Annotated in this window: 52 protein-coding genes and 1 tRNA gene; 20 read left to right on the forward strand and 33 right to left on the reverse strand. The window is 42.9% G+C overall.

From position 1 onward, the window contains the following. Positions 1-157: 157 nt before the first annotated feature. Positions 158-760, reverse strand: coding sequence for an FMN-dependent NADH-azoreductase (locus M2273_RS27035; protein WP_429400899.1), 603 nt, complete (start codon positions 758-760; stop codon positions 158-160). Positions 761-837: 77 nt separating this feature from the next. Further along, positions 838-1,767: an NADP-dependent oxidoreductase gene (locus M2273_RS27040; protein ID WP_429400900.1), complete on the reverse strand. Its 930-nt coding sequence runs from the start codon at positions 1,765-1,767 to the stop codon at positions 838-840. A 355-nt stretch (positions 1,768-2,122) separates the two neighbouring features. On the opposite strand from M2273_RS27040, the gene M2273_RS27045 reads away from it, so the two are divergent. Further along, the gene (locus M2273_RS27045) at positions 2,123-2,473 is read left to right on the forward strand and encodes a winged helix-turn-helix transcriptional regulator (RefSeq protein WP_429400901.1); all 351 of its coding nucleotides are present in this window, start codon (positions 2,123-2,125) and stop codon (positions 2,471-2,473) included. 156 nt (positions 2,474-2,629) lie between these two features. Here M2273_RS27045 and M2273_RS27050 read toward each other — a convergent pair whose 3' ends face one another. Both M2273_RS27050 and M2273_RS27055 read right to left on the reverse strand, forming a co-directional pair. Further along, positions 2,630-3,547: a protoheme IX farnesyltransferase gene (locus M2273_RS27050; protein WP_429400902.1), complete on the reverse strand. Its 918-nt coding sequence runs from the start codon at positions 3,545-3,547 to the stop codon at positions 2,630-2,632. A gap of 142 nt (positions 3,548-3,689) precedes the next feature. Continuing rightward, positions 3,690-3,833: a hypothetical protein gene (locus M2273_RS27055; protein WP_429400903.1), complete on the reverse strand. Its 144-nt coding sequence runs from the start codon at positions 3,831-3,833 to the stop codon at positions 3,690-3,692. A gap of 602 nt (positions 3,834-4,435) precedes the next feature. Between M2273_RS27055 and nagA the strand changes: the two genes are divergently transcribed. Then, complete coding sequence (gene nagA, locus M2273_RS27060; RefSeq protein ID WP_429400904.1) at positions 4,436-5,632, forward strand: N-acetylglucosamine-6-phosphate deacetylase; 1,197 nt, start codon at positions 4,436-4,438, stop codon at positions 5,630-5,632. A 155-nt stretch (positions 5,633-5,787) separates the two neighbouring features. Here nagA and M2273_RS27065 read toward each other — a convergent pair whose 3' ends face one another. From M2273_RS27065 to M2273_RS27095, 7 genes are all read right to left on the reverse strand, one after another. Then, the gene (locus M2273_RS27065) at positions 5,788-6,480 is read right to left on the reverse strand and encodes a Crp/Fnr family transcriptional regulator (protein WP_429400905.1); all 693 of its coding nucleotides are present in this window, start codon (positions 6,478-6,480) and stop codon (positions 5,788-5,790) included. Positions 6,481-6,823: 343 nt separating this feature from the next. Then, positions 6,824-7,648, reverse strand: a complete 825-nt coding sequence (locus M2273_RS27070; RefSeq protein ID WP_429400906.1) for an SDR family NAD(P)-dependent oxidoreductase — start codon at positions 7,646-7,648, stop codon at positions 6,824-6,826. Positions 7,649-7,712: 64 nt separating this feature from the next. Then, on the reverse strand, positions 7,713-8,189 hold the full coding sequence (locus tag M2273_RS27075) for a DinB family protein (protein WP_429400907.1): 477 nt from the start codon (positions 8,187-8,189) through the stop codon (positions 7,713-7,715). Positions 8,190-8,325: 136 nt separating this feature from the next. Beyond that, complete coding sequence (locus M2273_RS27080) at positions 8,326-9,735, reverse strand: efflux transporter outer membrane subunit (RefSeq protein ID WP_429400908.1); 1,410 nt, start codon at positions 9,733-9,735, stop codon at positions 8,326-8,328. An 11-nt stretch (positions 9,736-9,746) separates the two neighbouring features. Then, positions 9,747-12,923, reverse strand: coding sequence for an efflux RND transporter permease subunit (locus M2273_RS27085; RefSeq protein WP_429400909.1), 3,177 nt, complete (start codon positions 12,921-12,923; stop codon positions 9,747-9,749). 19 nt (positions 12,924-12,942) lie between these two features. Beyond that, positions 12,943-14,130 (reverse strand): efflux RND transporter periplasmic adaptor subunit, encoded by a 1,188-nt coding sequence (locus M2273_RS27090; RefSeq protein ID WP_429400910.1) that lies wholly within the window; start codon positions 14,128-14,130, stop codon positions 12,943-12,945. Between the two features lie 40 nt (positions 14,131-14,170). After that, positions 14,171-14,794 (reverse strand): TetR/AcrR family transcriptional regulator, encoded by a 624-nt coding sequence (locus M2273_RS27095; protein ID WP_429400911.1) that lies wholly within the window; start codon positions 14,792-14,794, stop codon positions 14,171-14,173. Positions 14,795-15,292: 498 nt separating this feature from the next. Here M2273_RS27095 and M2273_RS27100 point away from each other — a divergent pair, with 498 nt between their 5' ends. Continuing rightward, positions 15,293-16,534 carry a recombinase family protein gene (locus tag M2273_RS27100; protein ID WP_429400912.1) on the forward strand — a complete coding sequence of 414 codons (1,242 nt, stop codon included), beginning with the start codon at positions 15,293-15,295 and terminating at the stop codon, positions 16,532-16,534. Here M2273_RS27100 and M2273_RS27105 read toward each other — a convergent pair. Further along, a tRNA-Asn gene (locus M2273_RS27105) sits at positions 16,497-16,573 on the reverse strand. The two genes, M2273_RS27100 and M2273_RS27105, sit on opposite strands and share 38 nt — an antisense overlap. 85 nt (positions 16,574-16,658) lie before the next feature. On the opposite strand from M2273_RS27105, the gene M2273_RS27110 reads away from it, so the two are divergent. Then, positions 16,659-17,573, forward strand: a complete 915-nt coding sequence (locus M2273_RS27110; protein ID WP_429400913.1) for a PfkB family carbohydrate kinase — start codon at positions 16,659-16,661, stop codon at positions 17,571-17,573. 102 nt (positions 17,574-17,675) lie between these two features. Here the strand turns inward: M2273_RS27110 and M2273_RS27115 are convergent, their stop codons facing one another. Genes M2273_RS27115 through M2273_RS27130 form a run of 4 tightly spaced genes read right to left on the reverse strand, consistent with a single transcriptional unit; the run spans position 17,676 to position 19,979 of the window. Next, the gene (locus M2273_RS27115) at positions 17,676-17,924 is read right to left on the reverse strand and encodes a cytochrome b5 domain-containing protein (protein ID WP_429400914.1); all 249 of its coding nucleotides are present in this window, start codon (positions 17,922-17,924) and stop codon (positions 17,676-17,678) included. Beyond that, on the reverse strand, positions 17,921-18,601 hold the full coding sequence (locus M2273_RS27120; protein WP_429400915.1) for a lycopene cyclase domain-containing protein: 681 nt from the start codon (positions 18,599-18,601) through the stop codon (positions 17,921-17,923). The genes M2273_RS27115 and M2273_RS27120 overlap by 4 nt, the downstream gene beginning before the upstream one ends. Then, entirely contained in the window at positions 18,598-19,143 is a 546-nt protein-coding gene (locus M2273_RS27125; RefSeq protein WP_429400916.1) for a hypothetical protein, read from the reverse strand. The genes M2273_RS27120 and M2273_RS27125 overlap by 4 nt, the downstream gene beginning before the upstream one ends. Beyond that, on the reverse strand, positions 19,143-19,979 hold the full coding sequence (locus M2273_RS27130; protein WP_429400917.1) for a phytoene/squalene synthase family protein: 837 nt from the start codon (positions 19,977-19,979) through the stop codon (positions 19,143-19,145). The genes M2273_RS27125 and M2273_RS27130 overlap by 1 nt, the downstream gene beginning before the upstream one ends. Positions 19,980-20,075: 96 nt before the next feature. Here M2273_RS27130 and M2273_RS27135 point away from each other — a divergent pair, with 96 nt between their 5' ends. After that, complete coding sequence (locus tag M2273_RS27135) at positions 20,076-21,554, forward strand: phytoene desaturase family protein (RefSeq protein WP_429400918.1); 1,479 nt, start codon at positions 20,076-20,078, stop codon at positions 21,552-21,554. A gap of 5 nt (positions 21,555-21,559) precedes the next feature. Here M2273_RS27135 and M2273_RS27140 read toward each other — a convergent pair whose 3' ends face one another. The 3 genes from M2273_RS27140 to M2273_RS27150 form a co-directional block, all read right to left on the reverse strand. Beyond that, entirely contained in the window at positions 21,560-21,886 is a 327-nt protein-coding gene (locus tag M2273_RS27140; RefSeq protein WP_429400919.1) for a DUF6686 family protein, read from the reverse strand. 82 nt (positions 21,887-21,968) lie between these two features. Then, positions 21,969-22,895, reverse strand: a complete 927-nt coding sequence (locus M2273_RS27145) for a DUF6607 family protein (protein WP_429400920.1) — start codon at positions 22,893-22,895, stop codon at positions 21,969-21,971. A gap of 103 nt (positions 22,896-22,998) precedes the next feature. Next, positions 22,999-23,412 carry a hypothetical protein gene (locus M2273_RS27150; protein WP_429400921.1) on the reverse strand — a complete coding sequence of 138 codons (414 nt, stop codon included), beginning with the start codon at positions 23,410-23,412 and terminating at the stop codon, positions 22,999-23,001. An 875-nt stretch (positions 23,413-24,287) separates the two neighbouring features. Here M2273_RS27150 and M2273_RS27155 point away from each other — a divergent pair. Continuing rightward, entirely contained in the window at positions 24,288-24,503 is a 216-nt protein-coding gene (locus M2273_RS27155; RefSeq protein WP_429400922.1) for a hypothetical protein, read from the forward strand. A gap of 92 nt (positions 24,504-24,595) precedes the next feature. Here the strand turns inward: M2273_RS27155 and carA are convergent, their stop codons facing one another. Continuing rightward, entirely contained in the window at positions 24,596-25,696 is a 1,101-nt protein-coding gene (gene carA, locus M2273_RS27160) for a glutamine-hydrolyzing carbamoyl-phosphate synthase small subunit (protein WP_429400923.1), read from the reverse strand. 389 nt (positions 25,697-26,085) lie between these two features. On the opposite strand from carA, the gene panB reads away from it, so the two are divergent. Further along, entirely contained in the window at positions 26,086-26,901 is an 816-nt protein-coding gene (gene panB / locus M2273_RS27165; protein WP_429400924.1) for a 3-methyl-2-oxobutanoate hydroxymethyltransferase, read from the forward strand. A 58-nt stretch (positions 26,902-26,959) separates the two neighbouring features. Next, positions 26,960-27,688, forward strand: coding sequence for an RluA family pseudouridine synthase (locus M2273_RS27170; protein ID WP_429400925.1), 729 nt, complete (start codon positions 26,960-26,962; stop codon positions 27,686-27,688). A gap of 282 nt (positions 27,689-27,970) precedes the next feature. Here M2273_RS27170 and M2273_RS27175 read toward each other — a convergent pair whose 3' ends face one another. The 3 genes from M2273_RS27175 to M2273_RS27185 all read right to left on the reverse strand — a co-directional run bounded on the left by M2273_RS27175 (position 27,971) and on the right by M2273_RS27185 (position 29,770). After that, positions 27,971-28,435: an SRPBCC family protein gene (locus tag M2273_RS27175; RefSeq protein WP_429400926.1), complete on the reverse strand. Its 465-nt coding sequence runs from the start codon at positions 28,433-28,435 to the stop codon at positions 27,971-27,973. After that, complete coding sequence (locus tag M2273_RS27180; protein WP_429400927.1) at positions 28,416-28,757, reverse strand: ArsR/SmtB family transcription factor; 342 nt, start codon at positions 28,755-28,757, stop codon at positions 28,416-28,418. The genes M2273_RS27175 and M2273_RS27180 overlap by 20 nt, the downstream gene beginning before the upstream one ends. 104 nt (positions 28,758-28,861) lie before the next feature. Continuing rightward, on the reverse strand, positions 28,862-29,770 hold the full coding sequence (locus tag M2273_RS27185; protein WP_429400928.1) for a helix-turn-helix domain-containing protein: 909 nt from the start codon (positions 29,768-29,770) through the stop codon (positions 28,862-28,864). Between the two features lie 128 nt (positions 29,771-29,898). On the opposite strand from M2273_RS27185, the gene M2273_RS27190 reads away from it, so the two are divergent. The 4 genes from M2273_RS27190 (at position 29,899) to M2273_RS27205 (ending at position 33,734) form a co-directional block, all read left to right on the forward strand. Then, complete coding sequence (locus tag M2273_RS27190) at positions 29,899-30,297, forward strand: GlcG/HbpS family heme-binding protein (RefSeq protein WP_429400929.1); 399 nt, start codon at positions 29,899-29,901, stop codon at positions 30,295-30,297. Between the two features lie 40 nt (positions 30,298-30,337). Next, complete coding sequence (gene fdhA, locus M2273_RS27195; protein WP_429400930.1) at positions 30,338-31,528, forward strand: formaldehyde dehydrogenase, glutathione-independent; 1,191 nt, start codon at positions 30,338-30,340, stop codon at positions 31,526-31,528. Positions 31,529-32,093: 565 nt separating this feature from the next. Further along, a complete protein-coding gene (locus M2273_RS27200) occupies positions 32,094-32,678 on the forward strand; it encodes a Crp/Fnr family transcriptional regulator (protein WP_429400931.1) in 585 nt (194 codons plus the stop codon). An 84-nt stretch (positions 32,679-32,762) separates the two neighbouring features. Beyond that, a complete protein-coding gene (locus tag M2273_RS27205; RefSeq protein ID WP_429400932.1) occupies positions 32,763-33,734 on the forward strand; it encodes a zinc-binding alcohol dehydrogenase family protein in 972 nt (323 codons plus the stop codon). A 71-nt stretch (positions 33,735-33,805) separates the two neighbouring features. Here M2273_RS27205 and yiaK read toward each other — a convergent pair whose 3' ends face one another. After that, complete coding sequence (gene yiaK, locus M2273_RS27210; RefSeq protein WP_429400933.1) at positions 33,806-34,795, reverse strand: 3-dehydro-L-gulonate 2-dehydrogenase; 990 nt, start codon at positions 34,793-34,795, stop codon at positions 33,806-33,808. A gap of 190 nt (positions 34,796-34,985) precedes the next feature. On the opposite strand from yiaK, the gene M2273_RS27215 reads away from it, so the two are divergent. After that, positions 34,986-35,501: a hypothetical protein gene (locus M2273_RS27215; protein WP_429400934.1), complete on the forward strand. Its 516-nt coding sequence runs from the start codon at positions 34,986-34,988 to the stop codon at positions 35,499-35,501. A gap of 182 nt (positions 35,502-35,683) precedes the next feature. Beyond that, complete coding sequence (gene purN / locus M2273_RS27220) at positions 35,684-36,262, forward strand: phosphoribosylglycinamide formyltransferase (RefSeq protein WP_429400935.1); 579 nt, start codon at positions 35,684-35,686, stop codon at positions 36,260-36,262. 114 nt (positions 36,263-36,376) lie between these two features. On the opposite strand, the gene M2273_RS27225 is transcribed toward purN, so the two are convergent. Continuing rightward, positions 36,377-38,734 (reverse strand): TonB-dependent receptor, encoded by a 2,358-nt coding sequence (locus M2273_RS27225; protein WP_429400936.1) that lies wholly within the window; start codon positions 38,732-38,734, stop codon positions 36,377-36,379. 290 nt (positions 38,735-39,024) lie between these two features. Then, positions 39,025-39,933 (reverse strand): serine hydrolase, encoded by a 909-nt coding sequence (locus M2273_RS27230; protein ID WP_429400937.1) that lies wholly within the window; start codon positions 39,931-39,933, stop codon positions 39,025-39,027. A 224-nt stretch (positions 39,934-40,157) separates the two neighbouring features. Between M2273_RS27230 and lpxK the strand changes: the two genes are divergently transcribed. From lpxK to M2273_RS27245, 3 genes are read left to right on the forward strand one after another with little or no spacing between them, the layout of a single operon-like run. After that, positions 40,158-41,222, forward strand: a complete 1,065-nt coding sequence (lpxK, locus tag M2273_RS27235) for a tetraacyldisaccharide 4'-kinase (protein ID WP_429400938.1) — start codon at positions 40,158-40,160, stop codon at positions 41,220-41,222. Further along, positions 41,185-42,000 (forward strand): purine-nucleoside phosphorylase, encoded by an 816-nt coding sequence (locus M2273_RS27240; RefSeq protein WP_429400939.1) that lies wholly within the window; start codon positions 41,185-41,187, stop codon positions 41,998-42,000. The genes lpxK and M2273_RS27240 overlap by 38 nt, the downstream gene beginning before the upstream one ends. Positions 42,001-42,035: 35 nt before the next feature. Continuing rightward, positions 42,036-44,093 (forward strand): putative porin, encoded by a 2,058-nt coding sequence (locus M2273_RS27245; RefSeq protein WP_429400940.1) that lies wholly within the window; start codon positions 42,036-42,038, stop codon positions 44,091-44,093. A 144-nt stretch (positions 44,094-44,237) separates the two neighbouring features. Here M2273_RS27245 and M2273_RS27250 read toward each other — a convergent pair whose 3' ends face one another. Next, on the reverse strand, positions 44,238-45,419 hold the full coding sequence (locus M2273_RS27250) for an asparagine synthetase B (RefSeq protein ID WP_429401044.1): 1,182 nt from the start codon (positions 45,417-45,419) through the stop codon (positions 44,238-44,240). A 307-nt stretch (positions 45,420-45,726) separates the two neighbouring features. Here M2273_RS27250 and M2273_RS27255 point away from each other — a divergent pair, with 307 nt between their 5' ends. Then, complete coding sequence (locus M2273_RS27255; protein WP_429400941.1) at positions 45,727-46,164, forward strand: peptidylprolyl isomerase; 438 nt, start codon at positions 45,727-45,729, stop codon at positions 46,162-46,164. 84 nt (positions 46,165-46,248) lie between these two features. Further along, the gene (locus M2273_RS27260) at positions 46,249-46,764 is read left to right on the forward strand and encodes a DUF5606 domain-containing protein (protein ID WP_429400942.1); all 516 of its coding nucleotides are present in this window, start codon (positions 46,249-46,251) and stop codon (positions 46,762-46,764) included. A 190-nt stretch (positions 46,765-46,954) separates the two neighbouring features. Here the strand turns inward: M2273_RS27260 and M2273_RS27265 are convergent, their stop codons facing one another. The 4 genes from M2273_RS27265 to rlmH all read right to left on the reverse strand — a co-directional run bounded on the left by M2273_RS27265 (position 46,955) and on the right by rlmH (position 49,475). Next, a complete protein-coding gene (locus M2273_RS27265) occupies positions 46,955-47,368 on the reverse strand; it encodes a Dabb family protein (protein ID WP_429400943.1) in 414 nt (137 codons plus the stop codon). 160 nt (positions 47,369-47,528) lie between these two features. Then, complete coding sequence (locus M2273_RS27270; protein WP_429400944.1) at positions 47,529-47,918, reverse strand: hypothetical protein; 390 nt, start codon at positions 47,916-47,918, stop codon at positions 47,529-47,531. Then, positions 47,887-48,819, reverse strand: coding sequence for a cation diffusion facilitator family transporter (locus tag M2273_RS27275; protein ID WP_429400945.1), 933 nt, complete (start codon positions 48,817-48,819; stop codon positions 47,887-47,889). Before M2273_RS27275 ends, M2273_RS27270 begins: the two co-directional genes overlap by 32 nt. Before the next feature lie 182 nt (positions 48,820-49,001). Beyond that, a complete protein-coding gene (gene rlmH / locus M2273_RS27280; protein WP_429400946.1) occupies positions 49,002-49,475 on the reverse strand; it encodes a 23S rRNA (pseudouridine(1915)-N(3))-methyltransferase RlmH in 474 nt (157 codons plus the stop codon). Between the two features lie 69 nt (positions 49,476-49,544). On the opposite strand from rlmH, the gene M2273_RS27285 reads away from it, so the two are divergent. After that, positions 49,545-51,353, forward strand: coding sequence for a MutS-related protein (locus tag M2273_RS27285; RefSeq protein ID WP_429400947.1), 1,809 nt, complete (start codon positions 49,545-49,547; stop codon positions 51,351-51,353). A gap of 269 nt (positions 51,354-51,622) precedes the next feature. On the opposite strand, the gene M2273_RS27290 is transcribed toward M2273_RS27285, so the two are convergent. After that, positions 51,623-54,175 carry a TonB-dependent receptor domain-containing protein gene (locus M2273_RS27290; protein ID WP_429400948.1) on the reverse strand — a complete coding sequence of 851 codons (2,553 nt, stop codon included), beginning with the start codon at positions 54,173-54,175 and terminating at the stop codon, positions 51,623-51,625. Between the two features lie 465 nt (positions 54,176-54,640). Further along, the gene (gene leuS / locus M2273_RS27295; RefSeq protein ID WP_429400949.1) at positions 54,641-57,472 is read right to left on the reverse strand and encodes a leucine--tRNA ligase; all 2,832 of its coding nucleotides are present in this window, start codon (positions 57,470-57,472) and stop codon (positions 54,641-54,643) included. Positions 57,473-57,671: the final 199 nt, after the last annotated feature.

Genomic DNA, 57,671 nt, shown 5'->3' on the forward strand with positions numbered 1-57,671 from the left:
TACCGGAGTAACGATCCTTGATAGTATTGTAGAACTGATCAATCCGTCAATCAGCACCATAGCAAGCGGCGCGATTTGCGGATTTGGATTTAATGCAATGGGAATCCATCCGCAGATGGCCGTAATCAAGGTAAGCACTACCAGTACCTTAGTAAAATCATGATAGATCGATACTATCCACCGCTTTTTGAAAACCGGTTTCCTGTAAATTTATATTTGCCATGCCTTCTGCCCGAAAGAATTTCACGTCAGTCATGCCGATAAAGTTTAAAATAGTCCGGAGATAGGGTTCGGTAAAATCATTTGCTTTTGCCAATCCATCAGAATAGACACCACCTGTAGAGATAGCAACATAAACTTTTTTGTTTTTTATAAGGCCTTCGGGTCCGTGATCTGTATATCTGAAAGTAACTCCGACTCTTGAGATATGGTCAAACCACGCTTTTAAAGTTGATGGAATTGTAAAGCTATACATTGGTGCACTAATAACAATGATGTCTGCATCCATTATTTTTTTAATCGCTTCATTGGAAGGAATCAGCGCATTTTTTTCTATATCCGTGTGAAGTTCCGGCGGCTTATAAAATCCGTCAATATGCGCCTGCTCAAAATGTGGAAACGCTGGATTCGTTAGGTCTTGTGTTATTACCTTACTGCCAGGGTTTGCGATTAATAGCCTTTCAATTATTTCAATGGCTAATTTATTACTAAAAGAACCAGACACTTTCGGACTTGATATAATATGCAATACTTTTTTCAATGTAATATGAATTGGTTTTATACAAAGTTGTATTATTCATTTAATACTCATAGCTATCCGAAGATTGCTATCCATTGTTAATTTATTTTAATAATAAGCCTGCCTTGTGCATGGCCGGTTGCGCTGATTTGCTGTGCCTTATCAACCTGATCCATCGTAAATATTTGAGCGACCGGTAGTCTGAACGATCCGGTATCCACCATCTTCAAAGCCTTTTCCAGAGGGCTCACTATGCTTTTGGGTACAAATGTACTTTTAACACCATGCTCATCTGCCGAAAGGTCGGCAATGGTCAACACTTTAGCAGCATCACCGGTAATTTCAATAAGTTCCGGGATGATTCCTGAGCCTGCCAGATCAACCGCAGCCTGCACTCCATTCGGAGCCAGCTCTTCAACTCGATTTTTAAGGCCCGGACCATAAGTAGTAGGAGTAGCTCCAAGCGACCTAAGAAATTCATGCCTTGATTCGCTTGCTGTTCCAATAATGTTAATGCCTTCTGCTTTTGCTAATTGAATCAGCGCAGTCCCAACACTTCCCGCGGCTCCACTAACTAAAAGGGTTTCTCCTTTTTTTAAGCTAATTTCCTGCAAGGCGCGTGTTGCTGTTTCAACGGGCGTAGTAAACCCTGCAGCCTCTTCAAAAGATAAGGATTCCGGTTTATGTACCCATTCATTGAGTAGGGCATATTCTGAAACGGTATCTTTTCCAGCGCCGAACACAGCATCTCCCACATTGACTCCACTAACGTCAGTACCTATTTCTACTACGATACCGGATGCATCCAGCCCAACCCCGGCAGGGAATGATGTGGGTATAAAATCTTTATAATAACCCGCCCTTAGCGCAGCATCTATTCGATTCACGGCAGAGGCTTTTACTGCGATCAAAATCTGATCAGGACCGGGCTCTGGTATGTAAACATCATCCGTTTTTAATTCTTCAGGGCCACCATATTGATGAAAACGAACTGCCTTCATTGTTTCTTTACTTGTTATTTTTTCCATTGTTTTACTTAATATTTGTTTTTAATCATTTTTTAAAAATGTCGTCGCTACTACAGATCATCGACTTCTGTCTCTACACAATCGCCTTTAAATTCAACAACCATAGTCATGCCCGGCTTAACAGCCCGGTCTAACTAATCGAACCCAATCCCTTCTGAAGGAATTGTATCCGGGATGGGCAAAGGATCTTAAAATAGCTAACCTCATCCATTTGCTCTTCGAAGAAAAACCATCACGAGATCAACTTTTTTTTGTAAAAGTATATCCAATACTATACTTTTGCAAGTAGTATAATAAAACTGTATTAGTTAGTAAAACAGTAGTAATGCTGATAATCAGCATAATAAATTTAGTTATGAACGAGAAAAATATGTGCCCGGTTAATTATGCGGTCAATTTGCTGAGCGGAAAATATAAACTGCGCATCCTTCATGCACTGCTTCAGGAAAGCCCAAAACGGTTTAAAGTACTGGAAAGGGAGATCACCGGCATTTCACCGACGATGCTTACTTCGCAATTGCGCGACCTGGAAAGGGACGGATTGGTTAGCAGGACTATATTCGCTACCGTTCCGCCAACTGTAGAGTATAAGATTACAGCAATGGGGCACTCGACCCTGCCAATGCTTACAGAAATCTATAAATGGGGATTAGCTCACCAGGCTGCAGAATTGGAAAAAAAAGTCGAAACAAGGGAGATAGAGTAACGCTCGGATAAAGTTCCGTCTGTATCCCGTTATCTTTTTTATTAGCAGTGAAAATGAAAACTTTGTAATAAACAACAGCAATACTGCATTTGAATACCTACAGAAAAAACTATGCCCAGAAGCGTAACCTAAAGGCACATGTTTATTGACCGGAGACTAAGCCAGTAATAGCATCAATTGAAATAATGGAAGATAGAAAAATGAACAGAACATCATTTTTTTCGCACTTGCTGAATTTAAGTTCAGAACCAGTTTGATTGCAAACCAGATGAAAATCAGTCCCAATATATTAGTCACTATCATAGGATAAAAGCCCAGAAATCCGAAAATTACCGGCAACATGCCAACACAGAAAAGGCCCACGGTGAAACCCAATATAATGGTGGCACTTGTGCTGTCTTTTTTCCTGGTAGGTAATAAATGAAAACCGGCTTTAGTATAATCTTCGTCTGCCACCCAGGCAATGGCCCAGAAATGAGGGAATTGCCAGATAAATTGAATCATAAATATTATAAAGGCGAGTATCAGGTCTTGATTTTGCAAAACGGGGCTTTGCCGAATCGCCGCCAGGTAGCCTATTAATGGTGGGAGCGCACCGGGTATGGCGCCCACTAAAACAGCTAATCGTGTTCGCAATTTTAAGGGCGTATAAATAAACGCATAAAGAATAATGGAAGAGAAGGAAAGCAGCCCAATTACCATACCTAATGAATTAAGTATATGCATACCCGCCACCGCCATAATCAAACCAATGACGAGGCCTTGACCGGTAGTCATACGCCCCGCCGGAAGGGGACGGTTTTTGGTACGGTTCATCAGTTTATCTGTTTTTACCTCGATGACCTCATTCAGGCAACTTGCCGCAGAAGTAATCAGAAAACCGCCTATTGTTAGTAGAAGCCAGCTATTCCAGTCAATACCCGGGATTTCTTTTCTTGCGATCAACAATTTTGAGCCGATCAAATAGGTCAGCGAACAGGATAGCGTAACAGAAAACGTAAGCCTTAACTTGATCAGTTGCGCAATGTCCGAAGCAATTGCTTTAAGTTCAATTCTTGCAGATAAAGCGTTCATTGAAGTCAAATTATTTTAGAACTGTTTGTTCAAATTGTGATATTCAATTTTTGACATGTAAGGAAAGAAAGGTAAAGTCTCAATGGGCTCGTTTGTCTTAGCCTCGTCAATATTTTGAAATATTAAAACAGCGTCCTTTTTGTCACGGAATAAAAAAACTATCCAAAATATCTTCTTGTTTCCATTGATTGACAAACTCGATTTCTTTTTCCAGCAAATCAGGGTTTGATTTTATTGTATCTATTCTGTTGTCCGAAAGTGTCATTAAAACTAAAATTCTATTCATTTTTTTGATTTAAAGTTATTTCTATACGTAGCCACTAAATGCATCGCAGGGACAATCTCAGAAGATGCAGCAATCATTCTAAGGTTTGAATCTTCACTGTCGATCGCAATGCATTTCAACTTTGGAAACTTCCACCCCATTTTTTACTGATAGCTATATGCAAAAATAGGTGCCGCCTGAGCATCAAAACGAGGAAAAATGTCACCGAATTTTACTGCCGGTCGTACCTTCAGGCATTATCATTTGATCTTTATCACAAAGGCTACAGACATTTGAAAATTGAATTTATTGATTTCAAGAAATGTTGAATGATAGTATTCAAATCTTTGCGATCAAGCATCTCATCAATTGCAGTACTGGGGCGTAAAACGGGCGTGCAAAGTTCGCCGCCAGGCTTTTCTTAAGTTGGAGTCCGTTATCATTCGATAAATTACCTACAAACATTAGACCGATCACTGATATCTAAAGTTAAAACGCTTCCTCAATGGTAATCCCGCATCTTTTAAATACATAGATTTCAGAAAGTTTTTAACTTTATAGCCACATCTCTATGACCTGCAGGAAAGAAACCCTTGCACGATGATTGCATGTAATGAAAGACTATGAACAATGTTTTGAACGGGCAGGCCTCTGGCAATAATTTTCTTATATATAATGTTTCTGTACATACGGTAAACGAAATCATTCCCAATGGATTTGTTTTAGTTGAGAATGGTAGAATAACAAATGTCTCTACAGAAAAGATCGAATCAACTCATCTCCACATTGACGGCCGGGGAAATCGCCTGTTACCTGGTTTTATCGATATTCATGTAAACGGTGGCGGTGGCGCAATGTCTACAGATGGCTCGGTAGAAGCCATCGACAAAATCGCCTCGGCACATGCCAAATTTGGTACAACCGGAATGCTTGTAACGATCATAAGTGTACCAGATGAGATGTTGTTAAATTCAATTTCCGCGATAAACGGTCATATCAGTAAAAGGAATACTTCCGGTGCTAACGTTTTAGGGATACACTTAGAAGGTCCATTTCTGAATGCTGCAAAAAAAGGGGGACATCAAGCCCGATTTTTAAAAGACCCTGATATACTGCTATTTGATGAATTATGCCATCATGCTCATAGTATGATCAAGGTTTTGACGCTAGCACCGGAATTGCATCAAGCGTTGCCTTTAATCAAACATGCCAAAGCTAATGGTGTATTAACAGCGTTAGCCCATTCAGAAGCTACCTATGCTCAAACGCTTGAGGCCATTGCATCAGGAATGACATTATGTACCCATATCTTCAATGCTATGGCACCATTTACACATAAGGAACCCGGTCCCATAGGTGCTTTCCTGACCGAAGATGAAACGTTCGTAGCACTTATCCCGGATGGAATCCATGTAGCCCCCCCAGCGATGGAAGTTGTGTGCAGGACAAAAAAGAAGAATAAGATTATCATTGTTACCGATGCCGTTGCGCCTGCCGGAACGGATATCGGTCATTTTAAAATTCTTGGAAATGACATCGATGTTCGAGATGGATCATGCTATATCGCTGACACCAACACTTTATCAGGCAGCGCTCTTACCATGAATATCGCCGTCAGATCTATGCTTGAAAACACTTCGTGCACGTTAACCGAAGCTATCAATATGGCTACTTTAAATCCTGCAACTTTATTGGGTGTAGAGAAGTCTAAAGGCTCAATTGAGATTGGTAAAGACGCAGACCTGGTATTGGTCGATGAGGATTTCCATGTATTCTTTACGTCGGTCGAAGGTAGAATTGTCCATCATGCTTTGAACTAAAGGATATCGTGCAGCAATGACAGAATGATGGTTGGAAATGTGACAATAGCCATGATCTGAATTGTCGTCAGCAACATAGGCTGTGAACAGTGTGCTAAACGGGATTAAACAACACTTCTATCTATCAGCAAAGAGCCTTTTTCCGGACGGGATCGCTACTTATGGACATAATTGCTTCGTACCCGGCTGAGCGTTTCCCGGGTGACACCAAGATAGGAAGCGATCATATGCAGGGGTACCCGCGCATGAAGGTCCGGAAATTTCTTGATAAAGTACTCGTATTTTTGTTCACTAGACTGGCTAATGTACATATGGATCCTTGTCAGGTTAGCTTTCAGCCGTTCGGATACGAAGCCTTCAAAAAAGTTACTCACCCCGGGAACTTCCCGAAGAATGAGATCAAAATCTGCTTTTTTCCAAACCAAAAGCTCACAATCTTCCAGCGCAACAAGGCTAGCGACAGACGGAACCTGTTCATCGTAGCTATCCCAATCAGCGGCCCACCATTTCTCCGGAAAAAAACAAATTGTATGTTCGGTACCGTCATCCGCCACACTATAAATGCGTATAAGACCCTTGACGACAAAAGCCATGTGGTTACAGATATCGCCTTGCTGTGAGAAAAGCTGCTTTTTATTCAATCTGCGCGGAACACTTAGTGCTCTGATCAGGTCAATATCAGTTTCGGATAGCTCCACGTGCGCCGAAATATATTTGATGAAAGCGTCAACCATAGTTCCCATGTTATTCAAACTTACAACTAATGTGAACAGCTTTTCATTTTTTTTGCAATTATTAAAATCACCTGACGAGCGTTGAAGGAAAGCCGAACAATAAAACCCGGACATTTGGATCCATTTATCAGGTTTACAGCTCTAAAAATGAAGGTATGAGGGCAAAAGCACATGACTAATACTGGCCACATTGTTCCGCTATTACGATGGATCATCTCATTTTTTCAAATCCGCATTTTGCGACCCAACCGATCTCCGCAGTACTATTTTGTGTTTGAACCAGCAAGTATCAATCGGTGAGGTTTAAAGTCTGAATAGAACGCACCCTGTTATCAGCCATAAGGGCATAATAAAGCAGGGCGCGTTTAGTAAAATTGACTTATCAATCTTTCGTAGCCACGATTAATATGCTACTTCGCGACTTTGCAAGAATTATCTTGCACTGTTGCCCGTCGCATCATTTGCCCTGGGCTTTAGCAGAGATGTCTTTCCATTCCTCCCATTCAGCCAGCTTAGCGGAGTAGTTGTATTGTGTCCATCCCAAGGCGGCATTACCTAAAAAAAAGTGCAGAGGAGGATGAGAACTATCCACAACGGCAAACAATGCTTCTATCGTTGCCGCAGGGATCCCGGATGCTGCTTCGGAAAACGCCGGATTAGCTGCCAATGCTGCTTTTACCTGATCATACGCCGGATTGGATACGGAGTACTGTGCGGAGCTGCCAAATTCGGTCGAATAGGTAGTAGGCTCGATCAGGGTAACATGGATACCAAAATCTTTTACCTCCTGCTGAAGCGCCTCACTCAACCCTTCCAATGCATATTTGGAGGCGCTGTAAATCCCGCAGGTTGGCACAGTATTGATTCCCAGGACGCTCGATAACTGCAAGATATGACCTTTTCCTTTTTCGCGGAAAATTGGAAGAATGGCTTGAGTTGTCCAAAGTGTTCCAAAAAAATTCACGTCAAACTGGTCTCTGGCTTCTTTTTCTGAATATTCTTCCACTGTACCGATCACCCCAAAACCTGCATTGTTGATCAGGATATCGATACCGCCGGGAAAGTGACCGTTGGCCATTTCCATCACTTTAAATACTTCAGAGCGGCTGGTGATTTCAAGCTCGACCGCCAAAAACCGGTCACCGTACATTTCGGAAAGTTTTTTAAGCGAGTCTGCGTTACGGCTGGTAGCGATCACATTGTCGCCGCGCTTTAAGAAAGCTTCAGCCCAAAGTCTTCCAAATCCTTTGGAAGCTCCTGTAATAAAAATTGTTTTTGACATAATAATATGATTTTTTATTTAATGTTATTTATTTGTAATCTGACGGGTCGATAATTGAAGGGCATTATTCCTGATCGTTCACCTCAATACCAAGTGTGCCCAACATATTCATAATCTTCTGCAGATGCATCTCTTCGTGAAAAAGGAGGAACTGCATTTCCCCATCACCGATGGGAACGAGACCTGTATCGCGCAATGGGGCAAAAACATCTTCTATTCTATCGGGAGTGGCATGCTGCTGATATATTTCAGGCGTTTGCTGCAGGAGAAGCCTGATGCGCGCTATGTCGTTCCGGTCAACCTGTTCAGAAGGTTTAGAACCCATCTGGTAGTTAACTCTTAAGTTTTCATCTGTTAAGCGCAGCTGAGGCGAGTTTTGATAAAATAAACCATCGCTCGTCACCAGGATATGACCCATGTTCCAGATGATGTTATTTTTAGATCCCGCCGGAATAAAATTGTATTGTTCCATAGTCAGGTGCTTCGTCCTTTCCAATAAAACGGTTCTCAATTGCTTCAATTTTTTGATGTGTTGCAACATTTTTCTTAATTTTTTTATACATATGACATGCGAATTCTATACTTACATCGCCAAACCTGGTGTGAGTCGATATCACTTGGTGCAGTTCCAGGTTATCATCCCGTTTCGAGCTGATCATTTTCTCTGCAATCGCGCACTATTTCCAGCCGCCTCCCAATGCGATGTAAAGTTCGGTTACCGCACTGATCTGTGATCTCCTGGCCGCAGCGAGGTTGAGTTCACTTTGCAGGGCGTTGCCTTGTGCGTTGATGACTTCCAAATAGGTAGCCAAACCGCTGGCGAACAACTGACGGGCACTCTCCGTTCCACGGCGCGTGGTCGTCACCCGTTCTCTCGCTATAGTTTCCCGTTCGCTGGTCTGCTCGACCTTCGTCAGGGCATCACTTACTTCGCCAACGGCGGTCAGGACACTTTGCCTGAATTGAAGCACCACCTTTTCACGCTCGATCCTGGCGGTCTCCAGTTGCGTTTTCAATTGCCTGTGCTGCAACAATGGTTGGAAAATGCTTGCTCCGACGACGCCGAACAACGAGCCAGGAATATTGAACCAGTCGCTCGCCCGGAAAGAATTCAAGCCTCCGGATGCGCTCAAACGGAGTGCGGGGTACATTTCCGCCTGGCTGATTCCGACCCTGGCATTGGCAGCAGTAAGCGCAAGTTCCTTTGCCTTCACATCCGGCCTCCTGTTCAGCAATGACGCGGGTATGCCCGTAGCGATATCTTTTGGTATGGTCAGTTGTTCCAAATTGGATATCCGTTGAATATGGTCCGGCAGACGGCCGGTCAATATGCTCAGCGCATGTTCCTGAAGGCTAATGTTCATTTTCAGTTCCGGTATCAATTCGGAAGCGGCCAGCCGTTGTGCCTCGGCCTGTTCCATTGCCAGTGATGTTACCTTTCCTGACTCGAACTGCAGCCGGATCATACTGACGGTGCTATCGTTCAGGCTAACGTTTTGCTGCGCGATCCGCAACTGAGCATTCAGCATAAGCAAATTGTAATAGCCCTGGGCAACGCCGGAGACCACTGCTGTCTGCACTGCCCTTTTCGCCTCCCGGCTTTGCAGGTAAGCGGCCAGGGCGCTCTTTTTTTGATTTCGGATCTTACCCCATACATCGGCCTCCCACGATAGCGCGAGATTGGCGGAATAGTCCTCGATATGGTTAGCTTGTACCCCAAAAGCGTCAAGACTGAGACCTGTCAGGCTGTTATCTGAAGGCCGTTGAGTACTCGCGGTGATATTCACACCGAGGGTCGGGATATTATTCCATTTTACTTGTTTAAGTACTTGTCCGGCTGCCTCAATATTTTTGACGGCGACCATCATGTCGTAATTCCTATTAACCGCGCTGTCTATCAATTCCTGTAACCGGGCATCGGTAAAAAATTCTTTCCAGGGAACGTCCGCAATGCTAATGGAATCACTAACCGCGGCTGACAGATTAGCCGGAAGTTGAGGCGCTGGTAACGCCAGGTCTTTTGATACTTGGCAGGCTGTCAGAGAATACAAGATGCCTGCCCATAAAATTATGAAACGTGTTTTCATTTTCTGCTGCATTAGTGGGTTGGAGTTAAGTGTGCGGCACTCTCTTGCGGAAGCGGCTTCGGCGGTCCCAGAAGCTTCTCCTGAAGTAGCTGGAATACGACGAATAAGACAGGGATAATCAGTACCCCAAGCACCACGCCGAACAACATACCGCCGACGGCGCCAATGCTGATCGAATGATTTCCTTGTGCCGAGGGCCCGGTCGCAATGGTCATCGGCAAGAGGCCTACTACAAACGCCAGGGACGTCATCAGGATCGGTCTTAACCTCAGTTTAGCCGCTTCGATCGCAGCTGTTACGATCGAAAGCCCCGCTCGCCGGCGCTGTAAGGCAAATTCAATGATCAAAATCGCATTCTTCGCAAGTAAGCCGATCAGCATGATCAGGGCCACCTGAACATAGATGTTGTTAGCAATATTGGCAAACTTCAGGAAAGTGAATACGCCAAGCACACCCGGAGGTACGGATAGGATAACAGCGAATGGCATAATATAGCTCTCATATTGCGCGCAAAGAAGGAAGTATACGAATGTCAAACACAGCAGGAATACCACGGAAGCCTGTCCTGAAGACTGGATCTCTTCTCTTGTTTGTCCGGAGAAATCGTAGCTAAAGCCTTGCGGAAGCTTGTCAGCCTCCTCGGTTACCGCCTTTATTGCCTGCCCGGAACTGAATCCCGGCTTAGGAATGATATTTATCCCGATCGAATTGTAAAGGTTATAGCGCGAAGCCGTCTCAGAACCATAGACGCGGCTGAGCTTTACGACGGTACTGATCGGAACCATTTCTCCGCTGCGATTTTTGACATAGACCTTCGCCAGATCAGTAGGATTTGCACGTTCAGCAGCATCGGCCTGTACCATCACCCTGTAATATTTGCCGAAACGGTTAAAGTCCGAAGCTTGGGCACTACCAAAATATACCTGCATCGTGGCCAATATGTCTTTCACGCTCACGCCCAGTTGATCCGCTTTATCATTATTTACATCCAATTGTAATTGGGGAAAGTCGGCCCGGAAAGTAGAAAAGGCAAATGCGATCTCCGGACGCTTGAACAAGTCACCAATAAAGCTGTTGGCTCGGTTACTGAATTGATTGAGGGGCAGTCCTACTTTATCCTGCATCACAAAGTCCAGGGCCTCCACATTGCTGAATCCAGGGATGGTAGGGAAGCAGAAAACGAAGAAATTTCCACCGGTTACGCTACCTAGCTTACCGCGAATGATGTCCATGATCTGGTTGATATCCTCGACTTTGCCACGTTCTTTTACTGGCTTCAGCAGGCAGAAGATTACGCCGGCCGAAGGGCTGGTCGATTGGGTCAGGATGTTAAATCCGGTTATAGAGGCCACCACCCGCTGTGCATCCAGTTTGCGCAGTTCCGCTTCGGATTGCTTCAGAATTCTGTCTGTATTCTCCAATGAAGTTCCCGGTGGGGTCGACAGGGAAATAGCGATAAATCCCTGGTCTTCTGTTGGAATAAAACCTGTAGGAGTAGATCTCACTAACCAGGCCGATATCAATATGACCACACCGAGGCCACCAAGGCTCCACCACTTGTTCCTGATCAACATGTTAAGGCCGCTGCCATATCGCTCGGTTATGGCAGTGAAACTGCGGTTGAAGCCCGCAAAGAAGCGCTCCTTGAAGGTTGTCGGACGGCTTGTGCCATCCGGCATCGGGCTATGCACATTGGTCAGGAACAAAGCCGCCAGGGCAGGGCTCAGCGTAAGGGCGTTTATCGCCGAGATGATAATGGCAATCGCCATGGTGAAGGCAAACTGCCGGTAAAAAACACCGGTCGATCCGGCAAGAAAGCCTACGGGAAGGAAGACGGCGGCCATGATCAACGTAATCGAAATGATCGCACCAGTGATCTCCTGCATCGCTTCTACGGTCGCTTCTTTAGCTGGAATATGCCGCGTCTCCATTTTTGCGTGGACTGCCTCGACGACGACGATCGCGTCGTCAACCACAATCCCGATGGCGAGCACCAGGGCGAACAAGGTCAGCAAATTAATGGTAAAACCAAAAACGTACATGAAAAAGAAGGTGCCCAGGATCGCTACGGGTACGGCGATAGCCGGGATCAGCGTCGAACGGAAATCCTGGAGGAAGATGAATACCACGATGAAAACCAAAACGAAGGCTTCAACCAAAGTATGCTCCACCTGTTCAATGGACTCATCCAAGGCAATTTTTGTGCTGTAAAATATATTGAACGATACACCCGGAGGAAACTTCTTCGACTCCTTCTCCATAAGTTTGTTGATGGCGATCTGGATCTGATTGGAATTAGAGCCAGCGGTCTGGATGACGCCGATCGCTATAGCAGGCTTACCGTTGATCGATGACTTACTGCTGTAGGTGAATGCACCCAATTCAACCCGCGCAACATCTTTCAGCCGAAGAAATGAACCGTCGGGGTTAGCCCTGATCACGATGTTCTCGTATTGTTCAGGGGTATTGTATTTACCGTGATATTTGACGACATATTCGAAAGGCACATCGCTTTGTCCTCCGAACCTGCCCGGTGCAGCTTCCAGGTTCTTGTCCTGTATGGCGGCAAGTACCTCTGAAGCGGCGATGTGGTAAGTCTCCAGTTGGGCCGGCTTTAACCAGATCCGCATAGAATAATCTTTAGCGCCCCCAAAGATAGTTGCAGAACCGACACCCGGAATACGCTTGATCTGCGGGATGATGTTGATACTGGCATAATTGGAAAGGAAGGTTTCATCATATTTCTTCCGATCTACAGATGTGACGCCGACACCCATGATAAAACTTGTCTGCTGTTTTATCGTTGTTACGCCCTGCTGAACAACTTCGGGCGGTAACTGACTGTTGGCCTGGGATACGCGGTTCTGGATGTTAACGGCTGCCTGATCGGGATTCGTTCCCAAAGTGAAATATACTGTAATTGCGAGCGTACCGTCATTACTCGCGGTCGAGGTCATGTAGGTCATGTTTTCGACACCGTTGATCGCTTCTTCCAATGACGGGGCAACCGAGCGCAGAACGGTTTCAGCGTTAGCACCGGGATAGACCGCAGTAACCAGTACGGATGGCGGGGCGATGTCGGGGAACTGCTGCAAAGGTAGCTTCAGCAACCCGATGACTCCTAATATGACCAGTAATATGGCAATCACAGTTGCCTTTACCGGTTGTTCTATGAATTTCTTGAACATAATAGTTTGCTTATGGTAATTAATTAACTGGCTTTGGGGTAGCCTTCGACTGTATCTGCGGTTGAATGACCATGCCTTCCTGCAATCGGTCCATTCCGCTCAGCACGATCTTCTGTCCAGCCTGCAAACCGTCCTTTACGAGGTAGTTCCCGCCGCTTTTTCCAAACACGGTGATCATTTGTTTTTTGACCTTATTGCTATCAGCAAGTTCAAAAACAAAGATCTTGTCCTGCAAGTCCATCGTGGCTGATTGTGGGATGCTGATAACACTTGTGTGAACCAGGCTGAGCCTGACAGTACCCGTGTTTCCCGATCTGAGCAGCCCCTTTGGGTTATTGAATACCACTCGCCCGGTGATGGCGCCCGTTGTCTTGTCAAATTGTCCGTCTATCATATCGATGCGGCCTTTGATCGGGTATACCGTGCCGTCGGCCAGCAGAAGATCAACCGGCGGTATTTTGGACAACTTTTCTTTGAGGCTGCCGCCAGGGTGCAATTCTTTGAACTTGATGAAGTCATCCTCGCCCAGTGAAAAGTATGCATGAACCTGGCTTACATCCGATAACTGGGTGAGCGGTGTCGGGTCTGCCGGGCTGACCAGGCTCCCTTTTTTACGTGTCAACCTGCCCAAGTACCCGCTGATCGGGGCTTTGATCGTTGTATAGCCAAGATTGATCCGCGCCGTCTCTACGTTTGCTTTAGCCTGCTCGATATTTCCTTTGGCAACCTCATACGCAGCTTTAGCGGAACGCAGCTGGAAATCAGAAACGACCTTGTTCTGAACGAGCGGCATTAATTTCTCTACTTCAAGCTGCGCATTGGTCAGTGCACCTTCGGCGGCATGTTGGGTTGCGATCGCGTTGTTCAGGGCAGACCTGAAGGGCTGGTCATCGATCTTGAAGATCGTCGTACCTGCACTTACAAAGGCTCCTTCGTCAACATAGACCTGGGCCAACGTCCCGGAGACCTGGGGACGTATCTCAATATTAACAGTACCTTCGATTGACGCGGGATATTCCTGATAAGTGGTATCGTTCGAGGCTTTAAGCGCGATCACCGATAAAGCCGGCGGAGGCGGAGTCGCGGCGGCCGGCGGTTGCTGACCGCAGGACGAGGCCAGTAATAGCACAATTATCGGGGAAAGGGAAAGTGTTCGTCTATTCGGCCGGTATCCGGCTAAGAGACTTTGTTTTGATGGGTTTTGCATAATGTTCAATTTTTATTAGCATGTGTGTTGGCGGATTTCATTAAGACGACCATTCAGATAATGGCCCTTTTCCGAGCGAGCGGAGAACTGATTGGATCGCCTTTGCGAGCACCCGGTCATTCAGTTGTTCGGGTTGTTGCTCCCTGACCATGTTCAAAGAGATCAGACCGTGTGTAAGTGACCAGAAGGTGTAGTAGCAGTTATCGATGTCCTCCTGACCAGGTGCTGCGGGTTCAAGAAATTGATGTATTACGGCCTTGATCAGGTTTGTTGCTTTCTGAGATTCGGGTAGCAAGTGGGCGAACTCACAACATTTTGCGCCTACACCAAACATGATGCGGTATAGCTCCTTTTCCGCAAATGCAAATCTCCAGTAAGCCAGCCACATAAGCTCTAGCTGCTGCGCCGGATCCTGTTGTAAGGCCATCGCCCGGGCCACTTCTGCCGCCAGCCGGAGAAATCCCTGTCTGGAAAGTTCCACCAGTATCGCATCCTTGTTCCGGAAATATTCATAAATAACCGGTGGGGTATATTCGATCACTTCCGCGATCTTGCGCATGCTCAGCGCGTCCCAGCCCTCTTCTTTGATGATCGCAAGCGACGCCTTGAGGATGTTAGCCCGTGTAAGGTCCTTCATCCGCTGAATTCTGTCTTTACTGCCCATAACTTATTTAATGACTTCAAAAAAATCTAACAGTGTTCTATCATTGACTCCCTGTTAGATGACGACAGCAAAGTTCGAGCGGATCAACGGTGCTTAACGAGGAAAAATATCACGAAATGTGTGTGATAAAAATCAATAAATATTGCCTGGCCAACTTAATGACAGCGCAGTTTGGTGACATTTTTCCTCGTCACGGGTCTTGAATCCAGCCTATTTTTGAGTCCTGTTTTATTTTAAAGCAGGTAGCGATTTCTAAGGACTTAATGTATCACAGTTGCCCGTGGGGAAGGATATCTTGAGATGACGGCTTTGTTTTCACGACGATTCCTTCGTTGCCTGTAGTTGCGGTGTTTACGGACATGGCTGGAAAATACGGAATCATTGACCATATGAATACATGCCCCTTTGCTTATGTTGCCGCGACCACAAGTACTGCTAATATTGATTGGGTTAAAAAGCTTGGTGCAGACCTTGTCATTGATTACAAAACGGAAGATTTTGAAACCAGGATTAAAGATTACGTCGGTTCCTGAGAATAAAATGATGCTAGCCATTTATCTTACCGCACCTGAAATTGAAAACGATCGCCGCGGATTAAATACATTCTTTGGTATGAGACGGGCAAGAAAGGAAGGACGCTGGACTTCACTTGCCCCTGTTGGCTATATTAACCGCACTGCACCTGACGGCAAAAAATATATCGAACCCGATGGCAAAAAAGCTAAAATAATGCGGTGGGCGTTCAACGAAATTGCTTTAGAGAAATATGCTACTGAACAAATCTTCAAACAGGCTAAAGCGATGGGGTTAAAGTGCAACAAAAATAGGTTTCTAATAGCCATTCGTAACCCAATGTATTGTGGCAAAATCTTTATTGAAAAATATAAAGATGAAGAATGCCATTTGGTAAAGGGATTACATGAACCTCTTATTACTGAAACCATGTATTACGACATTCAGGATATCCTGGATGGTAAGAAACGAAAAATCAAATTAACTATAATGTCGCCCGACATGCTGCCGTTAAAAGGGTTCCTACATTGTACTCAATGTAACCGTATTTTATGTGGAAGCGCATCTAAAGGGCGTAATAACTACTATTACTACTACCATTGCTCGTCCGCTTGTGGATATCGAAAGAAAGCGGAAGAAGTTAACAAAGCATTTGTCGATAAATTGAAAATGTATGTCCTTAATGAAGATTCAAAGGACGTCTTTAAAATTGCGATAATGGATGCTTACATAGATGCCACCAAAGGGGAAACTCAAAACAAAACCAATTACATTGTTGAAATAACGGAACTAAGTAATCGCATTACGAAAGCGAGGGAATTATTATTGACCGGAGATTTGGATGGTTCTGACTATAAAACTATCAAAACAGAAAGTGAACATCGAATAGCGGTTTTAGAGGCTAAGCTTGCTGAGGTGCCTGTTACGGCGGTTAGTCTCGCAGAGGTAGAGCGTTTATTAGATAAAGCAATTACAAAGCTGACACACATAGATGTAATCTACTCAAATTTTGACGCTTACGTTCAAAGAGAGATAATTGGTTCGATGTACCCCGAAAAATTAACGTTTGAAAATTTGCAACATCGAACCGCAAAGGTTGACTTTTTGTTCCAGCTTATTTATCAGATTAACAGCACGTTACGTGGTAAAAAAAGATGGGCAAGCGACCGTAAAACGTGCTTGCCCATTGTGGCTCCTGAGGCTGGGCTCGAACCAGCGACCCTCTGATTAACAGTCAGATGCTCTAACCAGCTGAGCTACTCAGGACTATTTTCCGTTTGGAGTGGTGCAAAAGTATAATTTCTGCGTTAATTTCACAATATTTGCGCAAAAAAAATTAAAAATATTTTACATGAGTTTGTTAGTTATTGGTACTGTGGCATTTGACGCTATTGAAACACCCTTCGGAAAGACGGATAAAATCGTTGGGGGGTCTGCAACCTTTGCAAGTTTAGGCGCATCTTACTTTTATGACCATATAAAAATTGTTGCTGTGGTTGGCGACGACTTTCCGCAAAGCGAGATCGAAGATCTTCAAAAACACCATATCAATACCGAAGGCCTGCAGATAAAACAGGGCGAGAAATCGTTTTTTTGGAGCGGCAGATATCATAATGACATGAACAGCCGCGATACCCTGATTACTGAACTTAATGTTTTAGAAGCTTTTGACCCCATCATTCCCGATTCATACCAGGATTGCGAATACCTGATGCTGGGCAACTTATCGCCACAGGTACAGCAAACGGTTATAAAGCGTTTAACCAAGCGCCCTAAGCTCATTGTGATGGATACGATGAACTTTTGGATGGACATTGCCCTTGACGAACTGCTTGCAACTATAAAACTGGTTGATGTGTTAACTATTAACGATGCCGAAGCCCGTCAGCTATCAGGAGAGTTTTCCCTGGTTAAGGCTGCCCGTAAAATATTAACCATGGGACCAAAGTATGTTATCATTAAAAAAGGCGAACATGGTGCCCTGTTATTCCATGAGGATAAAATATTCAGCGCCCCTGCCCTTCCACTTGCCGAAGTGTTTGACCCTACAGGAGCCGGCGATACATTTGCCGGGGGATTTATTGGCTACCTGGCCAAAGTTGGCACTGTGAGCTTTGATAACATGAAAAACGCTATCATATTTGGCTCAGCACTGGCATCATTCTGCGTTGAAAAATTTGGATCCGAAAAACTAAGGAACTTGTCACAGCAAGAAATTGCTGCCCGTGTACAGGAATTTGTAGGACTGGCCAAGTTTGAGCTATAAGCCTCACCCAACCCTCTCCTAAAGGAGAGGGCTTTTGATTTGCATAATTTACCTTAAGAAGTCGGACAAACAAAGTCGGGCTTCTTATTAAATCCTCCCCCTTCAGGGGGCCGGGGGGCTTAATCTCCCTATTGCCTTAAACCTTTCAAATACACTTTCAGTATGCGGGGCGTCAACCAGTTCAGGGGTAAGGTCCTGCCCGGCCCAGTGTTCATAATGTTTGCCGTTTTTCCATAAACGGCTCTCGCTAACATCATAAATAATGCCTTTATAGGCAATCCATATCTGTGGCTTGTCCTGGCCGTTTCGTAAGGCCAGTTGTCCTTTGGTATATTCTGGTAATTGGCTCACAATGGTTTATTTTTTGCTTTAAAATACTCAAAAAAACCTATGTTCATGACCAGCAAAGCCATTAAATAAAAATGATCTTCTATCGGGATAGTTCCAATTCTTTTACCCATGTTCTCGTTGTTATTATACATTACCACGGGTATGGAGGTTAATATACCATTCACCATGTAAAAAGGAATAAGTGCCACCAGGTAAGCCATGTAATACCGGTTAAGCCAACTTGCCTTAAATACATACTGCAATAAGAGCATTAAAACCAGCAATAAACTAAATGCAATAGCCGGATATATCCGGTCGTAGTGAAAAATTAGCACAAGGATACACAGCATAATGATCAGGTTGCTGATCATGCGGGTTAGCCGGTTATCAATTTGCCATTTGATATAATAATTAAGGCAGGCATAAATAAAAACGCAGGCAAAGGGTACGGTTAAAAAAAACAATATTTCCTCAAGCGGGAGCCCGAAAAAAGTTATGCCAATAATATAATGCGGGTTAAAGGACCATACCCCTTTTACGGTAAACAGTACATCCCAAAACAAAAAGAACAAACCCGTTATACCCATACCCGGCCAAATGAATTTCCAGGTTTTATAAAAATGCACCTTTTTATCAAACGATAATACAACGGGAAAAAACACCGTGAGTGTATTGATAAGCAAATAGGTGTATCTCACTTTAATGTGGCTAAAAGTTTGTTCAGTTCTTCAACCTGGTTAGGTGTACATCTTCTGGAATTGGCCAGATATTTAATGATCTCAATAGTCAATATCCTATCGGCCGTACCATAATTTCTTTTATTGAGCTGATTTATGATCGCCTCACTATCAGGGGCTAAGTTTTTTTTATAACCTAAAAAGCCGGGCACACTATCTTCTACAGAAAAACGCATAAACCTGATCTCTATATTCTGCGGATCGGCCGCTATAGCCTTTTCAAATGTTTTCTCACAGTTGTTTATATACTTTATCTTGGAGTATGGATTCCAGGCGTGTTTAGCTTTCAGCGCTTGCAAACCAGCTATAAAACCATCAATAATAGCAGTCCGGTTCTTTATCTCACTCAAACTTTTATACAGTGAATCGGTGGTTTTACTGTCGTTAATGGCCTCTCGTAAGTGCTGGCGTATAACTTTCAAATTAGGCTCATCGGCCTTTACGTTTTGCGTAATAAACAACAACGAAAATATACTTGCTATAAAAAAAACACACTTTCTCATCAAATCACATTCAATTTTTGTTGTAAAATAGCTTTAACGTATAAACCTATTTTGCAGGTATTGGAAATACGTATTCTTTTTTGCAGGATAACACTTGCAGGTGTATAACTTATTTTTTTGAACAGTTGCCGGTAATATATGTAAGCTATATAAACCCCAAGCCGGGTAGCGCGTGGCAGGCATTTTATGCCTTGAAACGCATTGTCAAAATCAATTTTTATATCGGCTTCTATATTCCGTTTATCCTGTTCCGTAAAATTATTAAAATCAATATGGGGGAAGTAGGTACGGCCACGTTCTTCATAATCGGCTTTTACATCCCGTAAAAAATTTATTTTCTGAAAAGCGGCGCCTAAACTGCGCGCTTGTGGTAATAACTCCTGATACAGCTTATCATCATTATCGGTAAAAACATGCAGGCACATCAACCCTATTGCCTCTGCCGATCCATAGATGTAGGTCTTATAACAAGCATCGTCATAGGCTTTTTTATCCAGGTCCATCTCCATTGAATGAAGAAAAGCATCTATCAATTCATGATCTATCCTATACCGGTTCACTACCTGCTGAAATGCATGGATAACCGGATTCAGGCTGATAAGCTCATTAATTGCCTTAAATGTTTCTTTTCTAAAATCACTGATCAGCTGTAATTTATCGTGTTCATGAAAGGTATCAACTATTTCATCGGCATACCTCACAAACCCATAAATAGCGTAAATGGGGTAACGGTATTCTTTATCAAAAGCCTTTATCCCTAAACTAAATGATGTACTATACTTGTTGGTTATTAATTTACTGCATTCAAAACAGGTTTCGTCGTACAGATTTATCATTTACACTCGCGCTTGTTTTCAAAAGTACAAATTCAAAGCGTTATTGTTTTTTATCACCACAAAACAATTTGCTTAACTTGGGCTTCACATATCTACATGAACGGCGACAAGCATATCATCATTATAGGAGCAGGTTTTGCGGGTTTATCTGCAGCTTGCGTGTTGGCAAAGGCAGGGTTTAAAGTTACTGTGCTTGAAAAGAATAATCAACCCGGCGGCAGGGCAAGAGTTTGGGAACAGGATGGTTTTAAATTTGATATGGGCCCCAGCTGGTATTGGATGCCAGATGTGTTCGAAAATTTCTTCGCCTTGTTTGGTAAAAAGCCTGCTGACTATTATAAACTGGAAAGGTTAGATCCCGGATACCGAATTTATTACGGCCCGAACAATATGATGGATATCCCCGCAGGCATGGATGATCTGGAAGCGCTTTTTGAACAAATTGAACAAGGCAGCAGCGCCGGATTAAAGGAATTTTTAAAACAGGCAGCCTATAAATATAAGGTTGGCATGGGCGAATATGTGTTCCGCCCCTCGCACTCCATTACCGAGTTTATCGACTTTAACCTGATAAAAAAAAGCCTGAGCATGCAGTTGCTAAGCAGCATGAGCAAGCATGTGCGCCGGTATTTTAAAAACCCTAAACTGATAAAACTGCTGGAGTTTCCTGTACTTTTTTTAGGTGCTACACCACAAGATACCCCCGCCATGTACAGCATGATGAACTATGCCGATCTGGTCCTGGGCACCTGGTATCCGCAGGGTGGAATGAATGAAATTGTGAAGGCCATGGTCAGCCTCGCCAAGGAATTGGGTGTTGATATCAAATTGAACACAGAAGTGACCAAAATTGACATAAAAGAGCAATTAATAAGCAATATTGTAACCAATAAAGGCATTTTTCAGGCCGATTTTGTGATTTCCGGGGCCGATTATGAGCATATTGACCAGCATTTATTGGATAAAAAGCATCAAAATTACACAGAAAAGTACTGGAATAGCCGCACTATGTCACCATCGAGCTTGCTGTTTTATATCGGTACCAATAAAAAGGTGGAGGGTATAAAACACCACAATTTATTTTTTGATGAAGATTTTGAGCTGCACGCCCAAGAAATATATACTACTCCGCAGTGGCCTACCAGTCCGCTGTTTTATGTTTCGTGTACCTCAAAAACAGATAAGAGCGTAGCACCCGAAGGCGGCGAAAACCTTTTTTTCCTGATGCCCATAGCGCCGGGTCTGCATGATGATGAAAGCATCCGCGAAAAGTATTTCGACCTGATGCTCAACAGGTTTAAGCACATTACCGGACAAGACATCCGAGATTCCATTGTGGTTAAACGCAGCTACGCGCTTAATGATTTTAAAACCGATTACCACTCCTTTAAAGGCAATGCTTATGGACTGGCTAATACTTTGGCGCAAACCGCGTTTTTTAAACCGGCCATGCGGGCCAGGCATATTAAAAACATGCTGTACACTGGCCAGCTAACAGTGCCTGGGCCGGGAGTTCCACCCGCTATTATATCCGGGCAAATTGTGGCTCAGGAGGCAATGAGAAGTATGAAATAAAAGCTTTATTCATTATCATACATGAGCGCATATACTTCCTGCATATAAATGGCTTCGTCCATAGCTGCATGAAAATCCTCCCACTCCTCTGTGGTAAAAGTTAGTTGTACATCGTTTACGGGTGTACGCATCACCAGGCGATCCTGTCCGTCAGGAAAGGCGTGGGAATGTTCGGCAAAATCAAGCTCAACCGTAAAATCCCGGAACTGGATAAATTGCTCGGGCGAAAAACTCAGGATCAGGTTATTATTCCAGATGAAGATACAGCGGCACTCTGAGCACCGGCTAATAACCGATGCCCCCGCCTGACTTATGACTTTTGAATCGCACATGATAATGTAATTTAGTTGGTGCCTGCCCGGCGCGCAAAGCTATCGCACCGCAGCATTTGCTCAGGAGCAGGACTTTATATTTTTAAACTGTTTTTTCCAGGTAATTGGCTATTACTTTGCGGGCTGCCGCTTTACTTTTCTCTGCATCCCATTTTTCTTTTATCGATTGATCGACCATTTCAAATAGCCGCTCAAATAGTGGCTTGCCATCAACTTTTCCTTTTAATTGGAGTGTGGCCGGGGCGGCGTATACTTCGTCCCATACTTGCCGAACAGCTGTCCAGTAAGGTTGTTGTTGTTTCCACCAGTTTTTGGCAAAAGCAAATTTAGCTTCATCGGCACGGGTAAATTCTTCATAGCCTTTCTCTTTGGCCAGCAGCTTATCGCCGTCAGCAGTTCGGATGATCTTTTGGTTATCCTGCTCATACATCCAGCCATTGGCGGTTAAATACACCCGGTTGCCCCGGCGCAGCACATTATAATCGCTCCGTTTGGTAAACTCCCTGCGCGGCAGCGGCGAGTCGCACTCGCTTTGCCATTGATGGCGGCCATCAACGTGCACCCAGGTACCAATACTCTCATACCGCGGACTATCATCAACCTGGAAAACCTTTTGTACCCAGCGGCCTTTGGTTTCGGCCGGGGTAAGCTTTGTTTTTTTCCAGGTATTGCTTTTATCAAAGTTCAGTATGTTTTGTTCTTCATATACCCAGTCCTCGCGCCAGTGCTTGATCACCGAACTATCGCCGGTTACCAGGATATGCTGAATCACTATCTTTTTTGGAGTTTCCTGTTCAACAACCGCCCATTCGTATCCATAGGCATGATATTGAAGATGATTACGGTAAGCTGTATCGGGCGAAAAGGTTTCGGCATAATCAAAAGTAACCTTGTAAAAACCGCCGAGCGCCAGTATGGCTGCCCTGTCCTGCTCCAGTTTACTTTGCGCTTTTGTTAATGTCGCCTGTGAAGCGATGAGCAGTATGATGAGACCGAGGACTTTTTTCATAGATACCAAGTTTTGAACAAACCTTATCGATTGAACAAGAGCAAAGTAATGTCTTATTTAGAATAAATCCAAATAAAAATAAAAAAAGCTTATTTACAGGTAGTTATTGAGATAACATTTGAGTTAGCGTATTAAACCATTCTTTATCATGGGTATATACACCATTAAAATCAATGATGAGATAAATACATTTAGTTTCAAATGCTGATATATAATATCCTATCCTTAAAGGCTGCCAAAGCATACCCATGCTTTTTACTGCCGTAATTGGGAAAAGATCATCAAAACCAATGTACAACTGCTTCATATCACTGAGTGGTATCGTCAGGTCCTCATCATCATTTATTCCTTCGATGATCAGTGCTGTAGTACTTAAAGCTATATTACCCTGATGATGTTGCAACGCTTGCACTCCGGATACCATGCCAGCCAGTATCTTACGGCTTGCCGATATTTCGGCCATTTCATGATCATAGCTCCATTTAACGGTTCCTTGTAATAAAAACTGTGTTGCCATAGGATTTGTAAAGTTTAAGGAAAGTTATCAAAGTTTAGGGTAATAAAAAAAGCCTTTCAAGACCTCAGGGTCCCTTTCAGGAGACCCTGATGGGGACACAAATAAAAAAAGCTTATTTACAGGGTATTTAATATCGCGTGTATAAGCCCCTCCCTGCCATTACACAATCCGCCGCACCCCTCCCGTGGGGAGGGAATATAATGAGGAGATTAGAATCATCAGAAAAACTTACAGTGAAAACACCGGCCAAAGGCTTGCACAAGTAAGCAAGTCATGCCGAATTTATTTCGGCATCCCACGCGCTTAGTTGACTTGCCGGGGTAACCATTCGTCCTGTGAGGTGCTGAAACAAGTTCAGCATGACTTGTTTTATAAATTTAAAGGCCTGTGTCAGCCAGTCGCAAGGTCGCGTGCGGAGGTATTGCCCACGGGTCTTTGACAAATTTAGAATAATAAAAAAAGGCTTTTCGTCTCCCCGGTGTGCTTTCAGGGGTACTTAAGACATTAAACGCCTGCTCCGTTAGGAGCTACCCATTTGTAGCATTCATTATCCAATATTTTTATGCCTCGTAGAGGCTACGCCTTACAAAGCAGTTACTACCTGCTAATTTAGGGTTGCACCTACGGAGCAAAAGGTGTTTTATACACATAAGCTACAAACAGGTAGCTCCTAACGGAGCAAATAACTAAACAAGATGCTGATATATTTTAATCTGATTAAATTGAAATTTCAAAGAGGAGTTATCAAAGTTTAGGATAATAAAAAGCCTTTCAAAACTTCAGAGTCCTTTCAGGAGCCCCTGAGGGAACACAACGATATTCTATACCGGGCCTTTTTTGTGTATATTAGTTTTGTAAACCTAAATCTGTAACTCATGGTATCTAAAAGACCACCTAATCCAAATACTGCTTACGGTAGAAAAAGACAAAGAGAAGAATACTATCAACACAAGGCGTTAATGACACCCGAAGAAAGGTCAAATCAAAACTCATCAGAAGTTATTATATACATTATTATAGTTGTAGTAATTGGCGGTGTAATTTTTGCCATAGGAGGCTCAGGGGCTTTATTAAAATGGCTTAGCCATTAAATACCTGCTTTAAACTTTTATGTCATTGCCATAAAAAAGCCTTTCAAGTTTAAAACTTGAAAGGCTTTTTAATATGCACATCTGCACATTTACTACGACATCAATTTGATAAAATCATCAAACAGATATCTTGAATCATGCGGGCCTGGTGATGATTCGGGGTGATATTGTACCGAGAATGCTTTTTTGTCTTTTACACGGATGCCTTCTATCGATTGATCGTTCAGGTTCACGTGGGTGATCTCTACCTTTTCAGATGCACGCACTGCCTCAGGCACTACCCCAAAACCGTGATTTTGAGAGGTTACCTCGCAGTGATTAATGATAATATTTTTAACCGGGTGGTTCAGTCCTCGGTGACCATTAAACATTTTCTTGGTTGGGATATCATTCGCCAAAGCCAGCAACTGGTGACCTAAACAAATCCCGAACATGGGTTTATCAGCAGCAAGGATAGATTTTACCGTTTCAACAGCATAAGGCATGGCAGATGGATCGCCGGGACCATTTGATATGAAGTAGCCGGTTGGTGCAAAATCCTTTTCCATTTCTTCAAAAGAGGTTTTTGCCGGGAAAACTTTGGCATACACATCGCGTTTGTCAAAATTACGCAGGATGTTTTTCTTAACACCAAGGTCAAGCACAGCTACACGGTAAGCAGCATTTTCATCGCCAAAAGTATAAGTTTCGGTTGTTGATACTTTCGATGATAATTCCAGCCCATCCATTGATGGTACTTCGGCCAGTTTAGCTTTCAATACCTCGATATCCAATATCTCAGATGAAATAATCGCGTTCATGGCACCCTTATCGCGGATATGGCGAACAAGCTGACGCGTATCTATATCAGATATGCCTACCAGGTTTTGCGACTGGAAATAATCCTGTATAGATTCGTTGGCCTGTTTGCGGCTGTAAGCAATGTTATAGTTTTTACAAACCAACCCTGCAATTTGAATATTGCCCGATTCAACTTCGTCATCTGCAATACCATAATTGCCTATATGGGCATTGGTGGCAACCATAATTTGGCCAAAGTATGAAGGATCTGTAAAAATTTCCTGATAGCCGGTCATGCCGGTGTTAAAGCAGATCTCGCCAGAGGTAGTACCTATTTTTCCTGCCGCTTTACCGTAAAAAACGGTTCCGTCGTCAAGTAGCAGCACAGCCGGTAATTTGGTGAAGTAGGTCATTTATTAAAAAAATTGAATGGATTATTAAATCGGATCGCCTGGTTCAAAGCCCCGTGAAAACTGATAGAAATATTGAAGTAAGGAACTTCCTGATTCACGGCGCAAAAATATGGTTTTATTTCGAATTTCGAAAGTGGGATTTTGGATTTATTTCGATTTCGGATTTCGGATGTGAGATTTCGGATTTATTGATTTTAGAAATCATATGTGGGATTTCGGATTTATTTTTTGACTTTTACCTTATATTTTGATTATTGAGGTTAAACTATTGTTATGTAATATTGCTGTTTTATATTCAGGCTTTGCAAAAGGCAAAGCCTAGATCAAAGTAAATCCAAAATAAATCTGAGATAAATCCGAAATCCCACATCCGAAATCCGAAATCAAAAATGTCAGTAAATAAAGAAGTTAAAAGGATCACTACGCATACCGTGCAGGAAATGAAGAACCGTGGCGAAAAGATAGCCATGCTTACAGCCTATGATTATTCCATGGCGACTATTGTTGACGATGCCGGTATGGACATCATACTGGTAGGCGACTCGGCTTCGAATGTGATGGCAGGTCATGAAACCACCCTGCCCATAACGCTTGATCAAATGATATACCATGCATCATCTGTAGTGCGTGCTGCAAAACGTGCGCTGGTGGTGGTTGATCTGCCTTTTGGATCATACCAGGGTAACTCTAAAGAAGCCCTGAACTCTGCCATACGTATCATGAAGGAAGCAGGGGCCCACGGCGTTAAGATGGAGGGTGGTATTGAAATTGCCGAATCGGTAACCCGGATACTTACTGCCGGCATACCGGTTATGGGCCATTTGGGTTTAACCCCGCAATCTATTTATAAATTTGGCACATATACCGTACGTGCCAAGCACGAAGCCGAGGCCCAGAAATTAAGAGAAGACGCCCTTAAACTACAGGAACTGGGATGCTTTGCCATAGTGGTTGAAAAAATACCTGCCCAGCTGGCCAAAGAAGTTGCCGAAAGTGTGCAAATACCCATTATAGGAATAGGTGCCGGGCAGCATTGTGACGGCCAGGTTTTGGTGATACATGATATGCTGGGTATTAACAAAGGTTTTAAACCCCGGTTTTTACGCCAGTACGCTAATTTATATGAGCAGATGAACGGGGCTATTAAAAACTATGTTGGCGATATAAAATCAAAAAGTTTCCCTAACGAACAGGAACAATATTAAACCTCACCCAACCCTCTCCTAAAGGAGAGGGCTATAATATCCAGACTAAAATACGATCATGGCCAGGCCTGAATTTAATTATACCAGTTACGATGTTACCGATAAGGATATTCTTTATGAGGATAACCACCTTATTGCGGTAAATAAGCGCGCAGGCGATATTGTACAGGTTGATGAAACTGGCGATGAGTCACTGGATGAAAAGGTTAAAAAATACATCGCAAAAAAATACAATAAACCCAACGGCGCTTTTTTAGGTGTGGTGCATAGGCTTGACAGGCCCGTGAGCGGGGTTATCCTGTTTGCTAAAACCAGTAAGGCTCTGGACAGGATAAATAAGATGTTTAAAAGCCGCGACATGCACAAAACCTATTATGCCGTTGTGCGCAAAAGGCCATATCCCGAGGCCGGTACTTTAATTCACTGGCTGGTAAAAAACCCGCAAAAAAATGTAACCAAAGCCCACGACAAAGAAGTACAGGGCAGTTTGCGGGCCGAGCTGCATTATAAACTGGTTGGCGAGCTTAACGGCTATTATTTAATTGAGGTTGACCCTATAACCGGGCGTCCGCACCAGATCAGGGTACAGCTATCAACCCTGGGCACTCCCATTGTGGGCGATAATAAATATGGCTATCCGCGCGGCAGTCTGCGTAAAAGCATTTGTCTGCATGCCCGCAGGCTAACCTTTATACACCCGGTTAAAAACGAACCCATCGAAATTATAGCCCCCGTTCCGCAGGATGGTTTCTGGGAAAAGTTTGAGGAAATGATGATCGGGGAATAGATACAAGAAGCTTAGAGGCAAGAAACAAGATTAGAAAGTGGTGTGGTGATAACACCACAGGCTGAAGAATAAAAAGAAAGCTTGGGCTTAGTGCGATTCCTTCCCTTGGGAAGGGGGAGGTAGGGGTTTATTGAGCATTACAGGTTTAATCGCGCGTAGAAACCCCTCCCTGCCACTGCACAATCCACCTCACCCCTCCCAGGGGAGGGAATATATATTCGCACATACCTCTTTTACCTAATTAAAAGAGACGCATGTGATGCATCTCTACAAAAAACATGGCTACTTTTGGTTTACGCCTTTTAAATATTGATCGAGCTTTTCTAAATTTTGTTTTAATCCTTCATCGGCTTTAAACGTTTTCACAACCTGGATAAATTGCTCATGTGTTTCAAAAAGCATATGCCAGCTAATAAATGTTTGTTCGCCCTTTGCTTCAAATTCAATAGTAGTAACAAACTTAGGGCTGGTAACATGGTCATACACTATTTTTTTCAGCGGAATGATCTCTTTAAATATGCTTTTGTTTTTATAATCAGTTCCGTCGGGGCCATGCATCACCAGTTCCCACTCGCCTCCGGGTTCAACGATCATTTTACTGATAGTGCTGGTGAAACCATTGGGTCCCCACCATTTGGCAATATGCTCAGGCTGGGTCCATACCTCCCATACCAGTTCAATTGGCGCATCTAAAGTTCGTGTTAAGCGTAATTCGCGGTCGGTAGTATTACTTTTTGTGCTTTCCATTTCTTTCATTTTTTAATTGTGCTACATATTTTTCAAGGTTGTCTAACTTACTTTCCCAATGCTGCCGGTACTGATCTACCCATGTTGATACCTCACTGAGCTGATCGAGCCGGGCTTCGCAAAAGCGGTCGCGACCCTGTTGCTTAACTTTAATGAGGCCGCAATCAGCCAGGATTTGAATATGTAACGAGATGGCCTGGCGTGTAACGGCAAAGTTTGCGGCTATAGTGTTCACATTATGCGGCTGCGTAGCAATCATATTAATTATTGCTCTTCGGGTGGGGTCGGCTATGGCCTGGTAAACGTCTCGTCTGGTTTTCATGATTTGCAAGTACTTACTTGCAAATATAAGAGCAAGCATTTACTTGCGCAATTATTTTTTTAATTTCCCGGCTGGTGGTGTTCTTAGGCTGAAAGTAGCCCTGTTTAGCTTTTTAAATACAACCCTGGTGTTATTCCTTCAAAACGTTTAAACAGGCGTATAAAATAATTGAGATTATTAAACCCCGACTTGAAGCAGACTTCGGATATATTAATGGAAGGATTTTTTAACAGCATTTTGGCCAAACCGATACGTTCCTGTATAATAAACTCAACCGGCGACAGTCCAAAAGTATCTTTAAACGTACGGAAAAAGTTTGTTTTACTCATGCAGGCTTCATTACACAGCGCATCAATATTAATTTGTTCCGTTAAATGCATCCGGATATATTTAATAACCCCGGTTAACCGGTTTATATCTGCCTTGTTATTATTAACCAGTTGCTGCTTTTGTGTTTGAATAGTGCGTATCAATAATTCAGTTAAGGTGATATCGGCAAGCGCGTCTTTATTGATATTATCTTCCATGCTGATAGCAATAAGCTTATGGATAAGGCCGGTAAGCTCACGGTTGTTGTGAAAATGATATTGGGTAAAATTAAGGTTCCATCGCTCCTCTCCGGCTTCGCCGGGATATGTGTTATTTAAATAATCAAGCGTGGCGGTTACTTTGCTCCAGTCAATAACCATAGTAACACATTGTACAGGGTGTTTCTTATCCACATCCGGAAAATCAACATTAATAGGCATGCCCTCTGGCAGTATGAGTGTTTCGCCGGGCAAAAAATCAAACCTCGACTGGTTTAATATACCAACCGTTTTCTTTCCCCTCAGCATGCTTGATATGACCAGCCCGTTATACCGCAGATCAAGATTGCCGCATTGCTCATTGGTTTCGAAAATATTAACCTCGCAATGTGCCAGTTTGTACAGCTTACGGTGTTCAACAAGCGTTTCGGTTTCGTAATGATTTTCAGCTGAGCCTAATGGGATTAAAATTTGCCGGTGGTTCATAATTCACAACTTGTTTCATAGCAACAACAATAAAGCATTATTGTGTTGTTTTATGGCACTATTGTTCCATTATGCTTTTGGTATTGGGTACTACCTTTATCAAATTAATTTACCTAAAACAAAACTTTATGAGCATTACATTAGAGCAGGCAGAAAAACTGTCGCAGGCTGCCAAAGTAAAGGCAAAGCAAATTGGAGTACCCATGAACATTGCCATTGTTGATGAAGGCGCCAACCTGGTATCGTTCCACCGCATGGATAATGCCTGGTTAGGTTCGGTCGATATATCTATCAGGAAGGCTAAAACCGCACGTTTTTTTGATATGAACTCCGGCGAAATAGGCAAACTATCACAACCCGGCGGCCCACTATATAATATTGAACATTCAAATGGGGGTTTAATATCATTTCCCGGCGGCGTATTGCTAAAAAACGGCAGCGGAAAGATAGTAGGCGCCATAGGCGTATCGGGTGGCGCTGTTGAGCAGGACCATGAGGTAGCTTCGGCAGGTGCTGCCGCGTTATAGTTTCAGTCTCTTGATTTTAATTCATTTAAATTAAAATATTATGTGTCAAAACCACGGAGTTGCGTATATAAAACCAGGTGAGGTTGAAGTACGCGAAATAGATTATCCAAAACTGGCCATCGGCAACAGACAATGCCATCACGGGGTTATCATTAAAATAGTAGCTACCAATATTTGCGGCAGCGACCAGCACATGGTGCGCGGACGCACAACCGCCCCTGCCGGTCTGATACTTGGGCACGAGATAACCGGCATTGTGATTGAAGCAGGCAGAGATGTTGAATTTATAAAAGAAGGCGATCTGGTATCGGTACCTTTCAATATAGCTTGTGGCAGGTGCCGCAATTGCAAAGCCGGCCAAACAGGTATTTGTCTTAATGTGAACCCCGCCCGCCCCGGAGCTGCTTACGGATATGTGGACATGGGCGGTTGGGTAGGCGGCCAGGCCGAATATGTCATGGTGCCTTATGCCGATTTTAACCTGCTTAAATTCCCGGATAAAGACAGGGCTATGGAAAAAATAAAGGATCTTACTCTCCTGTCAGATATTTTTCCGACGGGTTTTCATGGCGCTGTTACAGCGGGTGTTGGCCCGGGTTCTATTGTTTATGTTGCAGGTGCTGGGCCGGTTGGTTTGGCTTGTGCGGCATCATGCCAGTTATTGGGTGCGGCAGTTGTTATTGTGGGCGATATGAATAAAGAGCGCCTGGAACAAGCCCGCAGCTTCGGTTGCGAAACCGTTGACCTGTCTCAGGAAGCATCACTTGGTGATCAGATTGAAGCTATAGTCGGAGTGCCTGAAGTAGATAGTTTTGTAGATTGTGTAGGCTTTGAAGCCAAGGGCCACGGTGCCGATGCTAATAAAGAACAGGCAGCAACCGTACTAAACTCTGCCATGGAAATTACCCGCGCGGGTGGAGCTATAGGTATTCCGGGGCTATACGTAACCGGTGATCCGGGGGCTTCGGATGAAGCTGCTAAAAAAGGAAATCTTTCTATCCGCATTGGTTTAGGCTGGGCAAAATCACATTCATTTTACACCGGCCAGTGCCCGGTAATGAAATACCATCGTCAGTTGATGAACGCTATTTTGTATGATAAAGTACAGATTGCAAAAGCGGTTAATGTACAGGTGATAAAACTACAGGATGCGCCAAGCGGTTATAAAGATTTTGATAAAGGCGCCGCCAAAAAATTTGTTATTGACCCTAACGGCATGATCATGAATTAGCATCAATATATTTAGGATAAGTAAGGGCGACGTTTACATGTTGCCTTACTTATTATAGCCCCCACACCGCGCGATGGTTTTTGGGAAAAGTTTGAAGGAATGATGATAGGGTAAGTTAAAAAAGTGGTGCGGTGATAACACTATAGGTGTTCGGAAGAAATAAAAAGAAAGCTTGGGCCTAGTGCGATTCCTTCCTTGGGGAAGGGGGAGGTAGGGGTTTATTGAACATTACAGGTTTAATCGCACGTATAAACCCCTCCCTGCCATTTCACAATCCACGGCACCCCTCCCAAGGGAGGGAATATATACTGCAATTACAATCTTCCGAACACCTATGGTGATAACACCGACCACAGGCTGAACAATCATGCGCCAAGTTCAAAAGATGTTTCAACTCGATGGTTTATGATCTCACTGTTAAAACAAATTATATCCACTTACCGTCACTGGCTTTAAAAATACTTGTTTTATCATTAACACTATAAAAATTGTGCACGTCAGGCATATCTTTAATAAATTGCAGATAAGAAACTAATTTTTTCTTATTTACAAAGGCTTTATTGATGTGTCAATAGATAAATTAAATCTTCACTTTAATGAATATTTCCCGCTCAATGCTAAAGAACGCAATGAATTGGGAGTGCTTTTTACGCAAAATAGTATAAAACGCAGGCAGTATATCTTGCAGCAGGGTGAGGTTTGCAGGCATTTTACATTTGTAATTTCCGGTTGTTTGAGAATGTATGCCATTGATGAAAACGGGAAAGAACATAACATTCAATTTATTGCGGAAAATGATTGGGCGATGGATTTAAGTAGCTTCTACGCTGAAAAAGCAAGTCAGCTATCTATAGAAGCCGTGGAACCTACAACCTTTTTGCAAATTAAACATGACGATGTTTTATATCTTTATACTGAATATCATAAGTTCGACCATAATTTCCGGGTCATTATCGAGCAAAAATACATCGAATCACAAAATAGGGTACTTCAGAACATAAGTTCGTCGGCAGAAGAGCGCTACGAATATTTTCTCAGGCAGTATCCCAACCTTGCCAACCGTTTACCACTTGCTCAAATTGCTTCCTATTTAGGAATTACACCGGAATTTTTAAGCGCCATTCGCAAAAACATTGTTTCCAAAGGGTAACCATAAATTCTTTAAAAGTATTTCTTAAGAAATCTTATGGGTTCGTTTGCCCCAAACACATGACCTTTGCTTCAAATCAAAACGATGATGAAAGCAGCAGTTATAAAAAATGCCGGCGGCCCGGAAAATATCCTAATTGAGGAAAGAGACATTCCTACATCAAAGGAGGGTTGGGTTTTGATTAAAGTTAAAGCGTTTGGCCTGAACCGCTCAGAGTTGATGACCCGCAAAGGCTTATCGCCGGGTGTTAGGTTTCCGCGCATATTGGGTATTGAGTGCGTAGGAGAGGTGGAAAATGACCCTTCAGGTGAATTTACTGCCGGACAAAAGGTAGCCGCCTTTATGGGAGGTATGGGAAGAGATTTTGATGGCAGCTATGCAGAATATACGCTCTTGCCCAAATCTTTACTCATCCCGTTTGAAAGCAAATTGTCCTGGAAAGATTTAGGGGCTATGCCCGAAATGTTCCAAACGGTGCATGGTTCACTCCATTTGGCCTTAAAAATTCAGCCTGGCGAAACAATACTGGTCAGGGGTGGCACATCCTCTATTGGGATGTTAGCGACCCAATTGGCAAAAAACAACGGACTTTTCGTAATTGCGACAACGCGAAACCCGGAAAAAACAGAAATGCTGCTGAAAAATGGCGCAGATCGGGTTATTATCGACGATGGCCGTATTATGCAAAAGGTTAAGACCGACATACCTGATGGTGTAAATAAAGTATTGGAACTGGTTGGCACTTCCACACTGAAAGATTCGTTAGCATGCGCGGCACCGGGTGGTATTGTTTGTATGACCGGCATGCTTTCGGAACAATGGTCAATCAATGACTTTGCACCGATGGAGTACATCCCGGCTACTGTTAATCTAACTGTATATGATAGCGGTCAAATCAGGGTAAACAAAGAGCATTTTCAGCAGTTTATTAGTGACGTTGAAAACGCGCTAATAAATCTAAGTATTGGCCGTACGTTTAAACTCGATGAAATCGCCGCCGCACATTCCCTTATGGATAGTAATAATAGTGGCGGAAAGATAGTTGTTATCACATAAAAGACCTTAATTATTTTAGATAATGTGGCACAATTTGTTTTAAACGATGCACATACTGTTACAGTCTTTATTTATAACCCCTGTACCCTATCCCATATCTTTTCATCTACCAAAACGCCCTCCTCCAAGTTCTTCTTTCTGGTTAATAAAGTATTTTCGCCCGGATAGGAAATTGTACCACCCTCATGCTCCGGGGTACTTGTTTTGGTATAGGCGATGATCTCTTCAATTAATGCGGCAGTTTGCTCATCACTGTTAGGTTTTATGCAGATAAACACCTGCGATATCCCTGCCTCATTGCCGCTTTTGGTGATCCTGGTTGTAGAGTTGCCCCCACTTAATATGGTGGCCAGCAGGTCAAGTACCAATGAAAGTCCCGAGCCTTTCCAGAAACCAACCGGCAACAAACGTTCTGATTGTAAAATGGCCGTGGCGTCGGTACTTAAATTCCCGTCTTTATCATAACCACCCGGTAAAGGCAGGGGCTCATTTTTTGATTGATATTGCATTAACTTACCCACCGCGTATTGTGATATGGCCATATCAAGCACCACATGCCCATTTTTGCGCGGTACCGCAATAACCAGCGGATTATTCCCCAAACGCGGGTCAAGGCCACCCCAGGGCGGCAGATTGGCAATGGTATTTGTAAAACAAATGCTAATGTAACCAGCTTCCGCGGCTTGCCAGCCGTAGGTGCCCCCGCGCATCCAGTGATTGGTGTTTTTTATGGCTACGCAGCCTATACCATTATCTTTGGCCAGTTCAATAGCCCTGTTCATGCAAAAACCGGCATTAAGCATCCCCGGACCAAAGTTGCCGTTCCATTGTTCAATTGCTCCAAAGCCACCCTCTTTTGAAGGTTCTGCCCCGGGTTTCACCAATCCATCTTTTACGTGCTGTACAAAAACCGGGAAACGGTTCAGGCCGTGAGTGTATACGCCATCCCTGCTGTTCTCAGCAAAAATAGTGGCACATTTTCCGGCCCGTTCATCTGTGAAATCAAGATTAGTTAATATTCGCTTAAATTCAGTCTTCAGTTTTTCAAAAGGTATACGCATGGCAGATAATTAAAAAGTCAAAATCAAAAGTAAAAATTAAATACCCTGCTTTTGACTTTTTGTATCTTACTTTTGATTTATAACAAGCCTTGAATACGATGTTAAAATAATTTCATTTTAAAAGAGTTATTATTACATCCTGGTTGCCAACTAATAACCGGGAATTTTTATTTTTGCGGGCATACTTTCAATGAAAAATAAAATCCCATTACTATTTATTTTAAGCTTAGTTATCATAAACCTGCTAAGCGGTTCATGCAAAAAGGATATCAACAGCAATATCCCCCATCTGTTAACAAATGGCGTTTGGGAGCTGGCTACTCTTCAGGTTACCAATTATGTAGGCGATACGCAGATATCAATTGATACCTTGAATACCAATTGTGATTCCACACAATTATTCACCTTTAATGCTAACAATACCTGTACTTATACAAATTTTGATTGCCTGGCTCAAACAACAACCGGCACATGGACGTTTACAGCCAACAGACTTTATTTTATGTCAGACATGGTTTGTAAAGATACGATAGCGGGCGGCGCGGAAAGCACCACTAAACCGTTTGAAAATACCCAGATATTTAATTTGGGCACCTATTCTATGGTATTACAAACAGGCGATGTACAGCCTAATTATTCATCAACCAAAAAGCGAAGAATAGTGAGATATGGATTTATCAAACGAAAAGCACTAATTGAAGAATAGTGAGATACGGATTTATCAACGAAAAGCATTAATTAATTAATACCAATTAAAATAAGTAAAATTTTATATTTGGATTATTATAAAATGGTTTGTTATTATAAAATTACCAGGAGCATACGTCAAACCAATATAAATAAACGGCTCCGGGTAACATCATCACCTTTGAAAAGCACCTAATTTTAATGAAGAAACGAATTGCCATTTTTGCTTCGGGTTCAGGGTCAAATGCCCAAAAGTTAATGGAGCATTTTAAACGAAATGCCGATGCCGAAGTAGTGCTGATCTTGACCAACAACCCACAGGCTTACGTATTACAACGGGCCGACAACTTCGAAGTTCCATCGCATATATTTACCCGGCATGAATTTTATGATAGTGATGATGTGATCAGACTGCTTAAAAACCTGCAGGTCGACCTCATTGTTTTAGCCGGTTTTTTATGGCTCATCCCTGCATCGTTACTAAAAGCTTTCCCCAATAAGATCATTAACCTGCACCCGGCGCTCCTACCCAAATATGGTGGCAAAGGTATGTATGGCGATCATGTGCACAAAGCTATACTCGAAGCTAAAGAAGAAGAAGGTGGCATTACCATCCATTTTGTGAACGAGCAGTTTGACGAGGGCGAGATCATCCATCAATCAAAATTTAAGATAGAACCCGGCGATAACCTGGAAATGATAAAATTTAAAGGCCAGCAGTTAGAACATCACCACTTCCCTAAAGTTGTTGAAGCTTTATTGAAGAAGATGAAGAGTTAACCGCGACCGTTGATTTTTTTGATTACGTTGATTGCGCTGATTTTCTGAACCTTGATTGGCTTGATTTAAGAATTTCTTGATTCTTGTATCACACATCTTGATTCCTTCTGTCTCTTAAAAGTTCGTGCTTAACGAAACCCCGTAAGTGCGGGGGTTACCTAAGTGCGATGCGCCAAAATCATAGGCATAGTCAATATATTTTTTGTTGGCTATATTGCTTTCCCATAAAAACAGGCTGAAGTTTTTGGTATCGACGCCCAGCCTTGCATTAAATTTACTGTAAGCTTTTTGCTCAATCTGGTTGGCAAGATCAAAATACTCATTACCCAGGTAACGCCATTCGCCGCGGGCTACCAGCTTTACCTTTTGCGGTCCGCCCAGGTCATAACCATATTGTATGGCCAGCATAGAGGTTACATTGGGTGTATACACCTGGCGGTTGCCTTTTAAGTCAGCTATTTCGCCATTGTTGCCTACAGCCAGATCGGTATAGCGGGCATGGGTGTAGCCAAAATTGTAGTCAAATGCCAGGCCTTTTACCGGGGTGGCATTTAGCTCAAGCTCCACTCCTTTACTGTTAAGCTTGCCGGCATTTTTGGTAACGGTAATAGCATCGGGCAGTATTAAGGTTGGCACCTGCGCATCGGTAACACGGGTATAAAAAGCGGCTATGTTTACACGCAGTTTGTTATCCAAAAAGCTGTTCTTTGATCCTATTTCATAATTATTGCTATACTCCGGCTTAAAGGTGTACAATGGTGGCTGCGAAGGGTCTGATGACAGTTCGGTAATGCCACCCGCCCTAAACCCACGGCTGTAACCCGCGTACAGGTTATTATTGGCCGACAAGTGGTAAGCAATACTCAGCTTTGGCGAAAAAGCTTTAAAATGGGCCTTCGATGAGGTATCTGACCGGGTAACTATAGCATCCTGACCATCGGGCTGAAACTCGCCCAGTATATTTTCTTTTTTATGCTCATAATCATACCTTAAACCAGCGGTAACATCCCATTCGGGGCTAATGGTATAGGTAAACTGCCCGTAAACCGCGACACCAAAGTTCCGGTCGGTATTGGTATTGATGCTGGTAAAATCGGTCATTGGCGAGCCTACAGCCGCTGCATCCGCACCAAAGTGTGTACCCACCCTGTTGGGTGCGTAGTGATAAAAGCCATAAGTTCCGGCCGTCCATTTTAAAGCCGAGGTTGATGATGCAGGCGAAGTAAAACGAAATTCCTGTATACCGGTTTTTACTTTATTCCAATCACCACCATAATTATTTATTATCGAAACCCCATCAATAGGCGAAAAATCGCCATCAATTGGCGTGTTGTAATACCTGTTATTTACCTGGTATGATGACTGGGAAGTAAAGTTAAAATCGCTGCCCGAATAATTAATAGCCAGCGATGTATTGAACGTATTATCGATCATTTTGGTGGTCGCGTTCTGGTTAACCTTGTAAGGGTCGCTTAGTGCATCGGCAGGTGAGCCAGCCAAAGGAAAAGCTCCGTTATTGCGGTTGTTATAATTTTTAACATTGAGGGTAAGTGCCAGTTTTGAGGTAGCCAGAAACTTAAGATAGTAATTGCCTAAAAAAAAGTGCTGTTTATCAAAACGGGTGTTATTAAATGTGTTGGTGTAAAAACCATTAAAGCCCGAATAAATACCCGCCACGCCTAAAAACAGTTTATCTTTTATGAGCGGCGCGCGCAGGCCCAGGCTATAACGCTGCTGCCCGTAATTGCCAAAATCAACCCCGGCAAAGCCGCTTACCGTATTGGTAGGCTGTTTGGTGATGATGTTGATAACCCCACCGGTAGCATTACGGCCGTAAAGCGTTCCCTGCGGACCTCTTAAAACTTCAATCCGTTCCACATCAAGCAATTGCGGTATGTAGGTATCCAGCCCGTACTGGTTTACGCCATCAATATAGGTGGCAACTGCCGGGTCATATGAAGTGGTTACAATACCCCTGATGCCGCTTACCGTACGGTTATCGCCCGGCCCGGCCGAGTTTAAGTTTGGAGCTATCGCGGTAAGATCCTTCAAATCCCACAACCTGTAATCGCGCACCTGCTTTGCCGATAGTGTTGAAATGCTTGATGGCACACGCTGGGCATCCTCCTCATATTTCTGGGCAGTTACGGTAACTTCGTCCAGCTGGTTAGCGGCATCTTTTAATTGTATATTGATAATCTGACTGCTGCTTACAGTTACCGGTTGATTTTTGGCCGCATAACCTACAGCGCTTATATTCAACGTATAGTTGCCTGTACCAATACCTATTAACGAAAACTTCCCGCTTTTATCTGTAATAGTATGGTAGTTAGTATTTAATAAATAAACCGAGGCCCCGGATATTGCCTGGCTTTTATCATCAGATATCGTTCCCGATAAACTAATGAGCGTTTGACCTTTAACCGAAAAGCATAATATAAGCAGTACAAATAAAGTAAACCTTGTTTTCATATGTAATTGGCTTAACTGGTAAGTGTAATTTAAACACACTGATATAATTTCCAATTATAACAAACAAGCTACGTATTAAATAACCTGAACAAAAATATTACTGAAAAATGAGGTATTTTATAGTTGCTAATTGGTTATATAAAAAATGGTTGTCATTTCGAACGACAGAGAGAAACTATCTCTTGAGCGATAGCGAAAAATCTTATACAACCAGCAATGTTCGTCCTATATCCAGTATAAGATTTCTCCTCGTTCCTCGTTCGAAATGACATGAGGGTTGGCTTTTAGTACTATTCGTTCTTCATGTATTTATCCATCCCTTCGGCTGGTTTCCAGTTGCTGTGGGGTTCAAAATAATGCCATAGCAAGGCCGACACTTTTTTTATTAGCACACTGGCTTCATTATCGGGTACCCAACGCTGGTCGATATTATGATTGGTCATGATCGAAAACACATAATCGCCATGAGGGGCATTCACCAGCACCGTTTCTGATTTTGCCGCATCAACGGCGCCCTGTTTAGATATGGTTTGCACATAAGGTGGTATTTGCGACAACGCTTTCTCATCCCAATAAATACGTGCCATGTTACGGCTCATGCGCTCGCTGGCGGCGGGACTAACCGCCTTACCTTGTCTGATCATGGTGAACAGGCGACACATTTCAAAAGGCGTGCTTACCCCCCAACCGTAAATACTGCGGATAGCTTCGCGCCCCGGCACGCGGGAGTTCACCCGCATTACTTTAAATCCGTTTTGCTGCAGCCAGTTGTTGATATAATCGCCTCCTACCAGCTTTTGCAGCCAGGTGCTTGCCGTGTTATCGCTCATGGTGATCATGAGCAGGGCCACTTTGCTGAGCTGTATAGTGTCTTTATCCTTAAAGGAACCCAGGATATCCTCGCCTTTATACAGGAGCGAATCGCGGTAAACCAGTTTCTGATTGTATTGCATTTCGCCTTTTTCTATCTTATCCATCAAACCACATTGAATGCTCACTTTGATCATACTGGCTGTAGGGAACAGGGTATCCGCATTGATAGCCGCGGTTTTACCGGTTTTAAGATTTTGTACGCAGATACCTACCTGACCGTGAAAGCCATTTATGGCATCTTGTAATTGTGAGGTAAGTTTGCGGTCCGTTTGAGCAAAGGCGGTAGAGGTAATGAATGTAAAAAGGGTGAGTAATTTGTGTTTCATTAGATAGACGGTTGAAACACTAAGTTATTAAAATGGACTTTAAATATTTAGATTTGTTTTTTGATATAAGGATAAATGAATAAAAATGTCATTGCGTTTCAGGAAAGGGCCTGTCATGCTGAGCTTGTCGAAGGATCGTGCGGAGAGGTCTGCCCACCATGCTTCGACAAGCTCAGCATGACACCTATTTTTTTTAGCGAAAAACCCATGCCGACATTTATCATATGAAATACCTGCGCTGGCTCTTATTTCCTTTTTCATTGCTGTATGGTATAATTGTTATTATCCGTAACTGGTGCTATAACGCGGGTATATTTAAAAGCAATTCGTTTGATTTGCCTATTATAGCAGTTGGCAACCTTGACGTTGGCGGGGCGGGTAAAAGCCCCATGACCGAATACCTGATACGCCTGTTTAAAAACAATTATAAGCTGGCCACTTTAAGTCGCGGATATGGCCGCATCACCAAAGGTTTTTTAATAGCTTCACCTGTCTCAACGGCTACCGAAACCGGCGATGAGCCTGCCCAGTTCAAAAGCAAATTCCCGGATATTACCGTAGCCGTGGCCGAAAAACGGGTGGAGGGTATTGAACAGCTGCAAGACAGCCATGATCTTATTATTTTGGACGATGCCTACCAGCACCGGGCTGTAAAACCAGGTTTCAGTATTTTATTGTTTGATTTTAACCGTATTAGTGAACCCCGCTTATTGTTACCCGCCGGCAATATGCGTGAGCCCTACAGTGGCCGTAAACGGGCTCATGTTATCATCATCAGTAAATGTCCGGCTGCACTAACAGATCAGGAGCAAACTATTATTAAAAAGCGTGTGAAACCATTGCAGCATCAATCTGTATTTTTTACATCCATAAACTACCTGCCGTTGCATGATATGGATGGGGTAATTACTGATACGGTAATTGATGATACCACAACCATATTCCTGCTTACCGGTATAGCCAATGCGGGGCCCTTGTTATCACATCTAAAAAAGCAAACAGCACACCTAATCCATCATAAATATCCCGACCATCATCAGTTTAGCTTAAAAAATATCAGTAAACTTGCCGATGATTTTTTAGCCTGCACATCACAAAAAAAGATAATTGTTACAACAGAAAAGGATGCGCAACGTTTAGGGGAACAGGAATTGCTGCAGGTTGTAAAAAAACTCCCGGTTTTAGTATTGCCCATTGGCATTGAGTTTTTAAATAACCAACAAAAACAGTTTGATAATTTAGTAACCGAATATGTTAGAGAATATAGAAAGCACCGCCCGGTACATTAAAAGCCGCATAGGCGATTTTGAACCCGAGGTGGGTATAATTTTAGGTACCGGCCTGGGCGGTTTGGTAAAGGAAATAGAAGTTGAAAAACAACTGATGTACTCCAACATCCCTGATTTTCCTATTTCAACTTTAGAGTTTCATTCAGGCAAATTAATTTTTGGCACGCTTGCCGGTATAAAGGTGGTTGCCATGCAGGGCCGTTTGCATTATTACGAAGGGTATAACATGCAACAGATCACATTTCCGGTTAGGGTGTTAAAGTACCTGGGCATTAAAACCTTGTTTGTATCAAACGCAAGTGGTTCGCTTAACCCCGATTTTAAAAAAGGCGATCTGATGGTTATTGCCGATCATATTAATTTACAGCCGCAAAACCCGCTGGTAGGTCGTAATAATAACGAGCTTGGTCCCCGTTTTCCGGATATGAGCCAGCCTTATCAACGCAACCTTATTGATAAAGCATTAACAATAGCGCAGGCAAACAATATTACCTGCCATAAGGGAGTTTATGTAGCTGTAACCGGCCCGAACCTGGAAACCAAGGCCGAATACAATTATTTAAGAATTATTGGCGGCGACGCCGTTGGCATGAGCACTGTACCTGAAGTTATTGTTGCAAATCATATGGGCCTGCCCGTATTTGCTATATCAGTATTAACCGATGAGGGCTTTACCGATGTACTTGAACCGGTATCGCTTGAAGAAATTATAAAGGTTGCAGAAGAAGCCGAGCCAAAACTAACATTGATCCTTAAAGAACTGATAGCTGGTAGTTAATGCACAAAAAGCTAAAATATATTTTACTGTTACTGATGTGCATATCGGCGCATTCTGCTTTTGCGCAGTATAACCAAACCACCCGGCAAAGGCCGTTATCTACCCGCGACACGGTTAAGCCCGAAAGAAAGGTTAGTGATGACGAATTGCTGGATAGTTTGCGCAAAAAAGAAGAAAATAAAAGAGATTCTATTGTATATAATTCCAAGTTTATAAAGGTAACTAACGAGAATCTGCTAAACGATAGCACCCAAACGTTTCCAATTGATACGGGCATTGCCAATTTTGAAAACTATAGCCCACTGCTTGACCCGCGAAACCCACGCATACATTTGGGCAACACCGGACTATCACAAAGAAGTTTGTTGTTTGAGCCGGTTAAAACAATAGGCTTTGATGTGGGCATGCATGCCCTTGATATTTATACTTTACAACCTCAGGATATAAAATATTATAATGCCCGGGTGCCTTATACTTTACTCACCCTTTTTAATGGTTTCGGAAGTTCGGCCGAGCAATTGTTTAAGGTGATCCATACGCAAAATATTAAACCCAACTGGAATGTTGGTTTTAATTTAAACTTTAACGGCTCAAAGGGATTTTACAGCAGCAGCAATGTACTTGGTCAAAATGTAAGCGGCCTTAACGCGGCTTTATTTACCTGGTACGAATCAAAGAGCAAGCGTTATAACCTATTGGCCAATGCCACATTTAATAACTTAAAAGCCCCTGAAACGGGCTCCATATTAAATGACTCTGTTTTTACCAGCAGTCCGAATACACTTATCTTTAAAAATTCTTTGCCGGTACGCCTGCCCAATAGTTATGAAAATTGGAACAATAAGGGTATTTATATTAAGCAGTTTTATTATATAGGCCACCTTGACAGCTTAAATAAGGATAAAGAAAATTCAAAAATTTTACCTACGCAGCGGGTTGCCCATACTTTTAATGTACAGAATGGCAGGTACAATTACATTCAGAGCGATCAGGATACTTATAACGTATTTCCGGATTATTATTTCAGCGACCGGCGATCACGCGACTCATTGGTATATACGCACATCCAAAATGAGTTTTCGTACAGTTTTTACCTCAGAAGCAAATCAGTAAAGTTTGTAAAAAATGAGTTGAAGCTTGACCTGGGCCTTGTACATGATTTTTGGCACTACGCGCAGTATGTAAGCGATACTACCTTAAACCAATACGGAGCCCAATTTATACATCAGGCCAAAGTACAAAATTCAACCTTCCAGGATATTACCCTCAAAGCAAAGTTAAGTTATCGCTTTAGCGACCGTATTGGTTTTGAAGGCGATTTAAGACAAATAGTACAGGGACGCGATTTTGGTAATTATTTTTATGATGCCAAACTTATACTTGCGGGAGGCGGCAGGGTTGGTAAAATCATTTTAGAAGCCTACTCTCAAAACAGCTCGCCGCCATTGATATATACCGACTGGATATCCAATCATTATATTTTCCATAATGATTTTAGCAATCAAAAAACTACCAGTTTATCATTTAACTATATCAATAATCCGCTGCAGCTTGATATAAAAGCCGAATATTTTTTAATAGCAAATTACCTGTATTTTACTGCACAACCCGGTGGCATTGATGCGCATCCCGCTCAATTAAGTAATGATATAAATTTGCTTAAGATTAGCATCGGTAAAAATTTAAAATGGCGCAGCCTGCATTTTGATAATTATGTGGTTTACCAAAAAACAGACTACCAGTCAACCCTGCGCACGCCCGAGGTTTATGCCTACAGCAATTTATACTTCAGCCGAACCTTGTTTAATGTGCTACACTCAAGTTTTGGTATAAATGTGCGTTACAATACTGAGTATGTAGCGCCATCATACGCGGTTGGTATAGGGCAGTTTTATAACGGGCCCAATGTTACCTTTTCGTCGTACCCGGTTGCGGCAATTTATTTTAAGGCTACCCTGCAGCGTACCAATTTATTCCTGATGTATGATTATGCCAACCAGGGTTTATCAAGCAAAGGATATTATACCGTGAACCGCTATCCGCAACAGGATCACCTGCTAAAATTTGGCGTAAGCTGGACATTTTATAATTAGGTTCGGGGATAGTTAGGTTCGGGGAGCGGGTTGCGAGTTGCGGGTAACAAGTAAGACCCGAACCTTGCTACGGGAACCAGTTGCCAGTTGCGGGTAACGAGTAAAACCCGAACCTCGCTCCTCGAAACCCGCAACCAAGTAAAATCACGTTTTCTGTTTCTTTTTCTTGGCGGCCGGGAACAATACATTATTCAATATCAGGCGATAGCCGGGTGAGTTAGGATGAAGTTTAAGATCAGTCGGCGGATCGCCTACTGCGTGTTGATAATCTTCCGGGTCGTGACCACCGTAAAATGTCCATTGGCCCTTGCCATATTCGCCATGTATGTAGCGGGCTTCGTTAGCTGTTTTCATTTCGCCCATAATGGTTACTCCGGGCTTAAGCATGTTCTTATTGTATGCAGTTGTTAAACCCATAAAACCCTTTATCACCTTATCATGATCCTGGGTGAGCATACTGGGTACTACATCCCACTTGGCCGAAAAATCAAACAAAGTAAAGAAATCCCGGGTACGGTCAATTTGCCGGGTACTGGTAACATCAATATTGCTAAACTGGTGCGATACCGGGTTCATATCCAGCGTAAAATTCTGAAAAGCGAATGTCTGGCTAAAATCAAGTTTCGATTGCGCATCCGGGTCGGCTGCGTCGCCATCAAACATAGTTTCGCAAATATCAGTATTGGCTGCAGCAAGGGCAATATCAAAAGTGTCGGTACCTGAACACATGGCAAACAGAAAACCACCACCGGCACAAAAATCACGTATATTTTTAGCCACCGCCAGTTTCATTTGCGATACCTTTTTAAATCCCAGCTTGCGGGCCAGATCTTCCTGCCCTTTTACATCGTCGTTATACCACTGGGCAAACCTGAAAGCGCCATAAAATTTACTATACTGCCCGGTAAAATCCTCGTGATGCAGGTGCAGCCAGTCGTACTTAGGCAGGTCGCCTTTTATCACTTCTTCATCATATACCACATCATAAGGTATCTCGGCATATTTTAATACCAATGTAACCGCATCATCCCAGGGCAGCTTATTCTTGGGCGAATAAACTGCCATTTTTGGTGCCTTCTCCAGCTTCACAATATCCATATTTACAGAGGGGTCGCTTACCTCGTTAACAATCTCATTTGCTTTGGCATCGGCCAGTACCTGGTAGCTCACCCCGCGTACCTTACACTCTTCCTCAATTTTGGGGTCGTACTTCATCATAAAACTACCGCCCCGATAATTCAGCAGCCAGTCAACCTCCTGGCCATTCTTCAATGTCCAGAACGCTATACCGTATGATTTCAGATGATCCTTTTGCTCATCATCCATAGGGATCAATATAGAAGCGGCCCTGGTGAGGATAGGTAAAAGGAGAAAAAGCAAACAAAAAGGTAAAAGGCGAAAGGTGAAAGGTGAAGGGTGTGTTTTATGGATTTGATTATTCACTATTCGGTATGATTTTATTTGATGTTGATTATCAAATGTAACGAATAAACGGTTAATGTATTACGATTGGGCCTCTATCTTTTGCTCCTATGCCCTTCGCCTTTGTCCTTTAACCTTTCACCTTCAAATGCTTTTCCTTTCACCTGCTTTTTATTACCTTTGCCAACTGTTTTCAAAAAAACATATTAAAATGAGCAAAGCAATTATTAAAACCGAAAAGGGTGATATGACCGTAGAATTCTACGACAATGATGCACCTAATACCGTTGCTAACTTTAAAAAATTAGCTAAATCAAACTTTTATGATAATGTGATCTTCCATCGCGTTATCCCTAATTTCATGATACAAGGTGGCGACCCAACCGGTACCGGCGCTGGTGGCCCGGGTTACAAAATTGATTGCGAATTAACCGGCGAAAACCAATACCACGACCGTGGTGTACTTTCAATGGCACACGCAGGCCGCAACACCGGCGGATCACAATTTTTCATCTGCCACAGCCGTGCTAACACCGCGCATTTAGACCGTAACCATACCGTTTTTGGTAAAGTTATTGAAAACGTTGATGTGGTTGATGCTATACGCCAGGGCGATAAAATTTTAACTATCGAAGTAATAGAAGATTAATTAGTAAAGAGTTGGGAGTTTTGAGTGATGAGTTTAAAACTTCACTCAAAACCCAATACTCAAAACTCACAACTGATAAAACAAATGAATTTACAAGGAATTGTAGCAGTATCGGGCAAACCGGGCTTATGGAAAGCTTTGGCGCAAAATAAAAATGGTTATGTGCTGGAGAGCCTTGATGCTCAAAAAACCAAATTGGTGGCCAACTTATCAACCGCCAAATTAGCTGCCTTGAGCGAAATCACCATTTTTGGTGTTGACGAGGATATTAAGCTTACAGATGTGTTTGAGCAAATGAAAAACGCTGCCAGTATACCTGATGCTAAAGCCGATGGCAAAAAACTAAGGGCGTTCTTTTTTGAAGTAGCCCCTGATCATGACGAAGAGAAAGTTTATGCTTCGGACATGAAAAAGGTGATATCATGGTATCAACTGCTTAAAGACCTGCCGCTTTTTAACGAAGCCGACCCAACAGTTGCCCCGGCAGATGCTGAAGCACCGGTTGCCGAAGAACCTGTAGCTGTTGAAGAAATTGCTGAACCGGCACCCGCCGCAGCACCAAAACCCAAGGCTAAAAAAGCCACCAAAAAAGCCGAATAATTTCGGCTTTTTTCTTGTATGCCATTCTAAATACTCCATCCCGTCATTACGAGGAACGAAGCCTCACCCAACCCTCTCCAAAGGAGAGGGCTTTAAAATGCTTTTTAAAGTCTCCCCCTTTGGGGGAGATTTAGAGGGGGCTTCTCCCAATGACGTTTTAGCCTATGGTCGGTGTTTTCACCGCACCATCTTAAGCATCCACCGCATCATACACAATAACCTTTTCCCAAAGGTGGCTGCAATTTTTAATAAACTCCAGGTGTATGGGGTGGGTTTGATAAGTAGCCTGTCCGGCCAGATCGCTGAAGAACATCAGTTCAGATACGGCCCAGCTGTTATCAACTACGTCGCGTTTTTCGGTACTGGCTACAACGCCTACACGCAGTTTGCGTACTGTTTCAATTTTTGATAAGGTTTTTACACCAGCCACCAGTTTATCGCGGTCCTCGGTTGAACCCGGATTTTTAAGCCAGAAAAATACGTGGTGTACCACCGGCCACGCCTCTTTTTCCTGAACTGTTAAAGGCATTGCCGATGCGGCTATCGTACCCGCAGCCAGCGCGGCCGTGGTTGTAATAAATTTGCGTCTGTTTGAGGTTTTCATTATAGATTAAATAATGCCTTAAAATAGTAAGAATTATTTACTTAGATGATATGCTACATCTTCCATGTTATCCAATAAAGTATTTTTCATGAATGATACTCTTTTTTCTAAAAGTTCTACTATCTCAATAGTTGGTTCGGCATTAAATGGATAACATTCATCAACAGGGTTTTCCACCCTTGACATGACTGATCCAATCTTCCGCCAGACCAATATAATCTTCAACTACTTCTTTTGTTGTTTGGGGACCACAAACATCCAAATACATTGGCGGAATATCGCCAACTATGACCCATAAAAAATTATCCTCGTTGCTTTGCGGGTTTATTATCTCAAAAAGAAAAATACAAAAAGTATTTCCAAGATTGGTATAAAGAAAACTATTCTTTATTTCCGTACACCATTTAAAACCCAACAAGTAGTTTTTGGCTTCCTCATGTACTGCTTTTAATTCAGGATAAAAGTCAATATCAGGAGTAATTGCCTTATAATTGATTGGATAAGTCATATTAAATCCCTTACAAACACTCCGGCTGATTGCATTTTTCATCAGCAAACTCGGGTTCAAAGGTACTGTGACTTATATCAAGGTGTTCCAGGCGGTGGCGCAGGTCGTGTTTAATGTTGTCGAAATCGGTCATAGCTTCGGGTTTTATTACCAAATGCGCGGTCAGGGCATTTTCGGTGGTACTTAAGGCCCATACATGCATGTGGTGCACATCAACTACCCCTTTGCCTTTCATTAGTTCGGTCCTGATCTTTTTCAGGTCCATTTCTTTGGGTACACCATCCATTTCCAGGCGCAGGCTATCTTTAAGCAGGCTCCAGGTGCCGCGTAGTATCACAAAACCTATAATTAAACTCACTACGCTATCAATCCAATACAACCTGGTAAAATAGATAATAACGCCCGATACCACTACACCAAATGATACAATAGCGTCAACCGCCATATGCAGGTAGGCACCCTTAACGTTCAGGTCGGTATCCTTATCTTTCACAAAAAGCCACGCGGTAAAACCGTTTACAGCAATACCTATAAAAGCAACCCATGCCATGGTACTGCCCGATATGATCTCGGGGTTCATAAAGCGCATAATGGCTTCGTAAACAATAAAACCCACCGCTACAAACAAGATCAGGGCATTAAAAAAGGACACAATGATAGTCGACCGTTTATAGCCATAAGTATATTTACTATTGGCGCTCACCTTGGTCAGCTTAAACGCAAGCAGTGCCAGCGCCAATGAGGCAACATCACTCAGATTATGTCCGGCATCGGTTAATAACGATAGTGAATGTGTTGTTAAGCCGGCAATGACCTCAATAACTATAAAAACGGAATTTAAAATGATACCAACAATAAATGCGGTATTCAAATGATCCAGCTTGGGAGCATGGTCATGGTGATGATGACCGTGTGCATGTGAATGATCGTGACCTGCTGACATATAACAAAGATATGATTTTTGCTGCGCAGATATGCAAATTTCAGCTATACAGATGTTTGTCTTAATCAAAAATTCATCTGAACCCGGATTAAACGGGTTAAGGGATTACCTCGATTTTTCCTAAATGCAAAATCAAAATCCAACAATCTGATAAATCCGCTTAATCCCGGTTCAGACAATTATTATTCATGATGATAAGGCTCCCCCTTTATAATAGTATAGGCCCTATATAGTTGTTCTACAAAAAACAGGCGTACCATCTGGTGCGAGAACGTCATGCGCGAAAGGGATATTTTATCATTGGCCCGCTGGTAAACCGATGGATCAAAACCATAGGGACCGCCAATTATAAAAATAAGGTTGGCTGATGAGCTGATCTCCTTTTTATTAATATAAGCCGCAAACTGGGTCGATGAGTACTCATTACCCTTTTCGTCCATTAATATTACATGATCAAGCGGGGTTATTTTTTTCAGGATCAGCTCGGCCTCTTTGGCTTTCTGTTGTTCGGCGCTCAGAGCTTTTGTATTTTTCAGTTCGTTAATTTCAACCAGTTCCAGTTTAGTGTAATGCTTTAAGCGCTTTACATACTTATCAATGCCTTCTTTTAAATAGGCATCTTCGGTTTTACCAACGGTTAAAAAGGTGATCTTCATATATTGAACAAATAAACGTTTATTTAAAATATATGTGTTTATTTAGCTACAACTTTTTTAACAGGGATAATGGAACAGGATATTATTAACGATTATAAGAAAAGGGCCAATGAGGCTGGCCAGGAGGCTGATAAATATAAAAAACTGGCCAATACTTACTCACTGCTCAGGCTTAGCATTTTTGCATTGATAGTGGTGGCTATTTATTTTGCTGTACAACAAGATAACTTTAGCATAGTAGCTGTAGCCTTTATCGCGCTCGTTTTTGCCTTCGCCTGGCTGGTATCGCGCCAAAGCAGGTATGAACGCCAAAAGCAATACTTTGACGACCTGCAACAGGTAAACAATAACGAGATAGCCAGTATACAAAGCCATGCCAATATGTACAATGACGGATCGCGCTTTGCCAGCGACAAGCATTTTTACACCGCCGATCTGGACATTTTCGGTAATGCCTCTCTGTATCAACTGGTAAACCGTACAGCTACATCAACAGGTAATAACAAGCTGGCCCAATGGTTTGATAAGCCATCGGCAAAAGAAGTTATTTTACCCAGGCAGGCTGCTGTTCAGGAAATCGCGACTAAAAATAACTGGAAGCTTGACATACAAACCAGGCTGTTTTTTGCTATCCAACAGGATGCCAGTCAGCTAAAAAACCTTTTCAGATACCTGCACCTGCCACTAAACATGCCGGGCGAAAAATGGCTTGGGCTATACGCAAAAATCGCTCCGTACCTGTTCACCGCGCTATTGATACTGGCCTGGTTTTTTCCTGTAATGAGGCTTGTTGCTATTTTTGTGGGTTTAATAAACATGGGCATTGTATTTTCAAAAGCCATGTACATTACCAAAGCCGACATGATAGCCGGTAAAATAGGCGATACCTTAGCCAATTATGCCGGTGTATTTAAACGCATTGAAGAAGAGCAATGGCAGGCCGCATATAATGCAGGTTTGGCACATCAACTAAAAACAGGTCAAACATCCAACAAAATAAAGGAGCTTGCAGCGCTCATCAATAAGCTTAATTATCATTTAAATATGATCATCGGGTTTATCCTGAACTTGTTTTTTTTGTGGGATATACGCCAGGTTATAGCTATCGAGAACTGGAAACGCCAGAACACCGAAAGCCTCGAAGCTGCCTTTGATGTGATAGCCGAGTTTGAATCACTGATCAGTTTAGCCGGTCTTACTATCAATTATCCAGAATGGAGTTTCCCGCATATTGATGATAAACCCAGTTATACCCTGATAGCCACGGCACTTGCACACCCGCTTATTGATGCCTCTAAACGCATTGAAAATGATTATGAACTGAATGATACCTTTAAGATCGATATCATTACCGGATCAAACATGGCGGGTAAGAGCACATTTTTACGTACCATAGGCATCAACACCGTACTGGCTCTTTGCGGCGCCCCTGTATGCGCTAAAACCATGCAGTTATCCGTAATTACCATGATCAGCTATATGCGGATCAAGGATTCGCTAAACGAGAGTACCTCGACCTTTAAAGCTGAACTCGACCGCCTGCAAATGCTCCTGGCCGCTGTGGAGAATGAACCCAAGATCTTTTTCCTGATTGATGAGATGCTACGCGGTACCAACTCGGTTGATAAATACCTGGGATCGAAAGCTGTAATTGAGCAGCTGATCAGGAAAAACGCGGTTGGTATGGTGGCCACCCACGACTTACAGATTGCCCACCTGGAAACCAAATATCCTGACTACGTACGTAACTTTTATTTTGACATACAAGTAAAAGACGGCGAAATGCTGTTCGACTATAAAATAAAACATGGTGAGTGCAAAACCTTCAACGCATCGCTCCTGCTAAAACAGATCGGGATTGATGTGGAAGCGGAGTAGGCATAAGAAACAAGAGATAAGAATCAAGAATCAGGATAAGTGTCAGTAATGATAAAACGCGCCATTGCGAAGGAGCCCCCTCTAAATCTCCCCCAAAGGGGGAGACTTTAAAAGCATTTTAAGCACTCTCCTTTGGAGAGGGTTGGGTGAGGCTTCTTGCTTCGTGCCTCGCAATGACGGAGTGGTTATCCTATAACAAACAAGGCCCGGGAAAATTCCCGGGCCTTGTTTGTTATAAATCCTGATTCCTGTTTTAACAGTCCTGAATTTTATCTGCCGCCTGCTGGTGGACCACCCTGGCCACCGCCCTGGTCACCTTGCTTCTGGTCGTCATTATTAACACCTTTTTTCTGTTGGTTAGGGTTGCTAAAGTTCAATTTACCAAAGCTATAGCTAAAGGTTAAACCAAATGAACGGAACGGAAACGCTGTTGAGCTGGTTTGTGTAAAGCCCGGGCTGTTTATATTCTGGTTAAAGGCTTTGTCTCTTGCAAATGGTTGCACGGTATTAAACCCGATAGATAATTTTTTCTCCATGAATTGCTTCTTGATACCAAAGGCATATATACCAAAGGCCGGGTTGGTTCCCTGTATGGTTCTGCGCGATGAATTGGTAAAGCCAAATAATTCGGCCACTAAGCTCTTGGTAACCTGCAATGAAGCGCTTCCGAAAGCAGAATATTGTAAGTAAGTACCTGTTGCTGATGAATTATCAACAAATACGCCTTGAGGAGTAGGGCTGTAAGTGAATGCGTTGATACTTGCACGTATGGTTAACGCTTTTATCGGGTTTACCGACCCAAAAAAGCTGGCACCGAATGATTTGTTTGTACCCACGTTTGAATAGGTAGTACGCGTACCTTGTATAGTATCGCCATGTATAACCTCTGTTAACGGCGATGCGATACCCTCAATCAGGTTATTGGTTTTCTTGTAATAAACCGAAAAGTTAAGCACTGATGATTTGATGAAGGTATTGTACCCTAACTCAACCGTTTGTGAAGTTTCTGGCGATAAATTAGGGTTACCTACAGTTTGGTTTTGCACGTTGCTGCGGTTAATAAACGGATTTAAGAATTGCAGGCTTGGCCTTTGAATACGTTTGCTGTATGATAACTTTATTGTTTGACTACCAAACTGCTTTTGTATGGTTAAGCTTGGGATATAAGTAGTATAACTGGCATTAAATGGCTCTAAATTTTGGAACAAACCACTGCTTGCATCCTGGAAAGGGTTCTGCGGATCGCCCTTGATCCTGGTATTTTCAATACGGCCACCTGCCAATATCGAGTAGCTTTTTGGCAGGGTGAATGTTAATACAGTATAACCGGCATAAACATTTTGATTGTAATCATACAAATTAGAGTTTAATGAATCACGTACCGCGTTATTACCCTGCTCATCTGTCGAAAATATATCATAGTTACTGTTAATGCGGCGCTGTATGGTTTTACCACCAGCCTCTATTTTTAACAGTTTGCTCACCGGCAAAGTATAATCGGCCTGAAAAGTGTACTCGTTATTTTTACCGTTGTTACTACCTATCTGACTTGGGTTAATGGCTGTAAATTGACTTGAGTAATCGGTAGTTATATCACTATGGCTCCACTGACCCGAAACTGTAAATTCATGGCCTTCTTTTTTAAATTTATGGGTGTAATCAACATTCCAGTCAAACCCGCCAAAGTGATTGTGCGATGTTGTACTGCCTAAGTATTGCAACGCGGTACCGTTAAGGTTCCTATTATACGTTCCGCCGCCATCGGTATTAAAACCGCCATCATTAAGCCTGAATGTACTGTTAATGCTATTGAACGCGTTAAACTCATAACCTGCGGTAACCGAACCTATAGCACCATGCCTTTTGATACGGCTTGTTAAATCATTATGGTTATGCAGGTTAACTGCCGCTGTATCGCCATGGGCCGGCGTGGTAATCATTTGGTCAAAAGTAGTAATTGACGTTTGTGGCCACGTTAAATTACCACCCGCGTTTATCCCTAAACTAAAGCGGTTCTTGTTATAGTTTAGGTTTATATTACCATTGTTTTGACGTGTACCCACACCACCGCTCACGGAGCCGCTAAATCCCGAAACATTTTTTTGTTTAGTGATGATGTTGATGATACCTCCAGAGCCCTCAGCATCATACTTGGCCGATGGCGAAGTAACTACCTCGATGCTTTTGATCTGATCGGCAGGGATGGTTTTCAATACATCAGATAAACTGGCCGATGTAGCGCCTGATGGTTTTCCGTTTATCAATACACGCACGTTTTGATCACCACGGATAGACACGTTACCATTGATATCAACCGCTACCAAAGGCACTTTTTGCAGCACATCCGTTGCATTACCACCAGCGGCGGTAAGGTCTTTTTCGGCATTGTAAACAATCTTATCAATCCTGTTCTCGATAAGGGGTGCCTGGCCTACTACATTAACCTGGGCTAATGATTTAGCGCCTGGTGATATAAAAACCGAGCCCAGTTTATTATCGGGCTTTGATGCCGTAGTAACAACCGGATCAATTGTTTTTGATGGATAACCAATAAATGATATTACTAATTTGTAACTGCCTGGCTTTATATTATCCAGTTTAAAGTTTCCTTTTTCGTCAGTAACCACACCTGTTATGGGCGATTTCCCGCCGGTGCGGTACAAACCTACAGTAGTATAGTCCATTGGTTTTTTGGTAACGGAATCAATCACCGTACCGGATATCCGGCCCGTTGTGGATGGTCCGCCGCCCCCCACACCAAACTGGGCTTTTGCAGAAAGTGCAAAACAAAAAATTGCTATAAATATGTAAAAACGTTTCATTCGCTATGTATTTTCGTAATTGGAGGCGAAAGTAGTTCAAATGTTACACCCCAAATGGTTATTTTTTTAATAAAACTAAAATTGTAATGTATATGTTACACTAAGGTTATGTAAACATCATGTTAATTCGATAAGTCGCTTGAGTGGGCATTTGTAATGGCATCAATGCCACGGGAATGAAGGATAAATAAAGGAATAATGATGTCATTGCCGAACTCGTCGAAGTATAGTGGGCAGGCACTACACGCTATCTTCTTTGTCTGAATCTTGATTTTTCAGATTAAAGGATTTACAGGATTCTTTCTTTAGCTGATTCCGACTTATATTCGTCTGCGATGATTGTTTTTGATTTGTCATCCTGAACGCAGTGAAGGATCTACTCGCGAACTATGCATATCGCCGGATAGATCCTTCGTTCCTCAGGATGACAAAATAGACTATAGCCCTCTTAAGGAACTTGAAGGCTTACACCACCATATTTACAATTCTTCCTTTAACCACAATTACCTTTTTAGGGGTTTTGCCGTCAAGGTACCGTTGTACATCGGTATTGGCCAAAACAAAGGCTTCAATATCCTTTGGCTCCAGGCTTAGTGATACATTGAGGTTCATTTTTGTTTTACCGTTGATGGATATCGGGTAAGCAAATTCATCCTCAACCAAATAAGCGCTGTTGAATTTTGGAAATGGCGCGTACGATAACGTGCCTGCCGGATTGCCCAGCAAGGTCCACAGTTCTTCGCAAATATGTGGCGCGTATGATGAAAGTACGATCACCAGCTCCTGCAGTATTGCCCGGTTATTACATTTCAGATCGGTAAGCTCATTAACCGCTATCATAAAACTGGAAACCGAAGTATTGAACGAGAAACGTTCCACATCTTCTTCCACCTTGCGGATGATCTTGTGCAATGATTTCAGTTCGGCTTTTGATGGCTCGGCATTGGATACGCTAAACTCCCAGGCATCATTATGGAACATCCTCCAAAACTTACGCAGGAATTTGAACACTCCTTCAATACCATTGGTATTCCAGGGTTTGCTCTGCTCCAGCGGACCAAGGAACATCTCATACATACGCAAAGTATCGGCACCATAACGTTGCGCTATATCATCAGGATTCACCACGTTATAATAACGTTTTGACATCTTTTCAACCTCAACCCCGCAGATGTATTTACCGTTTTCTAAAATAAACTCGGCATCCGCAAACTCAGGTCTCCATTCTTTAAACCTCTTTATATTCAACACTTCGTTCTCTACCATATTAACATCAACATGTATTGGCGAAGTGTGGTATTCCCTGATTAACCCGTGCGAAACAAAAGTGTTAGTACCGCGCCCTATTTCGTCAATTAAGCGATACACAAAGTTGCTTCGGCCCTGTATCATCCCCTGATTAATGAGCTTTTTAAAAGGCTCTTCCTCAACCACCTTATCAATATCCTTTAAAAACTTGTTCCAAAAACGGCTGTACAACAAGTGCCCGGTGGCATGTTCGCTGCCACCTATATACAGGTCAACATCCTTCCAGTAGGCAATAGCTTCTTTCGATGCAAACTCCTTATCGTTTTGGGCATCCATATAACGGTACCAGTACCAGCTTGAACCGGCCCAGCCCGGCATGGTGCTTAATTCGTATTCTCCTTCGGGATGTTTCCAGTTTTCTGCCCTGCCCAATGGTGGTTCGCCTGTTTCGGTTGGCAAATATTTATCAACCTCGGGCAATAACAACGGCAAATGATCTTCTTCAATTAAATGAGGCAAACCATCTTTAAAATAAACCGGCACCGGCTCGCCCCAGTAACGCTGGCGGCCAAATATGGCATCGCGCATCCTGAAGTTTACTTTTGCCTTGCCCGCGCCAATGGCTTCCAATTTGGCGATAACAGCAGCGGTACCCGCCTTATAATCCAACCCGTTCATAAAGTCCGAATTAATATACGTACCTTCTTTGGTCGGGTCGGCCTCGGTTTCAATATTTTGTATGTCGATGATAGGTACTATCGGCAGGTTAAAATGTTTGGCAAACAAATAATCACGCTGATCGCCCGATGGTACGGCCATAACCGCGCCTGTACCATATCCGGCCAAAACATAATCGGCAATCCAGATCTGGATCTTTTCGCCATTCAACGGATTAAGCACATAACTGCCCGTAAACGCGCCCGATACGGTTTTGGCATCAGCCATCCTGTCCAACTCCGATTTCTTTTTGGTTTGGGTTATGTAGGCATCAATGCTTGCCTTTTGCTCCGGCGTAGTTAACGAGGCTACCAACTCATGCTCAGGTGCTATCACCAAAAAGGTAACACCAAAAATGGTATCAACCCGGGTGGTGAAAACCTCTATATAGGTTGCGGGGTTCGTGTTGCCGGTTGCGGGATTTGCTGTTTCCCGAACCTCGCTCCCCGAACCTGGCAACGGAAAACGAACACTCGCGCCTGTACTTTTGCCTATCCAGTTGCGCTGCATTTCTTTTAGCGGTTCTGGCCAGTCAATAGTGTCCAAACCTTGCAACAAGCGTTCGGCATAGGCGGTGATGCGCATGCTCCACTGCAACATTTTCTTTTGCTCCACCGGGTAACCACCACGCTCGCTAAAGCCTTCCTTTACTTCGTCATTAGCCAATACGGTACCTAAAGCCGGGCACCAGTTTACGGTACTTTCGCGCAGGTAAGTAAGGCGGTATTTTAACAGTTCGCTCTGCTGCTCCTGGTTGCTTAAGGCTTTCCATTCATCAGCAGTAAAACTTAATATTTCTTCATCACTTACGGCGTTTATCCCGGCCGATCCTTTTTGCTCAAAATGCTCAACTAATTTGGCAATGGACTCCGCTTTGTCGGCATCTTTATTATACCAGGAGTTGAACAACTGCCTAAAGATCCACTGTGTCCACTTATAATAATCAGGCGAACTGGTGCGTACCTCACGGCTCCAGTCAAACGAAAAACCTAATTGATCTAACTGGCGGCGATAGGTTGCAATATTATCCGCAGTAGTAATAGCGGGGTGCTGACCGGTTTGTATGGCATATTGCTCGGCCGGTAAGCCAAAGCTATCATAACCCATAGGGTGCAACACGTTAAAACCTTTAAGGCGTTTATAACGTGCAAAAATATCAGATGCAATATAACCCAGCGGATGGCCAACATGCAGCCCCGCACCCGATGGATAAGGGAACATATCCAGCACATAATACTTGGGTTTGGCACTTTTATCTTCAGCTTTAAAGGTTCCGTTATCGGCCCAAAACTGCTGCCACTTTTGCTCTATATCTTTAAATTGATAGTCCATTTTATTGTTTACGCGTATGAGGTTGCGAAATTAAGAAAATCCCTATTAGTTTGGTAGTTAATTGATGCTTTGTTTATTTGATTTACTGATAAATTGTAATAATTCATCCTATTTATACTTACAACCATATAATACCATAAATTGACTGCCTTTTTTCTTAATTCATTGATAATAAGTTAAGTTTGTAAAAATACTAACC

The organism is Mucilaginibacter lappiensis, assembly GCF_050433765.1.
Lineage (GTDB): Bacteria > Bacteroidota > Bacteroidia > Sphingobacteriales > Sphingobacteriaceae > Mucilaginibacter > Mucilaginibacter lappiensis_A.

Coding starts and splice junctions, on each gene's coding strand:
- M2273_RS27040 (WP_429400900.1), bottom strand. CDS start 1,767: ATGGAAAAAATAACAAGTAAAGAAACAATGAAGGCAGTTCGTTTTCAT.
- M2273_RS27045 (WP_429400901.1), top strand. CDS start 2,123: ATGAACGAGAAAAATATGTGCCCGGTTAATTATGCGGTCAATTTGCTG.
- M2273_RS27050 (WP_429400902.1), bottom strand. CDS start 3,547: ATGAACGCTTTATCTGCAAGAATTGAACTTAAAGCAATTGCTTCGGAC.
- M2273_RS27055 (WP_429400903.1), bottom strand. CDS start 3,833: ATGAATAGAATTTTAGTTTTAATGACACTTTCGGACAACAGAATAGAT.
- nagA (WP_429400904.1), top strand. CDS start 4,436: ATGAACAATGTTTTGAACGGGCAGGCCTCTGGCAATAATTTTCTTATA.
- M2273_RS27065 (WP_429400905.1), bottom strand. CDS start 6,480: ATGTCCGGGTTTTATTGTTCGGCTTTCCTTCAACGCTCGTCAGGTGAT.
- M2273_RS27070 (WP_429400906.1), bottom strand. CDS start 7,648: ATGTCAAAAACAATTTTTATTACAGGAGCTTCCAAAGGATTTGGAAGA.
- M2273_RS27075 (WP_429400907.1), bottom strand. CDS start 8,189: ATGTTGCAACACATCAAAAAATTGAAGCAATTGAGAACCGTTTTATTG.
- M2273_RS27080 (WP_429400908.1), bottom strand. CDS start 9,735: ATGAAAACACGTTTCATAATTTTATGGGCAGGCATCTTGTATTCTCTG.
- M2273_RS27085 (WP_429400909.1), bottom strand. CDS start 12,923: ATGTTCAAGAAATTCATAGAACAACCGGTAAAGGCAACTGTGATTGCC.
- M2273_RS27090 (WP_429400910.1), bottom strand. CDS start 14,130: ATGCAAAACCCATCAAAACAAAGTCTCTTAGCCGGATACCGGCCGAAT.
- M2273_RS27095 (WP_429400911.1), bottom strand. CDS start 14,794: ATGGGCAGTAAAGACAGAATTCAGCGGATGAAGGACCTTACACGGGCT.
- M2273_RS27110 (WP_429400913.1), top strand. CDS start 16,659: ATGAGTTTGTTAGTTATTGGTACTGTGGCATTTGACGCTATTGAAACA.
- M2273_RS27125 (WP_429400916.1), bottom strand. CDS start 19,143: ATGAGAAAGTGTGTTTTTTTTATAGCAAGTATATTTTCGTTGTTGTTT.
- M2273_RS27130 (WP_429400917.1), bottom strand. CDS start 19,979: ATGATAAATCTGTACGACGAAACCTGTTTTGAATGCAGTAAATTAATA.
- M2273_RS27135 (WP_429400918.1), top strand. CDS start 20,076: ATGAACGGCGACAAGCATATCATCATTATAGGAGCAGGTTTTGCGGGT.
- M2273_RS27140 (WP_429400919.1), bottom strand. CDS start 21,886: ATGTGCGATTCAAAAGTCATAAGTCAGGCGGGGGCATCGGTTATTAGC.
- M2273_RS27145 (WP_429400920.1), bottom strand. CDS start 22,895: ATGAAAAAAGTCCTCGGTCTCATCATACTGCTCATCGCTTCACAGGCG.
- M2273_RS27150 (WP_429400921.1), bottom strand. CDS start 23,412: ATGGCAACACAGTTTTTATTACAAGGAACCGTTAAATGGAGCTATGAT.
- M2273_RS27155 (WP_429400922.1), top strand. CDS start 24,288: ATGGTATCTAAAAGACCACCTAATCCAAATACTGCTTACGGTAGAAAA.
- carA (WP_429400923.1), bottom strand. CDS start 25,696: ATGACCTACTTCACCAAATTACCGGCTGTGCTGCTACTTGACGACGGA.
- panB (WP_429400924.1), top strand. CDS start 26,086: ATGTCAGTAAATAAAGAAGTTAAAAGGATCACTACGCATACCGTGCAG.
- M2273_RS27170 (WP_429400925.1), top strand. CDS start 26,960: ATGGCCAGGCCTGAATTTAATTATACCAGTTACGATGTTACCGATAAG.
- M2273_RS27175 (WP_429400926.1), bottom strand. CDS start 28,435: ATGGAAAGCACAAAAAGTAATACTACCGACCGCGAATTACGCTTAACA.
- M2273_RS27180 (WP_429400927.1), bottom strand. CDS start 28,757: ATGAAAACCAGACGAGACGTTTACCAGGCCATAGCCGACCCCACCCGA.
- M2273_RS27185 (WP_429400928.1), bottom strand. CDS start 29,770: ATGAACCACCGGCAAATTTTAATCCCATTAGGCTCAGCTGAAAATCAT.
- M2273_RS27190 (WP_429400929.1), top strand. CDS start 29,899: ATGAGCATTACATTAGAGCAGGCAGAAAAACTGTCGCAGGCTGCCAAA.
- fdhA (WP_429400930.1), top strand. CDS start 30,338: ATGTGTCAAAACCACGGAGTTGCGTATATAAAACCAGGTGAGGTTGAA.
- M2273_RS27205 (WP_429400932.1), top strand. CDS start 32,763: ATGATGAAAGCAGCAGTTATAAAAAATGCCGGCGGCCCGGAAAATATC.
- yiaK (WP_429400933.1), bottom strand. CDS start 34,795: ATGCGTATACCTTTTGAAAAACTGAAGACTGAATTTAAGCGAATATTA.
- M2273_RS27215 (WP_429400934.1), top strand. CDS start 34,986: ATGAAAAATAAAATCCCATTACTATTTATTTTAAGCTTAGTTATCATA.
- purN (WP_429400935.1), top strand. CDS start 35,684: ATGAAGAAACGAATTGCCATTTTTGCTTCGGGTTCAGGGTCAAATGCC.
- M2273_RS27225 (WP_429400936.1), bottom strand. CDS start 38,734: ATGAAAACAAGGTTTACTTTATTTGTACTGCTTATATTATGCTTTTCG.
- M2273_RS27230 (WP_429400937.1), bottom strand. CDS start 39,933: ATGAAACACAAATTACTCACCCTTTTTACATTCATTACCTCTACCGCC.
- lpxK (WP_429400938.1), top strand. CDS start 40,158: ATGAAATACCTGCGCTGGCTCTTATTTCCTTTTTCATTGCTGTATGGT.
- M2273_RS27240 (WP_429400939.1), top strand. CDS start 41,185: ATGTTAGAGAATATAGAAAGCACCGCCCGGTACATTAAAAGCCGCATA.
- M2273_RS27245 (WP_429400940.1), top strand. CDS start 42,036: ATGTGCATATCGGCGCATTCTGCTTTTGCGCAGTATAACCAAACCACC.
- M2273_RS27250 (WP_429401044.1), bottom strand. CDS start 45,419: ATGGATGATGAGCAAAAGGATCATCTGAAATCATACGGTATAGCGTTC.
- M2273_RS27255 (WP_429400941.1), top strand. CDS start 45,727: ATGAGCAAAGCAATTATTAAAACCGAAAAGGGTGATATGACCGTAGAA.
- M2273_RS27260 (WP_429400942.1), top strand. CDS start 46,249: ATGAATTTACAAGGAATTGTAGCAGTATCGGGCAAACCGGGCTTATGG.
- M2273_RS27265 (WP_429400943.1), bottom strand. CDS start 47,368: ATGAAAACCTCAAACAGACGCAAATTTATTACAACCACGGCCGCGCTG.
- M2273_RS27270 (WP_429400944.1), bottom strand. CDS start 47,918: ATGAAAAATGCAATCAGCCGGAGTGTTTGTAAGGGATTTAATATGACT.
- M2273_RS27275 (WP_429400945.1), bottom strand. CDS start 48,819: ATGTCAGCAGGTCACGATCATTCACATGCACACGGTCATCATCACCAT.
- rlmH (WP_429400946.1), bottom strand. CDS start 49,475: ATGAAGATCACCTTTTTAACCGTTGGTAAAACCGAAGATGCCTATTTA.
- M2273_RS27285 (WP_429400947.1), top strand. CDS start 49,545: ATGGAACAGGATATTATTAACGATTATAAGAAAAGGGCCAATGAGGCT.
- M2273_RS27290 (WP_429400948.1), bottom strand. CDS start 54,175: ATGAAACGTTTTTACATATTTATAGCAATTTTTTGTTTTGCACTTTCT.
- leuS (WP_429400949.1), bottom strand. CDS start 57,472: ATGGACTATCAATTTAAAGATATAGAGCAAAAGTGGCAGCAGTTTTGG.